The organism is Pseudomonas sp. ES3-33, assembly GCF_000952175.1.
Taxonomy (GTDB): domain Bacteria; phylum Pseudomonadota; class Gammaproteobacteria; order Pseudomonadales; family Pseudomonadaceae; genus Aquipseudomonas; species Aquipseudomonas gregormendelii.
In genome coordinates this window covers 56,632-111,401 of the sequence record NZ_JZRI01000131.1, presented here as the reverse complement: position 1 = coordinate 111,401, position 54,770 = coordinate 56,632, and the positions used below count along the sequence as shown (strand labels likewise).

Here is a 54,770-nt window from a genome sequence, read left to right as displayed (position 1 = left end):
GCTGCAGTACTTCATCAACAAGGTTCATGAAAACAGCTTTCTGCAGCCTAGCCCGCGAGTGCTGATCTGCGTTCCATGCAAATCCACCCAGGTTGAGCGTCGTGCCATCCGTGAATCGGCCCTGGGTGCCGGTGCCCGTGAAGTGTTCCTGATCGAAGAGCCGATGGCTGCTGCGATCGGCGCCGGCCTGCCGGTAGAGGAAGCTCGCGGTTCGATGGTGGTCGACATCGGTGGCGGTACCACTGAAATCGCGCTGATCTCCCTGAACGGTGTGGTCTATGCCGAATCCGTACGGGTTGGCGGCGACCGCTTCGACGAAGCGATCATCACCTACGTGCGTCGCAACTACGGCAGCCTGATCGGCGAGTCCACCGCCGAGCGCATCAAGCAGGAAATCGGTACGGCCTACCCGGGCGGCGAAGTTCGCGAAGTCGATGTTCGCGGTCGCAACCTGGCTGAAGGCGTGCCACGTGCTTTCACCCTGAACTCCAACGAAGTGCTGGAAGCTCTTCAAGAGTCCTTGGCTACCATCGTTCAGGCAGTGAAAAGCGCACTGGAGCAATCGCCTCCGGAACTGGCTTCCGACATCGCCGAGCGTGGCCTTGTGCTGACCGGTGGTGGCGCCCTGCTGCGTGACCTCGACAAGTTGCTGGCTCAGGAAACCGGCCTGCCGGTGATCGTTGCCGAAGACCCGTTGACCTGCGTTGCTCGCGGCGGTGGCCGTGCATTGGAAATGATGGATAAACACACCATGGACCTGCTCTCCAGCGAATAAGTCGCGGGGTTGCATCTATGCTGTTGAGCGCACAGGCAGCACTTTGCAGTGCTGCCTGTTGGCGTTTATCTTCTGTCAGTCTGCATCCAGGCCGGTCTGCCGTATGAATAAACAAAACATTTGCCTGGGAGGAGCGGCTTATTAAACCGCTTTTCACCAAAGGGCCTTCACTGGGCGTGCGCTTGTTGGTGCTGGTCGTGCTATCGGTCGCGCTGATGGTGGTCGATGCCCGCTTCACACTGCTCAAGCCAGTGCGTAGCCAAATGTCGCTGGTGCTGATGCAGTCCTACTGGATCACCGACCTGCCGCAGCGGTTATGGCAGGGTGTGGCCAGTCAGTTTGGCAGCCGCACCGAACTGGTCGCCGAAAACGAAAAACTCAAGACCGAAAACCTGCTGCTGCAGGGGCGCATGCAAAAGCTTGCCGCCCTGACCGAGCAGAACGTTCGGCTGCGCGAGTTGCTTAACTCCTCGGCCCTGGTCAACGAAAAAGTCGAAGTGGCCGAGTTGATCGGCATGGACCCCAATCCCTTCACCCATCGCATCATCATCAACAAGGGTGAGCGCGATGGCGTGGTCCTCGGCCAGCCGGTACTCGATGCCCGTGGCCTGATGGGGCAGGTCGTCGAGTTGATGCCCTATACCTCCCGCGTGTTGCTGCTGACCGATACCACCCACAGCATTCCGGTGCAGGTCAATCGCAACGGCCTGCGCGCAATCGCCAGCGGCACCGGTAACCCGGAACGCCTGGAACTGCGCCATGTGGCCGATACGGCCGACATCAAGGAAGGCGACCTGCTGGTCAGTTCCGGCTTGGGCCAGCGGTTCCCGGCCGGTTACCCGGTGGCGACGGTCAAGGAAGTAATCCATGACTCCGGCCAGCCATTTGCCATCGTTCGCGCCGTGCCCACCGCCGCATTGAACCGCAGCCGTTACCTGCTGCTGGTGTTCAGCGACGGGCGCACGGCCGAAGAGCGTGCCAATGAAGCGGCCCAGGCCCAGGAAACCCTGGACCAGTACGGTGGCGGCCCGATGATTCCTGCCACGGTGCCCAAACCCGCCATAGTCCCGGCAGCAGCAGCAGCTGCGCCTGCGGCTCCCGCTGTGCCGGCGGTCGTCGCGCCGGTGGCGCCTGCCGCCACGACCCCGGTGAAGCCTGTGGTGACAAAGCCGCCGGTCACCAGGCCTGCTGCCAAACCGCCTGTCTCTGCACCGGCTAACACTGGGGGACGAGAATAATGGTCGGTACGACTGCATCCCGAAACGGCTGGATCGTCTGGCTGACCTTCGCCATCGGCATGCTGCTCAGCGTTTCACCGCTGCCGCAGTTCATGGAAATCCTGCGCCCATTGTGGCTGGCATTGCTGCTGGCCTTCTGGGCACTGGCGATGCCGCAGAAAGTCGGCATGGTCACCGCATGGTGCCTGGGTCTGGCCGAGGACGTGCTCTATGGCACGCTGCTGGGCCAGAACGCCTTGATTCTCACGCTCATCACCTTTCTGGTGCTGTCGCTGCAACAACGCCTGCGGATGTTCCCTATGTGGCAGCAGAGCCTGGTGATACTGGTGATCTTCGGCCTGGCCCAACTGGTTCAGCTATGGCTCAGCGCCCTCACCGGTAATCGCCAGCCGACACTGGCGCTGGTATTGCCCGCTCTGGTCAGTGCCCTGCTGTGGCCGTGGATCAGCTACGGTTTGCGCGGGCTGCGTCGACGCTACAAGATCAACTAAATCGGTCAGGCATTTGCCCGCACGGGTGTACTGGACAGGGAGATGTCGTGATGAAACAGCTATTTCTCGCCTCAGGCTCGCCACGTCGGCGTGAGTTGCTCACGCAGATTGGCGTGCCGTTTTCCGCCATCAGTGCGGACATCGATGAAACCCCCTTGAATGACGAATCCCCTTCGGCCTACGTCGAGCGCCTGGCGCGAGGCAAGGCCGAGGCCGGGCGTGATGCTGTCGTGTGCGCCGCAGATTATTGCGTGCTGGGTGCCGACACCGCCGTAGTGCTGGACGGGAAAATTCTTGGCAAGCCGGTGGACGAAGCTGACGCATGCGCCATGCTTATGATGTTGTCCGGTCGCGAGCATGAAGTTCTGACAGGTATCGCCGTGCTGGATGGCGCGCGTTGCGAATCCCGGGTGATCCGTAGCCTGGTACGTTTTCGCCGCATTGAAGCGCCAGAAGCGGCGGCCTACTGGGCCAGCGGCGAACCCCGTGACAAGGCCGGCGGTTATGGCATCCAGGGGCTCGGCGCGGTGTTCGTGGCGGGGCTGGATGGCAGCTACTCGGCGGTGGTTGGCTTGCCACTGTGCGAAACCGCAGAACTGCTGGGCCATTTCGGCATACCCTGTTGGCAAACCCTTAACGCGCTCTGAGCGTCGTACTGACAAGATGCGGCCATTATCGTGAAAATGCCTGAACGAGACCCTGCCATGAGTGAAGAGATCCTGATCAACATCACGCCGATGGAATCGCGCGTGGCGGTGGTTGAAAACGGTGTTCTGCAAGAGGTTCACGTCGAGCGCACTCAAAAGCGCGGGATTGTCGGCAACATCTACAAGGGCAAGGTCGTTCGGGTATTGCCGGGGATGCAGGCGGCTTTTGTCGACATCGGCCTTGATCGGGCAGCGTTCATCCATGCCTCGGAGATTTCCCTGCGCGAAGGGCCTGCGGTTGAGAGCATCAGCGCACTGGTTCACGAAGGCCAGAGCCTGGTGGTGCAGGTCACCAAGGACCCGATCGGCTCCAAAGGCGCACGCCTGACCACCCAGCTCTCGATTCCGTCGCGATACCTGGTGTACATGCCGCGTACGGCACATGTCGGCATCTCCCTGAAAATCGAGGACGAAGGCGAGCGTGAACGGCTCAAGCAGGTAGTCACCGACTGCGTGGCCAGGGAAGGGATCAAGGAAGCGGGCGGCTTCATTCTGCGCACGGCTGCAGAAGGTGCCGGTGCCGATGAAATCCTCATGGACATCCGTTACCTGCGCAGGCTCTGGGATCAGATCAACGAGCAGATCAAGACCATCGGCGCGCCGAGCGTGATCTACGAAGACCTTGGCCTGGCGCTGCGCACCTTGCGCGACCTGGTCAGCCCGAAGATCGAAAAAATCCGCATCGACTCTCGGGAAACTTTCCAGAAAACCACGCAGTTCGTCGCTGAATTGATGCCGGAAATTGCTGATCGCCTGGAGCACTACCCGGGTGAACGGCCGATTTTCGACCTGTACGGCGTCGAAGATGAAATCCAGAAGGCCCTCGAGCGCAAGGTCCCGCTAAAATCCGGTGGTTACCTGGTGGTCGATCCGGCGGAAGCCATGAGCACCATCGACGTCAACACCGGGGCTTTTGTCGGGCATCGCAACCTCGAAGAAACCATCTTCAAGACCAACCTGGAAGCGGCCACCGCTATCGCTCGTCAACTGCGCCTGCGCAACCTGGGCGGGATTATCATCATCGACTTCATCGACATGGAAGACGAAGAGCACCAGCGCCAGGTCCTGCGTACCCTCGAAAAACAGCTGGAGCGCGACCACGCCAAGACCAACATCATCGGCATCACCGAGCTGGGCCTGGTGCAGATGACCCGCAAGCGTACCCGTGAAAGTCTCGAACAGGTGCTGTGCGAACCTTGCAGCAGCTGCCAGGGCCGGGGCAAGCTGAAGACGCCGGAAACCGTCTGCTATGAAATTTTCCGGGAAATCCTGCGGGAGGCTCGCGCCTATCAGGCCGAAGGCTATCGTGTATTGGCGAACCAGAAAGTTGTCGACCGCCTGCTGGATGAGGAGTCCGGCAATGTCGCCGAACTCGAAGGATTTATCGGCCGCACCATCCGGTTTCAGGTGGAAACCATGTATTCACAGGAACAATACGACGTGGTGCTGCTCTGAACCCTTACGTCGTCAATCACCTGGAACAGCTGGCCTCAGCTTTCTGCAGTTTTAACGCCATGGGAGCCAACTGACATGGACCGTCTGACACGCATTTTGGCCGCACTGACCCGCTGGGGTCTGGGCCTGTGCGCGTTGGCTTTGGTGCTGATGGCGCTCTACGTCAGCCTTGGGCGGGAACTGACGCCGCTGGTGGCCGAATACCGGGCCGAGGTCGAGGCCAAGGCCAGCACTGCGTTGGGTATGCCGCTGCACATCGGTAAACTGGAAGGTAACTGGAGCGGTTTTGCGCCGATCCTGCTGGCCCATGACGTGATGCTCGGCGAAGGGGCAAACGCTCTGCGCCTGGACCAGGTGCGCGCGGTGCCGGATATCTGGGCCAGCCTGCTGGCCCGCGAAGTACGCCTGGCCCATCTCGAACTCAACGGCCTGAAGATCAGCCTCAAGGAAGGCGAGGATGGCCATTGGGCGCTGGAAGGATTGCCCGTCCAGCAGGATCAGCCGCTGGACCCTGAACAACTGCTCAACCGCATGCAGTTGGTCCAGCAGCTTTCGGTCCTTGATAGCCAGGTGACCTTGCAGCCGCTGGATCATGTGCCGCTCACCCTGACGTATGTCGGCATGAGCCTCAAGACCGGCAGCTCCCGACAGCGGCTCGATGCCCGGCTGACATTGCCGGATGGCCAGCCATTGGCCCTGAGCCTGCGCACTCGGCTGCAGGCCAGCGACTGGAAGAACGGTGCAGCGGACGCCTATCTCAGCCTGCCGCAAAGTGACTGGTCGAAGTGGCTGCCGGAGCGTCTGACCCGGCACTGGAATTTCACCGAGATCAAGGCCGGCGGCGAGCTGTGGGTAAACTGGAGCAAGGGCGCGCTGCAGAGCGCTGCCGTGCGTCTGAACGCGCCGCAAATCAAAGGTGCCTACGCCGAGCGCAAGCCGATCCAGATCAGCAACCTGGCACTCAACGCCTATTTCCAGCGTGACGCTGCGGGTGCGCTGGTCACACTCGACTCCTTGGCCATGAACTTCGGCGAAACTCGTTGGGAATCGCGCCTGCAACTCAAGCAGAGCGGGGCCAGTGATAACACCCCGGAACTGTGGCACCTGCAGGCCGATCGCCTCGACCTTACGCCGCTCACGCCGCTGTTGAATGCGCTGGGCCCCTTGCCTGAAGGCGTCGCCACGGCGGTCGAGCGACTTAAAGTGACGGGTAGCCTGCGTAATGTACTGCTCGACTTCCGGCCAGCGGCCACGGACGACAGCAAAATCAGCTTTGCCGCCAACCTCGACCGGGTAGGCTTCAATGCCTATCACGGTGCACCGGCGGCGCGAAATGTCAGTGGCAGTATCAGTGGCGACCTGGGGCAGGGCGAGTTGCGCATGGACAGCAAGGACTTTTCCCTGCACCTGGACCCGATCTTCGCCAAGCCCTGGCAGTACCTCCAGGCCAACGCCAAGCTGACCTGGAAAATTGATAAAGAAGCCTTCACCCTGACCGCGCCCTACCTGAAGGTGTTGGGCGAGGAGGGCAAGATTGCCGGCGACTTCCTGATCCGCCTGCATTTCGATCATTCCCAGGAAGATTACATGGACCTGCGGGTCGGCCTGGTGGACGGTGATGGTAAATACACTGCCAAGTACCTGCCGACGGTATTGAGCCCGGCGCTGGACGAATGGCTGCGCACCGCGATTCTCAGGGGCGCGGTAGACGAAGGTTTCTTCCAGTACCAGGGCTCGCTGGCCCACGGCGCTGCAGAAGCCGATCGCAGCATCAGCCTGTTCTTCAAGGTTCATGACACAGAACTGGCCTTCCAGCCAGGCTGGCCGCATGTCAGCAAGGTCAGTGGCGATGTGTTCATCGAGGACAGCGGGGTGCGGATTCTTGCCAGCAAAGGGCAGTTGCTCGACACCCAGGTTCGCGATATCTACGTCGAAATTCCCCATGCGGCTGCCGGCAAAAGCAGTCACCTGCTGCTCGACGGCGCTTTTGCCGGGGGGCTGGGCGATGGCCTGAAAATTCTCCAGACCGCGCCGATCGGTACCGCGCAGACCTTTGCCGGCTGGGAAGGCGAGGGCGACCTGCAGGGCAAGCTGAAGCTGGATATTCCGCTGGCCAAGGGCGAGCTGCCGAAAATCCTGGTCGACTTCAAGACCGCCAAGGCGCGCCTGAAATTGAGCGAGCCGGCGCTGGAATTGACCCAGCTCAAGGGTGATTTCCGCTTCGACAGCACCAAGGGCCTTAGCGGTCAGAACATCACGGCACGGGCCTTTGATAAGCCGGTCTCCGCGCAGATCTTTGCCGATGGCAGTGCCGGCAATCTCAAAACCCGGGTGATGGCGGCGGGCCAGGTCGAGGTGAAAAAACTCACTGACTGGTTGAGCGTGACCCAGCCGTTGCCGGTCACCGGTGTGATTCCCTATCAACTGCAACTCAACCTTGGCGGAGCCGACAGCCAGTTACTGGTCAGCTCCAACCTCAAGGGCGTTGCCATCGATCTGCCTGCGCCGTTTGGCATGGCGGCGAATGTGGGGCGCGACACCACGTTCCGCATGACCCTGCAGGGTGAGGATCGGCGTTACTGGGTCAATTACGGCGAGCTGGCGAACTTCACCTATGAAGCGCCCGTCAGCAATTTCGCCGAAGGTCGTGGCGAACTGCTGCTGGGTGGCGGTCAGGCCGTCGTGCCGGGTGCCAAGGGCCTGCGAGTGCGCGGTTCGCTATCGGAACTGGACGTCGGGCCCTGGAAGGACCTGGCAGACAAATATGCCGGCAAGGATCCTGGCGGCAGTGCCAAGCAGTTGCTCAGCAGCGCCGACCTGAAGATCGGCAAACTCACCGCCATGGGCACGACGCTGGATCAGGCATCGGTGCAGTTGAACCGCAGGCCGGCCTCGTGGGCTTTGCAGCTCGACAGCCAGCAGGTCAAGGGCACGGTCGCCATCCCTGACGCCAAAGGTGCGCCGATTGCCATCAACCTGCAGTACGTGAAGTTGCCAGCGCCCGATCCGACGGTCCTCGCCGATGAGAACTCGCCGGACCCGCTGGCCACCGTGGACCCGACAAAGATTCCGGCGCTGGATGTCACGATCAACCAGCTGTTCCAGGGCAAGGACCTGGTTGGCGCCTGGTCGCTGAAGGTCCGCCCCACAGCCAAAGGCATTGCCCTCAACACCCTGGACCTGGGCCTCAAGGGCATCCTGCTGCAGGGCAGCGGTGGCTGGGAAGGCACACCGGGCGCATCGAGCAGCTGGTACAAGGGTCGGATCAGCGGCAAGAATCTCGCCGACGTACTGAAGGGTTGGGGATTCGCGCCGAGTGTCACCAGTGAAAACTTTCACATGGACGTCGACGGTCGCTGGCCTGGTTCGCCAGCCTGGCTGGCCACCAAGCGCTTCTCCGGCACCCTCGATGCGTCGCTGAACAAAGGCCAGTTCGTCGAAGTTGATGGCGGCGCCCAGGCGTTGCGGGTATTTGGCCTGCTGAACTTCAACTCCATCGGCCGTCGCCTGCGCCTGGACTTTTCCGACCTGTTCGGCAAAGGCTTGAGCTACGATCGGGTCAAGGGACTGCTGGTCGCAAGTGATGGGGTCTTCGTCACCCGCGAGCCGATCCTGATGACTGGCCCATCGAGCAACATCGAGTTGAACGGCACCCTGGACCTGGTGGGCGACAAGGTTGATGCCAAGTTGCTGGTGACCTTGCCGGTGACCAATAACCTGCCAATTGCCGCGCTGATTGTCGGCGCACCGGCCATCGGCGGCGCGCTGTTCCTGATCGACAAGTTGATCGGCGACCGCGTGGCGCGTTTCGCCAGCGTCAAGTACACCGTCAAGGGGCCGTGGAAAGAACCGAAAATCACTTTCGACAAGCCTTTTTGAAATCATCAGCCAGGCTCGATGGAGTAGCATGGCCCCTGTAGGAGCTGCCGCAGGCAGCGATCTTTTGACCTTGGCGATTTTAAAATCAACATCAAAAGATCGCAGCCTGCGGCAGCTCCTACGGGGTATGTTTCGATTTCACGATAGGAATACGTCATGTCATTTGCGGTGATTCAAATGGTCAGCCAAAGCGATGTGCTGGCCAATCTGGCCCAGGCCCGCCGCTTGCTCGAAGAGGCCGCCGCAGCTGGCGCGCGCCTCGCCGTGCTGCCAGAAAACTTCGCCGCCATGGGCCGCCGTGATATCGCTGACATCGGGCGCGCCGAGGCGTTGGGCGAAGGTCCGATCCTGCCATGGTTGAAACAGACCGCCCTCGACCTCAAGTTATGGATAGTGGCCGGCACATTGCCGCTGCCGCCGGTGGATCAGCCAACGGCCAAAGTGCACGCCTGCTCGTTGCTGGTCAATGACCAGGGCGAGACGGTGGCGCGCTACGACAAGCTGCACCTGTTCGATGTGGATGTGGCAGACAACCGCGGGCGTTATCGCGAATCCGATGACTATGCTTATGGCAGTGGTGTCGTGGTAGCGGATACGCCAGTCGGCCGGGTCGGCCTGACGGTGTGTTATGACCTGCGTTTTCCAGAGCTGTACAGCGAATTGCGGGCTGCCGGCGCGGAGTTGATTACCGCACCTTCAGCCTTCACTGCGGTGACGGGCGCGGCGCACTGGGAGGTGCTGATTCGCGCACGGGCCATCGAGACACAGTGTTACGTGCTCGCGGCAGCCCAGGGTGGAACTCATCCGGGACCGCGCGAAACCTGGGGGCACGCCGCCATCATCGATCCTTGGGGGCGTGTGCTGGCCCAGCAGGATCAAGGCGAGGCCGTGCTGCTGGCCGAGCGCGATAGTAGCGAACAGGCGTCCATCAGGGCGCGGATGCCGGTGTCCAGTCACCGGCGCTTTTTCTCGCAGGGCGCACAGCGACCTGCCTCGCAATGAACGAATTTAAGGCGCAAAGCATATGAGCGAGTTGTTGTCCTCAGTCAGTGAACACCTCCTGGCACCTGGCGGCGTAACCATCGAGAGCCTGCAAGGTGTGCTCGGCGATCTCGCCGGCCCGGGCATCGATGCCGCCGACCTGTACTTCCAGGGACAGATCTCCGAGTCCTGGGCGCTGGAAGACGGCATCGTCAAGGAAGGCAGCTTCAACCTCGACCAGGGCGTTGGCGTGCGCGCGCAGTCCGGTGAAAAAACCGGCTTTGCCTACAGCAACGCCATCACCCTCGAAGCCCTGGGCGCAGCGGCCCGTGCCGCGCGTTCGATCTCCCGTGCCGGCCAGAATGGCAGCGTGCAGGCTTTTACTACCCAGGACGTCGCCCAGTTGTACGGGCCGGATAACCCGCTGGAAGTGATGAGCCGTGCCGAGAAAGTCGAGTTGCTCAAGCGCATCGACGTCGCAACCCGTGCTCTCGATCCGCGCATCCAGCAAGTCACTGTGAGCATGGCCGGTGTGTGGGAGCGCATTCTGGTGGCTTCCACCGACGGCGGCCTGGCAGCGGATGTACGTCCACTGGTGCGCTTCAACGTCAGCGTGATCGTCGAGCAGAACGGTCGCCGCGAGCGCGGTGGCCATGGCGGCGGCGGTCGTACCGACTACCGTTATTTCCTCAGTGATGACCGCGCCATGGGCTACGCCCGCGAAGCGCTGCGTCAGGCGCTGGTGAACCTGGAAGCCATTCCGGCACCGGCCGGCACCTTGCCGGTCGTACTGGGCTCGGGCTGGTCCGGTGTGTTACTGCACGAGGCGGTTGGTCACGGCCTGGAAGGCGACTTCAATCGCAAGGGCAGCTCCGCCTATAGCGGACGCATGGGCGAGATGGTTGCCTCCAAGCTGTGCACCATCGTCGATGATGGCACCCTGGCCGGTCGTCGCGGCTCGCTGAGCGTCGACGATGAAGGCACTCCGACCGAGTGCACCACGTTGATTGAAAACGGCGTGCTCAAGGGCTACATGCAGGACAAGCTCAACGCGCGCCTGATGGGCGTGGCCCGCACTGGCAACGGTCGACGTGAATCCTACGCGCACCTGCCGATGCCGCGCATGACCAATACCTACATGCTGGCAGGCGAGAGTGATCCGCAGGAGATCATTGCCTCGGTGAAACGCGGCATCTACTGCGCCAACCTCGGCGGTGGCCAGGTCGACATCACCAGTGGCAAGTTTGTGTTCTCCACCAGCGAGGCGTACCTGATCGAGGACGGCAAGATTACCGCGCCGGTCAAAGGCGCAACCCTGATCGGTAACGGGCCGGAGGCGATGAGCAAGGTGTCGATGGTCGGCAACGACCTGTCGCTGGACAGCGGCGTCGGAACCTGTGGCAAGGATGGGCAGTCGGTGCCGGTCGGTGTCGGCCAGCCAACGCTGAAGATTGATGCAATCACTGTGGGTGGCACAGGATCGTAAGGAACACGTGTTCCGTGCAGGAGCTGCCGCAGGCTGCGATCTTTTGCTTTTACAAGATCAAAAGATCGCCGCCTTTGGCAGCTCCTACCTCGGATGGGTTGTGCGCTACTTAACGCAAACCGCGTTGAGTCTCGTCCAGCTCACGGATGTACTTGAAGATTTTACGGCTCGATGCCGGCGGCTTGTTGGTCGCCAGTTCGTGCTGGGCCTGACGGATCAGGGAGCGCAACTGCTGGCGATCAGCCTCCGGGTAGTCGAGCACGAACTTCTCCAGGACCGCATCGTCGCCCGCGATCAAGCGATCGCGCCAGCGTTCCAGGCCATGGAAACGTTCGTTGTACTGCCGGGTGGAGGCATCGAGTTGATCGAGCAGAACAAGAATGGCGTCAGTGTCCTGGTCGCGCATCAGTTTGCCGATGAACATCAGGTGCCGTTTACGCGCGATATTCGCGGTGTGCTTGGGCGCATCGGCCAATGCCCGGCGCATGGCGTCGGTCAACGGCAGTTTTGCCAGCAAGTCAGGCTTGAGTGTTGTAAGGCGCTCGCCAAGGTCAACCAGAGCATGCAGCTCGCGTTTAACCTGGGATTTGCTTTTTTCTCCCGTATCGAGGGAGTCGTCGTAAGAATCAACCATGGTGGCCGTCCGCAAAGAAACGCCGCCATGATAACCAGTCGGGGGCCGCTTGTCCGGCCCGGTCGCTCGATGACCCTCGCCGAAAGCAGAATTTGAGTGGAGAACAGCATGAGTGCAGTTGAAAGCGTCGGCCCGCAAGCGTTGCCGGCACTGCAGGAACAAGTCGAGCAGATCATTGCTGAAGCCAAGCGCCAGGGCGCCAGTGCCTGTGAAGTAGCAGTATCCCTGGAGCAGGGCCTGTCGACTTCGGTGCGCCAGCGTGAGGTCGAGACTGTTGAGTTCAACCGCGACCAGGGCTTTGGCATCACTTTGTACGTCGGTCAGCGCAAAGGCTCGGCCAGCACATCGGCCAGTGGGCCAGAGGCGATCCGGGAAACCGTGGCCGCCGCACTGGCAATTGCCAGGCACACCTCCGAAGACGAAGCCTCGGGCCTGGCAGATGCTGCGCTGATGGCCAAGGACCTGAAGGATTTCGACCTGTTCCACCAGTGGGACATTACCCCGGAGCAGGCCATCGAGATGGCCCTTAGCTGTGAAGCGGCGGCGTTTGCAACCGACAGCCGGATCAAGAACGCCGACGGTACCACCCTCAGCACGCATCAGGGCTGCCGAGTCTATGGCAACAGCCACGGGTTCATTGGCGGTTATGCATCGCCCCGCCACAGCCTGAGCTGCGTGATGATCGCCGAGGCCGATGGCCAGATGCAGCGCGATTACTGGTATGACGTCAGCCGCCAGGGCAATTTGCTGGCCGATCCGGTGAGCATTGGCCAGCGTGCCGCGCAGCGGGCTGCCAGCCGGTTGGGCGCGCGCCCGGTGCCAACCTGTGAAGTGCCGGTACTGTTCTCCGCCGAACTTGCCGGTGGCTTGTTCGGCAGTTTCCTTTCGGCGATCTCCGGCGGCAGCCTGTATCGCAAATCTTCATTTTTGGAAGGCACCTTGGGGCAGCAACTGTTCCCGCAATGGCTGACCATCGACGAGCGTCCACACCTGATGCGCGCCATGGGCAGTTCGGCGTTCGACGGCGATGGCCTCGCGACCTATGCCAAGCCGTTCGTCGAGAAGGGCGAGCTGGTGTCGTACATCCTTGGCACCTATTCCGGTCGCAAGCTGGGGATGCCGAGCACCGCCAACGCCGGCGGCGTGCACAACCTGTTCGTCACCCATGGCGACGAAGACCAGGCAGCCTTGTTGCGCCGCATGGGCCGCGGCCTGCTGGTAACCGAGTTGATGGGGCAGGGCCTGAACATGGTCACTGGCGACTATTCCCGCGGTGCTGCCGGCTACTGGGTTGAAAACGGCGAAATCCAGTTTGCGGTCCAGGAAGTGACCATCGCCGGCAACATGCGCGACATGTTCAAGCAGATCGTTGCCGTGGGTAATGACCTGGAACTGCGCAGCAATATTCGCACGGGGTCGGTGCTGATCGAGCGGATGACCGTCGCAGGCAGCTGATATTTTTGCTGCAACACTAAAGGCACGCCACCCAACCGGATGGCGTGCTTTTTTTTCGCCTGCATATCACGGCAGGTAAAGCACGCCTGTTGGAGCAAGCTTTGCTCCCCAGAGGGATATCCGGGATCTCGGGGTTGTTTTGGTTATCATTATCATATAATAATAAATCTCATTACCGAATGAGCCCGGATCATGAGTTCTGCCTTGCACGAGCAGCCCTATCAAGAAAGCTGGCGCTGGATGAGTCGCCAGATCCGTTGCGCAATGGACCCTGACGAGCCGCGCCTGATTGAGCACTACCTGGCCGAAGGCCGGTACCTGGCGTGTTGCACGGCCACTTCTCCCTGGACCATAGCCGAAACCTCTTTCCGTTTGCTGCTTGATACCGCCGCCGACGTCGCACTGCCCTGGCACTGGCGCAGCTTGTGCCTTGACCAGGCCTGGCGTCCTCTGCGCGACCTGGAACGCCTCTCCTTGTGTAAATGCCGCCTCAAGCGCTGGCAACGCTACACCTGGCAACTGGCCACCTGCGAGTTGCAGCCCTCCATTCCTCTAGACGAACTGGTGCAAGGATTTTCTGATGAACAAGACACGTATTGAGCGCGACAGCATGGGCGAATTGAACGTCCCGGTAGACGCCCTGTACGGCGCGCAAACCCAGCGCGCAGTGGACAACTTCCCCATCAGCGGCAAGCCGATGCCGGTGCAGTTCATCCGTGCATTGATCCTCGCCAAAGCTGCAGCGGCCCGCGCCAATGTCGAGCTCAAGCAGATCAGCGAGTCCCAGGGCAAAGCCATTGTCGATGCGGCGCAAGGCTTGCTTGAGGGCGACTTCATGCAGCACTTCCCGGTGGATATCTTCCAGACCGGCTCGGGCACCAGTTCCAACATGAACGCCAATGAAGTGCTCGCCACCCTGGCCAGCCGTCTGCTCGGTGAGCCGGTCAATCCCAACGACCATGTCAACTGCGGCCAGAGCAGCAATGACATCATCCCGACTACCATCCATGTCAGCGCTGCCCTGGCCCTGCATGAGCAACTGTTGCCGGCATTGACCCGCCTGGTGCAGGTGATCGAGCGCAAGGCCGAAGAGGTTCACCACCACGTCAAGACCGGTCGCACGCACCTCATGGATGCCATGCCGGTGCGCATGAGCCAGGTGCTCAACGGTTGGGCCCAGCAACTCAAGGCCAACGTCGGGCACCTGCAGGATTTGCTGCCGAGCCTGCAATCCGTGGCTCAAGGCGGCACGGCGGTGGGCACCGGGGTCAACGCCCATCCCGAATTCGCGGTACGTTTCAGCGAACAGTTGAGCAAGTTGACCCTGGTGGAGTTCACCCCGGGCCAGGATCTGTTTGCGCTTATTGGCTCGCAAGATACGGCCGTCAGTGTTTCCGGCCAGTTGAAAGCCACCGCCGTGACCTTGATGAAGATCGCCAACGACCTGCGCTGGATGAACTCCGGCCCTTTGGCCGGTCTCGGTGAAATCGAACTCGAGGCGCTGCAGCCGGGCTCCTCGATCATGCCTGGCAAGGTCAATCCGGTCATACCGGAAGCCACCGCCATGGTTGCCGCCCAAGTGATCGGCAACGACACGGTCATCACCATCGCCGGTCAGTCGGGCAATTTCGAGCTCAACGTGATGTTGCCGATCATCGCCCAGAACCTGCTGAGCAGCATCGAATTGCTGGCCAATTCCAGCCATCTGCTGGGTGAAAAAGCCATTGCCAGCTTCAAGGTCAACGAAGCCAGGCTCAAGGAAGCGCTGTCGCGCAACCCGATCCTGGTCACGGCCCTGAACCCGATCATTGGCTACCAGAAAGCCGCTGAAATCGCCAAGAAGGCCTATCAGCAGGGCCGCCCGGTGATTGATGTCGCCCTTGAACACACTGACCTGACGCGCAGCCAGCTCGAGCTTTTGCTTGACCCGGTAACGCTCACCGCAGGCGGCGTGTAACCACCGCTACCGTTTTGGAGGCTCACCATGGAGCACTGGAAACGCACGATCGAAAGAGCAAATCGCTGTTTCATGCAGGGCGAACTGGTCGATGCGCGCGAGGCTTACTTGCAGGCATTGGCACTGGCCCAGGTGTTGTTCGAGCGCTGGGCGGATGCCGACGAAGCGGTGGCAGCCTGCGTCATCTCCCATCACAACCTTGCAGACCTGCACCTGCGGCTCAATCAGCCGGAGGAGAGCGCCGAATACCTGTGTGCCATCCACCAGCGGTTGCTGCAGACCATGCAGAACACGCGACTGGCGCCAGCGTTGCGCGAAGCGGCGCTGCGCCAGAGCAGCAAGACCTATGTCGAGCTGCTGAATTTCATCAGCGAACACGGTGAATACCCACGGACCCACCGCCTGCTGCACATCGAAGCCGTTCCAACTGCCAACCGGCCTGCGCCTCTTCATCATGGAGTTCACTGAACATGGCCTTTACCCTGCCTGACTTGCCCTACGCCTACGATGCCCTGGAACCGCACATTGATGCCAAGACCATGGAGATCCACTACACCAAGCACCACCAGACCTATATCAATAATCTGAACGCGGCCGTCGAAGGCACCGAATTCGCCGAATGGACCGTGGAAAAGCTGGTGGCGGCCGTCCAGCAGCTGCCGGAAAAACTGCGTGCCGCCGTTATCAACCAGGGCGGTGGTCATGCCAACCATTCGCTGTTTTGGGAAGTCATGGCCCCGCACGGTGGCGGCGCCCCTGACGGCGCGCTGGCCCAGGCAATCGACGAGCAACTGGGCGGGCTCGACAGTTTCAAGGAGGCGTTCACCAAGGCTGCGCTGACCCGTTTTGGCAGTGGCTGGGCATGGCTGAGTGTGACCCCGCAGAAAAAACTGGTGGTGGAAAGCAGCGGCAATCAGGACAGTCCGCTCATGAATGGCAACACGCCCATCCTTGGCCTGGACGTGTGGGAGCACGCCTACTACCTGCAGTACCAGAACCGTCGCCCGGAATACATCAACGCGTTCTACAACGTAATCAATTGGCCTGAAGTGGCGGCGCGCTACAAGGCGGCCCAGGGTTGAATCTCCAATGAAAAACCACCAAGGCTGATTATGGGCACTGAAACGCTGGCGATCGGAAGTGGGCGGATGTTTCGTTACGCATTCGGATCGCTGTTATTGTTGGCGGGTATGTCCTTGCTGGTCGCCCAAGGGCTGGCGTGGCTGGATCTTGAACCGAAACTGCTGCGTGCATTGCAGGGTGGGGCGATCTGCGCACTGGGTACGGCGCTGGGCGCGGTGCCGGTGCTGGTGATTCGCCGCATGCCGCAAGCCGTCAGCGATACGCTGTTAGGTTTCGGCGCGGGGGTCATGTTGGCGGCGACGGCGTTTTCGCTGATCGTGCCTGGGATCTCCGCCGCGCAGAGCCTCGGGCTTAAGCCTTGGGCCGCCAGTGGCCTGATCAGCCTTGGTATCATGCTTGGCGCTTTGGGTTTGTATCTGGTGGACCGCAAGGTCTCCGGGGCCTGCCCGGAAATGCTGGCAGGCGCGCAGGAGGGGCCGGCGATTGCGCCGAGGATCTGGCTGTTCGTGTTTGCCATCATTGCCCATAACATTCCCGAAGGCATGGCGGTCGGCGTGTCAGCCGGGGGCGGCATGCCTGATGCCGATAGCCTGGCGATGGGTATTGCGCTGCAGGATGTGCCGGAAGGGCTGGTGATTGCGCTGGTGTTGGCGGGGGCGGGGATGTCGAGGGTCAGGGCATTCCTGATCGGTGCCGCTTCAGGTTTGGTTGAGCCGGTTTTTGCGCTGCTGTGTGCGTGGCTGGTGAGCCTGGCCGAACTGCTATTGCCGCTTGGGCTGGCACTGGCGGCCGGGGCCATGTTGCTGGTGGTTACGCACGAAGTGATCCCCGAGTCGCGACGTCATGGTCACGACAAGCTGGCGAGCCTGGGGTTGCTGATCGGGTTTTGCTTGATGATGGTGATGGATACGGCGCTGGCTTGAAAATCAAAAGATCGCACAGGGTTCGTGTACCCGTGCAGGCGCTGCCGCAGGCTGCGATCTTTTAATCTTGACCTTGTTCTTTACTCGCCTTCGTCGAAGTAGTTGTTGATCAACGCTACGAGCGCATCCAGCGCTTCGTCCGCCTCTTCGCCTTCGGTACTCAAATGGATCTTGGTGCCCTTGCCAGCCGCCAGCATCATCATTGCCATGATGCTCTTGCCGTCCACCGTGGTTTCCGGCGTGCGTCCTACCCTGATGGTGCAATCCTTGAACTTTCCTGCGACCCCGACAAATTTCGCCGACGCGCGGGCATGCAGGCCCAGCTTGTTGATGATTTCAATTTCCAGAGCAGGCATCGCGATGTGAATCCTTTAGCTGAGGTCGCGGTGGCGGACCTGGACGTTCTTCAGGGATTGTTGCAGAACCTGGCCCAGACGTTCGGTCAGGTAGACGGAGCGGTGATGCCCGCCGGTGCAGCCAATGGCTATGGTGACATACGCGCGGTTGCTGGCAGCAAAGCGTGGAAGCCATTTGAGCAGGTAGGTGGAGATGTCCTGGAACATTTCCTCGACGTCCGGTTGCGCGGCCAGGTATTCGGCTACCGGTTGATCGAGCCCGGATTGCTCGCGCAACTCTGGTTTCCAATAAGGGTTGGGCAGGCAGCGCACGTCGAACACCAGGTCGGCATCCACAGGCATGCCACGCTTGAAGCCGAAAGACTCCACCAGGAACGCGGTGCCAGGCTCAGGCTGGTTCAACAGCCGCAGCTTGATGGTATCGCGCAACTGGTACAGGTTCAGGTTGGTGGTGTTGACCTTGAGGTCAGCCAGGTCGGCAATCGGACCCAGCAGATTGGACTCGTCCTGAATTGCCTCGGCGAGCGAGCGATTGGCATTGCTCAGCGGATGGCGGCGACGGGTTTCGGAAAACCGCTTGAGCAGGGTTTCTTCGTCGGCGTCCAGGTACAGCACGTCACACTTGATGTGACGGCTGCGCACTTCCTCCAGCAATTCCGGAAAACGGGACAGGTGGCTTGGCAGGTTGCGCGCGTCAATCGACACGGCCACCAGCGGTTGCGCGAGCTCGGTGTGGATCAGTGCTCGTTCGGCCAGCTCGGGCAACAGCCCGGCGGGCAAGTTGTCGATGCAGTAGTACCCGCTGTCTTCAAGGACATCGAGCGCGGTACTTTTACCTGAGCCGGAGCGGCCGCTGACAATGATCAAGCGCATGATTAATGACCGTTCTGCTCGTCCAGGACAACCTGGTACAAGGCTTCATTGCTCGGGGCGCTGCGCAATTTTTCGCGCACTTCCTTGCGATCAAGCATGCTGGCAATCTGGCGCAAAAGCTCCAGGTGCGCATCGGTGGCGGCTTCCGGGACCAGCAACACGAACAGCAGGTCAACCGGAGCACCGTCGATGGCGTCGAAATCAATAGGGGCGTCGAGGTGCATCAGGGCGCTGACCGGCGAGGTACAGCCCTTGAGGCGACAGTGGGGGATGGCGATGCCGTTGCCAAAACCGGTCGAGCCGAGTTTTTCACGGGCGATCAGGGCCTCAAAGACATCTTGCATCTCCATATCCGGCACTTCGCGATGGATTAGGTTGGCAATTTGTTCGAGGGCTTTCTTTTTACTGCCGCCCGGCACGTTCACGAGGGAACGGCCGGGGGTCAGGATGCTTTCAAGTCGGATCATGGATTGGGAGTGTTAACGACCGGTTGCGCCCTGGAGGAGGCTCTGGGTCTTTTCCTTATGCTTTTTGAGTTGGCGATCCAGCTTGTCGGTCAGCAGGTCGATGGCGGCATACATGTCCGTATGCTCGGCATTGGCGACCACTTCTCCGCCGGGTATATGCAGCGTGGCTTCGATTTTCTGCAGCAGCTTCTCGACGGTCATCGTGACTTGCACGTTGGTTATCTTGTCGAAATGCCTTTCCAATCGGGCGAGTTTTTCGCCGATGTAGGTGCGCAGGGGTTCGGTCACTTCCAGTTGGTGTCCACTGATGTTGACTTGCATACAGCTTCTCCTTCGTTGCCAGTGCATAAAGCGGTAGACCCGATGGTCTACCACTGGAACGCTGTGGCGTGGCTTTACATCAACCGCTTGCGTTCGCTCGAAGGCGCGATCCCAAGGGATTCGCGGTACTTGGCGACGGTGCGGCGAGCCACCTGAATGCCTTGTGCCTCCAGTAAACCAGCGATCTTGCTGTCACTCAACGGCTTTTTCTGATTTTCCGCTGCAACCAGTTTTTTGATGATCGCGCGGATCGCCGTGGACGAGCATTCACCGCCTTCCGAGGTGCTGACGTGACTGGAGAAAAAGTATTTCAGTTCATAAATACCCCGTGGGGTATGCATGAATTTTTGCGTGGTCACCCGGGAAATCGTCGATTCGTGCATGCCGACGGCTTCGGCGATGTCATGCAGTACCAGCGGCTTCATGGCTTCGTCGCCGTACTCCAGAAAACCCCGTTGATGCTCGACGATCTGGGTGGCAACTTTCATCAGGGTTTCGTTGCGGCTCTGCAGGCTCTTGATGAACCAGCGGGCTTCCTGCAACTGATTGCGCATGAAGGTGTTGTCCGCGCTGGTGTCAGCGCGACGCACAAAACCGGCGTACTGGGCGTTGACCCGTAATTTGGGCACCGACTCCTGATTGAGTTCCACCAGCCAGCGCTCGTTGTCCTTGCGCACGATCACGTCCGGGACCACGTATTCGGCCTCGCTGGACTCGATCTGCGAGCCGGGTCGCGGGTTGAGGCTCTGCACCAGTTCGATCACCTGGCGCAGTTCATCTTCCTTGAGCTTCATGCGGCGCATCAGCTGGCTGTAGTCGCGGCTGCCCAGCAGGTCGATGTAGTCCGTGACCAGGCGCTTGGCTTCTGCGAGCCAGAGGGTCTTGGCGGGCAACTGGCGCAATTGCAGCAGCAGGCATTCGCCGAGGTTTCGGGCAGCGATACCGGCCGGTTCGAATTGCTGGATGCGGTGCAGGACGGCTTCGATTTCGTCCAGCTCGATGTCCAGCTCCGGGTCGAAGGCTTCGAGGATTTCCTCGAGGGTTTCGTCCAGGTAGCCCTGATTGTTGATGCAGTCGATCAGGGTGACGGCGATCAGGCGGTCCGTGTCGGACATCGGGGCGAGGTTGAGCTGCCACAGCAGGTGGCTTTGCAGGCTTTCACCGGCCGACGTGCGGGTGGTGAAGTCCCACTCGTCATCATCGTTGCTGGGCAGGCTGCTGGCGCTGGTCTGGTAGACGTCTTCCCATGCAGTATCGACCGGCAGCTCGTTGGGAATGCGCTCGTTCCAGTCGCCTTCCTCAAGGTTGTCGACCGTTGGCGCGGTCTCCTGATAGGAGGGCTCCGAAACATCGGCGTTGGGTTGCTGCTCGGCTTTGTCGGCCAAGGGATCGGCATTGTCGAAGTCGTCGCCGTCTTCCTGGCGTTCGAGCATCGGGTTGGACTCCAGCGCCTCCTGGATTTCCTGCTGCAGGTCCAGGGTCGACAATTGGAGCAGGCGGATGGCCTGTTGCAGCTGAGGTGTCATCGTCAGCTGCTGGCCCATTCTCAAGACTAGCGATGGTTTCATGGCAGGGGCTTAAACCTTATTCGCCGGCGCGCATGCGCCATCCACTACAGGGCGCCGAAGCGCCAAACTTAAGCAAATTATATGCCCGATTTTGCAGTGTTTGCCTAGAGCGCTGTAACAATAAAAAAGTATTGATTTTTCAAAGTGACAAGCGCTCGCGCGACTGGGCAGGCACCTCAGCGCTTACAGGCGGAACTCATGGCCCAGATACACTTCCTTGACCAGGTCGTTGGCCAGGATGGTCGCGGAGTCGCCCTCGGCAATCAGCTGGCCATCGTTGACGATGTAGGCTGTTTCGCAGATATCCAGGGTTTCGCGGACGTTGTGGTCGGTGATGAGTACACCAATGCCCTTGGCCTTCAGGTGATGGATAATCTGCTTGATATCGCCAACCGAGATCGGGTCCACGCCGGCGAAAGGTTCATCGAGGAGGATGAACTTCGGGTTGGTGGCCAGCGCCCGGGCAATTTCCACACGGCGTCGCTCGCCGCCCGACAGGCTCATGCCGAGGTTGTCGCGGATGTGGCTGATGTGGAATTCCTGCAGCAGGCTCTCCAGCTCCTTGCGGCGCCCGGCCTTGTCGAGTTCCTTGCGGGTCTCGAGGATGGCCATGATGTTATCGGCCACCGACAGTTTGCGGAAGATCGACGCTTCTTGCGGAAGATAGCCAATACCTGCCTTGGCGCGGCCGTGCATGGGCTGGTGACTGACATCCAGGTCGTCGATCAGCACGCGGCCCTGATCAGCCTGCACCAGGCCGACGATCATGTAGAAGCAAGTGGTCTTGCCGGCGCCGTTGGGGCCAAGAAGCCCGACGATCTGACCGCTGTCGATGGACAGGCTGACGTCACGCACGACCTGGCGGCTCTTGTAACTCTTGGCCAGATGCTGAGCTTTCAGAGTTGCCATTACTGGGCCTTCTGCTCGTCGGTTTTCTTTTTAGGCTGGATAACCATGTCGATTCGCGGGCGCGACTCGGTCACCTTGTTGCCCGTGGCGCGACCGGCGCTTGCCAGCTTCTTCACGGTGTCGTAGACGATTTTCTCGCCCTGGGTGACGTTGTTGTCCTTGTCGATGACCTTGGCTCGATCGATCAGCACGACGCGGTTCTGCGAGGCGTGATACTGGATCGTGACGCCGTAGCCCTGGACAGGCTTGGCGTCGCCCTGGGTCTGCAATTGCTCGAAGTAAGCCAGGTTGCCCACGGAAGTCACCACGTCGATATCGCCTGCCGGGGTGCGGGTGATGGTCACGGTGTTACCGGTCACCTTCATGGAGCCCTGGGTGATGATGACGTCGCCTTTGTAGGTGGCGATGCCGTTCTTGTCGTCCAGTTGGGCGTCGTCGGCCTGAATGCGGATAGGCTGCTCTTGATCGTTCGGCAGAGCCCAGGCGCTCACGCTTCCCAGTGCTGCGCCCAGGCTGAGCAAAATAGGGAGGGTTTTAACGAGCCTCATACTGTCCTCTTACGTTCGATAGCAGGTGTATCCTGCTTTCTTTCAAATACGCTTTCATTCCCGTGCCAGTCGACACGCCACCGGCGCCGTCGATTCTAACGGGTTGCTCCGTCTGCGCATATTGCTGCTTCGGGAACACGGTCATACGGGTGGTGGTAATCAGCGTCTTGCGGTTTTTCTCGTCGAAACGTGTGATACGCACCGAGTCGATCAGTTCCACTTCCGTACCATCCGGATTCACTTCACCGCGTTCGCTCTGTACATGCCAGGGAAACTCGGTGCCGCGGAACATGTTCAGGTCCGGGTTGGTCAGCAGCGTCACTTCAGTGGCTTTAAGGTGTTCGACCTTGTCCGACGTCATCTCGTACTGCAGCTTGCCATCGGGCAGGAACTGCACGCTGTGGGCGTTCAGGGCGTAATAGTCGATCGCCGTCTCATCGACGGCCACGGTCGGCTTGTCGAGAAAGCGTTCAGGGCTGATGTTCCAGTAGCCGACCGCAGCAAAAATCGCGGCGATGCAACCGAACAGCAGTATGTTGCGAAACTTTTTGCTCAGCATAGTTGGCTCACAGGTACGCGGCGTTTGCCGCATCGAGGCGGCCCTGGGCGCGCAGGATCAATTCGCAGAACTCGCGGGCAGCACCTTCGCCTCCGCGGGCCTGGGTGATGCCGTCGGCATGTTCACGCACGAAGCTGGCCGCATTGGCCACCGCCATGCCCAGGCCAACGCGGCGTATCACCGGCAGGTCAGGCAAGTCGTCGCCGAGGTAGGCGACTTGCTCATAGCTTAGGCCTAGTTCGCCAAGAAGTTCGTCCAGCACCACCAGTTTGTCTTCGCGCCCCTGGTACAGATGGGGAATGCCGAGGTTTTTCGCCCGACGCTCAACCACCGGGGTCTTGCGACCGCTGATGATAGCGGTCTGAACGCCGGCTGCCATCAACATCTTGATGCCTTGGCCGTCGAGGGTGTTAAAAGTCTTGAATTCACTGCCGTCTTCGAGAAAGTACAGGCGCCCATCAGTGAGCACTCCGTCGACATCAAAGATTGCCAGCTTGATATTCTTGCCACGTTGCAGCAGATCGTTGCTCATTACATGACTCCTGCGCGCAGCAGGTCGGAGAGGTTGAAGGCGCCGATCGGGCGATCCTCATCGTCCACCACTACGAGAGCGTTAATTCGGTTGTCTTCCATGATCTTCAAGGCTTCGGCGGCGAGCATCTCGGCCCGCGCGGTCTTGCCGTGAAGGGTCATGACCTGGTCGATGGTGGCGTGATGAATGTCGATGGCGCGGTCCAGGGTGCGGCGCAAGTCACCGTCGGTGAAGATCCCGGCGAGTTTGCCGTCGGCCTCCAGTATCGCTGTCATGCCCAGGCCCTTGCGAGTCATTTCCATCAGCGCGTCCTTGAGCAGGGTGCCACGCTGGACCCGGGGCAGGGCGTCGCCGGCATGCATGACGTTCTCGACCTTGAGCAGCAGGCGACGACCAAGTGCACCACCCGGGTGGGAAAAAGCGAAATCTTCCGCCGTGAAGCCACGCGCTTCCAGCAGCGCGACGGCCAGTGCGTCGCCCATGACCAGTGCCGCAGTGGTGGACGAGGTGGGCGCCAGGTTCAGCGGGCAGGCTTCATGCTCGACTTGCACGTCGAGATTGACTTCGGCGGCCTTGGCCAGGGTCGAGTCAGGGTTGCCGGTCATGCTGATCAACTGGATGCCCAGGCGCTTGATCAGCGGCAGCAGGGTTACGATTTCAGTGGTCGAGCCGGAGTTGGACAGGGCCAGGATGATGTCGTCCCGGGTAATCATGCCCATGTCGCCGTGGCTGGCTTCGGCCGGGTGGACGAAAAACGCCGTGGTCCCGGTGCTGGCCAGGGTGGCGGCGATCTTGGTGCCGATATGCCCCGATTTTCCCATGCCGACCACGACCACGCGGCCCTTGCTTGCCAGAATCATCTCGCACGCGCGTACGAAATCTGCGTCGATGCGTGGAAGCAAGCCTTGTACGGCTTCCAGTTCGAGACGGATGGTGCGTTGTGCCGATTGAATCAGGTCGCTGGATTGGCTCATGTCGGAAATCGTATAGCCTGATGAAAAGGCGGCGATTATAGCGGTTATGATCGAAACCCTCACGCTAGTTCGTCGTGCTTTGTCATTCCCTGTTACGTAATCCTCTCGCTGGGAGTCTTTTGACCTGTCGTGCAGCTGAACATCGCCCGGCTTTAGCCTTGGGCGCCAAGCCCTTGCAGTGATATAGTTCGCCGCCAGTTCGGCCTGCCCACGGTGAATGTGCTTTCGTCAGAAAGACAGGCGTCCGAGTGTGAGGCTGCATCGCAAGGAGTTTAGATGAGTGCCGATAACGCCTACGCGGTCGAGCTGAAGGGACTGACCTTCAAGCGCGGTGCGCGCAGCATTTTCAATAACGTCGATATCCGTATTCCACGGGGCAAGGTCACCGGCATCATGGGGCCTTCAGGGTGCGGCAAGACCACGCTGTTGCGCCTGATGGGCGCACAGTTGCGGCCGACTGCCGGCGAAGTCTGGGTTAACGGCCAGAACCTGCCGAAGCTGTCTCGAAGCGATCTGTTCGACGCTCGCAAGCATATGGGCGTGCTGTTCCAGAGCGGTGCGCTGTTCACCGACCTCGACGTGTTCGAGAACGTGGCTTTCCCATTGCGTGTGCACACCCAGCTTCCGGAGGAAATGATCCGGGATATCGTCCTGCTCAAGTTGCAGGCCGTAGGCTTGCGCGGCGCGATCGACCTGATGCCCGACGAACTGTCCGGTGGCATGAAGCGGCGTGTCGCGCTCGCGCGGGCCATTGCCCTCGATCCGCAGATCCTCATGTACGACGAGCCCTTTGTCGGGCAGGACCCGATCGCCATGGGCGTGCTGGTGCGCCTGATCCGCCTGCTCAACGATGCGCTGGGTATCACCAGTATTGTGGTTTCCCACGACCTGGCAGAGACCGCGAGCATCGCCGACTACATCTATGTAGTGGGTGAGGCGCAGGTTTTGGGGCAGGGCACGCCGGACGAGCTGATGAACTCGGACGATCCGCGGATCCGCCAGTTCATGACGGGCGAACCTGATGGCCCGGTCGCGTACCACTTTCCAGCGACGGATTACCGCGCAGATCTTCTGGGGAAGCCTTGATGCGCAAGATTTCACTGATAGAACGTGTACGCCGGTTCGGCGCGGCGGCAATCGATGCCGTCGCGGTGTTCGGGCGGGCGACCTTGTTCCTGTTTCATGCCTTGCTCGGCCGTGGCGGCATCGGTGGTGGTTTCGGCCTGCTGATCCGGCAATTGCATTCGGTGGGCGTCATGTCCCTGGTGATCATCGTCGTCTCCGGTGTGTTCATCGGCATGGTGCTGGCGCTGCAGGGTTTCAACATCCTGTCCAGCTACGGCTCGGAGCAGGCGGTCGGGCAGATGGTTGCGCTGACCCTGCTGCGTGAACTGGGGCCGGTAGTCACCGCCTTGCTGTTCGCCGGGCGCGCAGGCTCTGCCCTGACGGCCGAGATTGGCAACATGAAATCCACCGAGCAGTTGTCCAGCCTGGAAATGATTGGTGTCGACCCGCTCAAGTACATCATTGCCCCGCGCCTGTGGGCCGGCTTCATATCCCTGCCAGTGCTGGCGATGATTTTCAGCGTGGTGGGTATCTGGGGCGGTTCATGGGTGGCCGTCGACTGGCTGGGAGTCTATGAAGGTTCCTACTGGTCGAACATGCAGAACAGCGTGACGTTCTCTGAAGATGTGCTCAATGGCATCATCAAGAGTGTCGTCTTCGCCTTCGTCGTGACCTGGATTGCCGTATTCCAAGGCTATGACTGCGAGCCCACTTCCGAGGGTATCAGTCGTGCCACTACCAAGACCGTCGTATACGCCTCGTTGGCGGTGCTCGGCCTGGACTTTATTCTGACCGCCTTGATGTTTGGAGATTTCTGATGCAAAACCGCACCCTGGAAATCGGTGTCGGCCTTTTCTTGCTGGCTGGCATCCTGGCTTTGCTGTTGCTTGCGTTGCGGGTCAGTGGCCTGTCCCCGAGCGCAACAACCGATTCTTATAAACTTTACGCATATTTTGACAATATCGCCGGTTTGACGGTCAGAGCTAAAGTGACCATGGCCGGTGTGACTATCGGCAAGGTCACTGCGATCGATCTGGACCGCGACAGTTTTACCGGCCGGGTGACCATGCAGCTGGACAAGAGCGTCGATAACCTGCCGACGGACTCCACTGCATCTATCCTGACCGCTGGGCTGTTGGGCGAGAAGTACATCGGCGTCAGCGTTGGTGGTGAAGAAACGCTGCTCAAGGATGGCGGGACCATCCACGATACGCAGTCGTCGCTGGTGCTCGAAGACCTGATCGGTAAATTCCTGCTCAACACCGTTAGCAAAGAAGCCAAATGAGGAGTTTTTGAATGATCTCTACCTTGCGACGTGGCCTGTTGGTATTACTCGCGGCTGTGCCGCTGATGGCTAACGCCGTGGCGGCGCCGTCGGCGCACGATCTGGTGCAGGACACCACTACCCGGTTGCTGGCCGATCTGGCTGCCAACAAGGCAAAGTACAAGCAGGACCCTAACGAGTTCTACAACGCCCTGAACGGCATTGTCGGACCGGTGGTCGATGCCGAAGGCATCTCCCGCAGCATCATGACCGTGAAGTATTCGCGCAAGGCCTCGCCTGAGCAGATGCAGCGCTTCCAGGAAAACTTCAAGCGCAGCCTGATGCAGTTTTATGGCAATGCGTTGCTCGAATATAACAACCAGGGCATCACCGTTTCCCCTGCCAAGGATGAAAGCGGTAACCGGACCAGCGTTGACATGCAGGTCAAGGGCAGCAGTGGCTCCATCTATCCTGTGTCCTACACGCTGGAGAAAATCAACGGCGAGTGGAAAGTCCGCAACGTCATCATCAACGGCATCAACATCGGCAAGCTGTTCCGCGATCAGTTCCAGGACTCGATGCAGCGCAATGGCAACGATCTCGACAAGGTGATCAACAACTGGGCCGGCGAAGTTGCCAAGGCCAAGGAAACCACCGAGCAAGCTGCCGAGAAGCAAACCCAATGAGTGAGTCGGCCGTCCAGATGAATGAATCCGGCGAACTGCACCTCAGTGGTACGCTGGATTACCGCAGCGGCCCGGTTCTGCGCAAGCAGGGCCAGGCGCTGATCAAGGCCAGCAAGGCTGCGGCGCTGGTGGTTGACTGTTCGCAGGTGGTTAAGTCCAGCAGTGTCGGCTTGTCGTTGCTGCTGTGCTTCATGCGAGATGCCCAGGCCGCCGGCAAGGCCCTGAGCATCCGCGCGATGCCCGAAGATATGCGCGAAATCGCTCAGGTCAGTGAATTGACCGAGTTATTGGCGCATCCCTAACCGCATCTACAGGGAAGCCCCCCGTCAGAGTCCTGCTTAGCGGGGTTCGCAGGCGCGGGGCTTTTTTGTATGATGTCCGACCCGCGCGCACAAGGCGCCGATTGAGGTTGAGCATGCAGGCCGTAGAAGTGAAGAGCTTCCTTGAAGGAAAGCTGCCAGACACGAAGGTGGAAGTTGAAGGCGAAGGCTGCAATTTCCAGCTGAACCTGATTAGCGATGAACTGGCGGCGTTGAGCCCGGTGAAGCGTCAGCAGCAGGTCTATGCCCATTTGAACCCATGGATCACCGATGGCAGCATCCATGCGGTCACTATGAAATTTTTCAGCAGCGCGGCCTGGGCCGAGCGCACCTGAGCCCAAGGGCGTCGAGATTCTTATGGATAAACTGATTATTACTGGTGGCGTTCGTCTTGATGGCGAAATCCGCATCTCCGGGGCAAAGAACTCCGCCCTGCCGATCCTGGCCGCAACCTTGCTGTGCGATGGCCCGGTTACCGTTGCCAACCTGCCGCACCTGCACGACATCACCACCATGATCGAGCTGTTCGGCCGCATGGGCATCGAGCCGGTGATCGACGAGAAGCTCAGCGTCGAAATCGACCCGCGCACCATCAAGACCCTGATCGCCCCGTACGAACTGGTGAAAACCATGCGTGCGTCGATCCTGGTACTGGGCCCGATGGTTGCCCGTTTCGGCGAAGCCGAAGTTGCGCTGCCTGGCGGTTGCGCCATCGGCTCGCGTCCGGTTGACCTGCACATCCGCGGTCTCGAAGCCATGGGCGCGGTGATCGACGTGGAAGGTGGCTACATCAAGGCCAAGGCGCCTGAAGGTGGCCTGCGCGGCGCGCACTTCTTCTTCGACACCGTCAGTGTGACCGGTACCGAGAACATCATGATGGCCGCTGCGCTGGCCAAGGGTCGCAGCGTCCTGCAGAACGCCGCTCGCGAACCTGAAGTCATCGACCTGGCGAACTTCCTGATCGCCATGGGCGCCAAGATTACCGGCGCCGGCACCGACACCATCACCATTGATGGCGTCGACCGCCTGCACCCGGCTACTTACAAGGTAATGCCGGACCGCATCGAAACCGGTACCTACCTGGTTGCTGCTGCTGTTACCGGCGGTCGCGTGAAGGGCAAGGATACCGATCCGACCATCCTTGAAGCGGTGCTTGAGAAACTCAAGGAAGCGGGCGCGGAAATTACCTGCGGCGAAGACTGGATCGAGCTGAACATGCACGGCAAGCGGCCTAAAGCCGTCAACGTGCGTACGGCTCCGTACCCGGCATTCCCGACTGACATGCAGGCGCAGTTCATTTCGCTCAACGCCATTGCCGAAGGCACCGGTGCCGTGATCGAGACGATCTTCGAGAACCGTTTCATGCACGTCTACGAGCTGCACCGCATGGGCGCCAAGATCCAGGTCGAAGGCAACACTGCCATCGTTACTGGCACCGAGAAGCTCAAGGGCGCGCCAGTCATGGCCACCGACCTGCGTGCTTCGGCCAGCCTGGTGATCTCCGCGCTGATTGCTGAAGGCGACACCCTGATCGATCGCATCTACCACATAGACCGTGGTTACGAGTGCATCGAAGAGAAACTGCAGATGCTCGGCGCCAAGATCCGCCGCGTACCGGGCTAGTCCCTGCTGCAGCTGTGGTGAGGGAGCAAACTCCCTCGCCACGGTTTGCTGTTAACTGATTTGTTTCAAATCGAGGCTGATTCTTCGTTATCGGGAATGCCTCGATGTGTGTCCGGCGCCGATTGCGACCGGGCATGAGTACCTTTATTAAGGACTGACGTTTCCCATGTTGACCATTGCATTGTCCAAGGGCCGCATTCTTGATGACACCCTGCCGCTTCTGGCTGAAGCGGGCATCGTGCCGACCGAGAATCCGGACAAGAGCCGCAAGCTGATCATCCCCACGACCCAGCCCGACGTACGTTTGCTGATCGTGCGTGCTACCGATGTGCCGACTTACGTCGAGCATGGTGCCGCTGACCTGGGCGTTGCCGGTAAAGATGTGTTGATGGAATACGGCGGCCAGGGCTTGTACGAGCCACTGGACCTGCGGATTGCACTGTGCAAGCTGATGACTGCTGGCCGTGTTGGTGATGTCGAGCCCAAGGGCCGTCTGCGCGTGGCAACCAAGTTCGTCAACGTTGCCAAGCGTTATTACGCCGAGCAGGGCCGTCAGGTCGATATCATCAAGCTCTACGGCTCGATGGAACTGGCCCCGCTGATCGGTCTGGCGGACAAGATCATCGACGTGGTCGACACCGGCAATACGCTGCGCGCCAATGGCCTGGAACCTCAGGATTTCATTGCCGACATCAGCTCCCGGCTGATCGTCAACAAAGCTTCGATGAAAATGCAGCACGCCCGTATCCAGGCGTTGATCGACACCCTGCGCAAGGCAGTGGAGTCTCGACACCGCGGCTGATTCACCTGCGCGACCTTGAGTCGCGCCCGTCTATCCGCCTCATAGCCAGAATCTCAGGTGCCCAAGCGGAAACGACTGCTAAGTTAGGGCGCCTGAGTTTTTGCCATTCCTATGAGGCTCTCGCTATGACCGCACCGACTGCAATTCGCCGACTCAACGCTGCTGACCCGGATTTTGCGCATCATCTGGATCATCTGCTGAGCTGGGAAAGTGTGTCTGACGACTCGGTCAATCAGCGGGTGCTGGACATCATCAAAGCCGTGCGCGAGCGTGGCGACGCCGCCCTGGTGGAGTTCACCCAGAAGTTCGACGGCCTGGAAGTGGCCTCGATGGCCGACTTGATCCTGCCGCGCGAGCGCCTGGAACTGGCGCTCACGCGTATCACCATCGCTCAGCGCGAAGCCCTGGAAAAAGCGGCCACCCGGGTGCGCAGCTACCACGAGAAACAGAAGCAGGACTCCTGGAGCTATACCGAGGCCGATGGCACCGTGTTGGGCCAGAAGGTTACTCCGCTGGACCGGGCTGGCCTGTACGTGCCGGGCGGCAAGGCGTCGTATCCGTCTTCGGTACTGATGAATGCCATTCCCGCCAAGGTGGCTGGCGTGACCGAAGTGGTCATGGTGGTACCCACCCCGCGTGGCGAGCTCAATGAGCTGGTGCTGGCGGCGGCGTGCATCGCCGGCGTGGACCGGGTGTTCACCATTGGCGGGGCCCAGGCCGTTGCCGCACTTGCCTATGGCACCGAGAGCGTGCCGAAGGTCGACAAGGTCGTCGGCCCTGGCAACATCTATGTCGCCACCGCCAAGCGCCACGTGTTCGGCCAGGTCGGTATCGACATGATTGCCGGCCCTTCGGAGATCCTCGTGGTGTGCGACGGCCAGACCGATCCGGACTGGATCGCCATGGACCTGTTTTCCCAGGCCGAGCACGACGAAGACGCCCAGGCGATTCTGGTCAGCCCTGACGCCGAATTCCTCGACAAGGTGGCCGCGAGCATTAACAAACTGATGCCGACCATGGAGCGTGCCGAGATCATCGAAACCTCGATCAATGGCCGTGGCGCCCTGATTCTGGTCGAGGACATGAACCAGGCCATCGAAGTGGCCAACCGCATCGCCCCGGAACACCTGGAGCTATCGGTGGCTGATCCACAGGCCTGGCTGCCATTGATTCGTCACGCGGGTGCGATCTTCATGGGTCGTCACACCTCCGAGGCCCTGGGCGATTACTGCGCAGGCCCCAACCACGTGTTGCCGACTTCCGGCACCGCGCGGTTCTCCTCGCCGTTGGGTGTGTACGATTTCCAGAAACGCTCCTCGATCATCTTCTGCTCCGAGCAGGGTGCTTCCGAACTGGGCAAAACGGCCTCCGTGCTGGCCCGTGGCGAGTCGCTGACCGCCCACGCGCGCAGTGCCGAATACCGCATCGTCGACGATCAGAAGGGGAAATGAACATGAGTAAATTCTGGAGCCCCTTCGTCAAGGACCTGGTGCCTTACGTGCCGGGCGAGCAGCCCAAGCTGACCAAGCTGGTGAAACTCAACACCAATGAAAACCCGTACGGTCCTTCGCCCAAGGCCCTGGCGGCGATGCAAACCGAATTGAATGACAACCTGCGTCTGTACCCGGACCCGAACAGCGATGTGCTCAAGCAAGCCGTTGCCCGTTACTACGCAGTGCAGGCTAACCAGGTGTTCCTGGGCAACGGTTCCGATGAAGTCCTGGCGCACATTTTCCATGGCTTGCTGCAGCACGATAAGCCGCTGCTGTTCCCGGACATCAGCTACAGCTTCTATCCGGTGTATTGCGGGCTATACGGCATCAAGTTCGATGCGGTGCCGCTGGATGAACAGTTTCAGATCAATCCGGCGGACTATGCCAGGCCGAACGGCGGGGTCATCTTTCCGAACCCGAACGCGCCCACCGGTTGCCTGCTGGCACTGGATGCAGTGGAGCAAATTCTCAAGGCCAGTCCGGATTCGGTGGTGGTGGTGGATGAGGCGTACATCGACTTCGGCGGTGAGACCGCGATCACTTTGGTGGATCGTTATCCGAACCTGCTGGTGACCCAGACCCTGTCCAAATCCCGGTCGCTGGCAGGCTTGCGGGTAGGTTTGGCGGTAGGCCATCCGGACCTGATCGAGGCACTGGAGCGAATCAAAAACAGCTTCAACTCCTATCCGCTGGATCGCCTGGCGAATGTCGGGGGGGCGGCGGCGTTCGAGGATCGCGATTACTTCGACAAGACTTGCCGGTTGGTCATCGAGCACCGTGAGTGGGTCGTCGCGCAATTGGAAGGCAAGGGGTTTGAAGTGTTGCCGTCGGCAGCCAACTTCATTTTCGCCCGTCATCCGCAGCACGACGCAGCGGGCCTGGCAGCCAAGTTACGCGAACAAGGCGTGATCGTCCGGCACTTCAAGCAGGAGCGCATTGCGCAGTTCCTGCGGATCTCCATCGGTACGCCGGAGCAGAACCAGGCGCTGATCGACGGCCTCGGCAACCTTTAAGCCATCCCCCGATCCTGTGGGAGCGAGCCTGCTCGCGATAGCGGCTTGACAGTCAACGATGATGTTGAACGTTATGCCCTCATCGCGAGCAGGCTCGCTCCCACAGTGTTGTGTGCTGCTTACTCTTCTTCTTTCTCTTTGACCGGGGCCGGTGCCGGTGGTGGACGCAGACCGATTTCGGCGGTGAGCTTGATCTCTTTGCCGTTGCGCATCACCTGAATGGTCACCTTGTCCGTCGGCTTGATCCGCGCCACCTGGTTCATGGAGCGACGGCCGTCGCCGGCTGGTTCGCCGTCGATCGCGAGAATTACGTCGCCCAGTTGCAGGCCGGCTTTCTGCGCCGGGCCATCGCGGAAAATCCCTGCGACCACGATACCCGGGCGCCCCGACAGGCCAAATGACTCGGCCAGTTCCTGGGTCAGGGGCTGTACTTCGATGCCGAGCCAGCCGCGAATTACCTGGCCGTGTTCGATGATCGACTTCATCACTTCCATCGCCAGTTTGACCGGGATGGCGAAGCCGATGCCCTGGGAGCCGCCGGACTTGGAGAAGATCGCCGTGTTGATTCCGGTCAGGTTGCCGTTGGCATCGACCAGCGCGCCGCCGGAGTTGCCGGGGTTGATCGCGGCGTCGGTCTGAATGAAATCTTCGTAGTTGTTCAGGCCCAGCTGGTTACGGCCAGTGGCGCTGATGATGCCCATGGTCACGGTCTGGCCGACACCGAATGGGTTGCCGATGGCCAGGGCGACGTCGCCGATGCGGATATTGTCAGAGCGCCCGACGGTGATCGACGGGAGGTTCTTGAGGTCGATCTTCAATACCGCGAGATCGGTTTCCGGATCGCTGCCAATCACCCGGGCCAGGGTTTCCCGGCCATCCTTCAGGGCCACGACGATCTGGTCGGCACCGCTGGTGACGTGGTTGTTGGTCAGCAGATAGCCTTCGGGACTCATGATCACGCCCGAACCCAGGCTCGATTCCATGCGTTTCTGCTTGGGCGAGTTGTCGCCGAAGAACCGGCGGAACTGCGGGTCCTCGAACAGCGGGTGGTTCGGTTTGTTGATGACTTTGGTGGTGTAGAGGTTGACCACCGATGGCGCGGCCGTGGTCACCGCGTCGGCATAGGACACCGGACCTTGCTGCACGCTGGTGGTTTGCGGGGCTTGCTGCAGATTCACATCGAGGCTTGGAAGCCCGACCCATTGCGGGTAGCGCTGGATGATCAACAGAGCGATAAGCACGCCGGCCAACAGCGGCCAGCCGGAAAAACGCAGCGCCTTGAGCATTAAGCACGTCCTGAAAGGTTGCAGGCGGTATGAGACCGCCCATAATGACGCGCATTATACGAGGCCGCGCGCGCCTCTGAACGGGATATTTAGGAGTCTTTTATGGCCGTCGCCCTGAGCACCCTGGTCGAAGAAGCTGACCGTTACCTGAACAGCGCCAGGATTGCCGATTATTGCCCCAATGGGTTGCAGGTCGAAGGTCGACCGCAGGTGATGCGTATCGTCAGTGGCGTCACCGCGAGCCAGGCGCTGCTGGACGCGGCGGTCGAAGCCCAGGCCGACCTGGTGCTGGTGCATCACGGTTATTTCTGGAAGGGCGAAAACCCCTGCGTCACCGGCATGAAGCAGCGTCGGCTGAAAACCCTGCTCAAGCACGACATCAGCCTGTTGGCGTATCACCTGCCACTGGACCTGCACCCGGATGTTGGCAACAACGTCCAGCTTGCCCGTCAGCTGGACATCACCGTGGAAGGCCCGCTGGATCCGGACAACCTGAAGATCGTCGGCCTGGTCGGCTCCCTCAGCGAGCCGATGACACCCCGGGATTTCGCCCGTCGAGTGCAGGAAGTCATGGGGCGCGAGCCGTTGCTGATCGAAGGCAGCGAAATGATCCGCCGCGTCGGCTGGTGCACCGGCGGCGGCCAGGGCTACATCGACCAGGCGGTGCTGGCCGGTGTTGACCTGTACCTCAGTGGCGAAGCGTCCGAGCAGACCTTCCACAGCGCCCGGGAAAACGACATCAGCTTCATCGCCGCCGGCCACCATGCCACCGAGCGTTACGGCGTGCAGGCCCTGGGCGACTACCTGGCGCGACGCTTTGCGCTGGAACACATCTTCATCGATTGCCCGAACCCGATCTGATTGAATCGCAATGCCTTGCGTAGGAGCTGCCGAAGGCTGCGATCTTTTGATCTTAAAAAACCACGTCAAAAGATCGCAGCCTTCGGCAGCTCCTATGGGGGTGGTGTGCCAATCAGCCAGGCGTGGTGGTGGCCAAACGCGGGGGTATATTCATATACCCTTTCGATCTAGCCAGCGTCCTGATTAGAAGAGGTCGCTGTGCTAGGATTCCCCGCTCGAACACGGCCCGCTGGCCGTCCATAAGATCGTTTTCGTGAGTAGCCATGGTCGACAAACTGACGCATCTGAAACAGCTGGAGGCCGAAAGCATCCACATCATCCGCGAGGTCGCCGCCGAGTTCGATAACCCGGTGATGCTGTACTCCGTCGGTAAAGACTCCGCCGTGATGCTGCACCTTGCGCGCAAGGCATTCTTCCCGGGCAAGCTGCCGTTCCCGGTCATGCACGTGGACACCCGGTGGAAGTTCAAGGAGATGTACGCGTTCCGCGACCGCATGGTCGAAGAACTCGGCCTCGACCTGCTGGTGCACGTGAACCCCGATGGCGTCGCGCAGGGCATCAACCCGCTGACCCACGGCAGCGCCAAGCACACCGACATCATGAAGACCGAAGGCCTCAAGCAGGCCCTCGACAAATACGGCTTCGACGCCGCCTTCGGTGGTGCCCGTCGCGATGAAGAAAAATCCCGCGCCAAAGAGCGCGTGTATTCCTTCCGCGATACCAAGCACCGTTGGGACCCGAAAAACCAGCGCCCGGAGCTGTGGAACGTCTATAACGGCAACGTCAACAAAGGCGAATCCATTCGTGTGTTCCCGTTGTCGAACTGGACCGAACTGGACATCTGGCAGTACATCTACCTCGAAGGCATCCCGATTGTGCCGCTGTATTTCGCCGCCGAGCGCGACGTCATCGAGATGAATGGCACCTGGATCATGATCGACGACGAACGCCTGCTCAATCACCTGAGCGACGAAGACAAGGCGCGCATCGTCAAGAAGAAAGTCCGTTTCCGCACACTGGGTGACTACCCGCTGACCGGCGCGGTCGAGTCCGAGGCCACCAGCCTGACCGACATCATTCAGGAAATGCTCCTGACGCGAACTTCCGAACGCCAGGGCCGGGTCATCGACCACGACGGCGCAGGCTCGATGGAAGAAAAGAAACGTCAGGGTTATTTCTAAGGGGTTGTCATGTCGCACGTATCTGATTTGATCAGCGAGGACATCCTCGCCTACCTGGGCCAGCACGAACGCAAGGAAATGCTGCGCTTCCTGACCTGTGGCAACGTCGACGACGGCAAGAGCACCCTGATCGGGCGCCTGCTGCACGACTCCAAGATGATCTACGAAGATCACCTGGAAGCCATCACCCGCGACTCGAAAAAAGTTGGCACCACCGGCGAAGACATCGACCTGGCGTTGCTGGTCGACGGCCTGCAGGCCGAGCGTGAGCAAGGCATCACCATCGATGTCGCCTACCGCTATTTCTCTACCGCCAAGCGCAAATTCATCATCGCCGATACCCCGGGCCATGAGCAGTACACGCGCAACATGGCCACCGGTGCGTCCACCTGTGACCTGGCGATCATCCTGGTTGATGCCCGTTACGGCGTGCAGACCCAGACCCGTCGCCACAGCTTCATCGCCTCGTTACTGGGCATCAAGCACATCGTGGTTGCCATCAACAAGATGGACCTCAATGGCTTCGACGAAAGCGTGTTCGAGTCGATCAAGGCCGATTACCTGAAGTTTGCCGAAGGTATCGCCTTCAAACCGACCACCATGGCCTTCGTGCCGATGTCCGCTCTCAAGGGCGACAACGTGGTGAACAAATCCGAGCGCTCGCCGTGGTACACCGGCCAGTCGCTGATGGAAATTCTTGAAACCGTCGAAATCGCCAACGACCGCAACTACACCGACCTGCGTTTCCCGGTGCAGTACGTCAACCGTCCGAACCTGAACTTCCGTGGTTTCGCCGGCACCCTGGCCAGCGGCGTCGTGCACAAGGGCGATGAAGTCGTTGTGCTGCCGTCGGGCAAGAGCAGCCGTGTGAAATCCATCGTCACCTTCGAGGGTGAACTGGAGCACGCCGGTCCTGGTCAGGCGGTAACGCTGACCATGGAAGACGAGATCGACATCTCCCGCGGCGACCTGCTGGTGCACGCCGACAACCTGCCGCAAGTCACTGACGCGTTCGACGCCATGCTGGTGTGGATGGCGGAAGAGCCGATGCTGCCGGGCAAGAAATACGACATCAAGCGCGCCACCACTTACGTGCCGGGTTCGATCACCAGCATCGTTAACCGTGTTGACGTGAACACCCTGGAAGAAGGACCTGCCAGCTCGTTGCAACTGAACGAGATCGGTCGGGTCAAGGTGAGCCTCGACGCGGAGATCGCGCTGGACGGTTACGCCAGCAACCGCACCACGGGTTCGTTCATCGTCATCGACCGCCTGACCAATGGCACTGTCGCCGCCGGCATGATCATCGCCCAGCCGTTGGCTCATGGCAGCAGCACGCACCACGGCAAACTGGCTCACGTGGCCACCGAAGAACGCGCCCAGCGCTTCGGCCAGCAACCGGCAACCGTGTTGTTCAGCGGGCTGTCGGGCGCGGGCAAAAGCACCCTGGCCTACGCGGTTGAACGCAAGTTGTTCGACATGGGCCGTGCGGTGTTCGTACTGGATGGCCAGAACCTGCGTCACGACCTGAACAAGGGTCTGCCACAGGATCGCGCCGGACGCACCGAGAACTGGCGCCGTGCCGCACACGTTGCGCGTCAGTTCAACGAAGCCGGCCTGCTGACCCTCGCCGCATTCGTCGCACCGAGCGCCGAAGGCCGCGAACAGGCCAAGGACCTGATCGGCAAGGAGCGCCTGCTGACGGTCTACGTCCAGGCCTCGCCAGCGGTCTGTGCCGAGCGTGACCCGCAAGGCCTGTACGCCGCGGCAGGTGACAACATCCCGGGTGAATCCTTCCCGTACGACGTGCCGCTGGATGCCGACCTGGTAGTCGATACCCAGTCCCTGTCGCTGGAAGAAAGCGTCAAGCAGGTGCTGGATCTGCTGCGTCAGCGTGGCGCGATCTAAGCGTTAGCCGTTAAAAAAAAACCCGCCGATGAGTGATCATCCGGCGGGTTTTTTGTTTCGGGTCAACTCGGTCAACTGTGGGAGCCAGCCCGCTGGCGATTGCGGTGTTTCAGTCAACCCATCTGCTGAATGTGAATCCGCTATCGCCAGCAGGCTGGCTCCCACAGGAGATCAGTGTTTGGCTGGATATTTGCGATGCATCTGCTCCAACAGTGCATCCTTGTCTTCCCATAGCTGATTGATCCAGCCCTGGAACTGCAACCGGTACTCCCCATCCTGCTCATAATTCTTGCCGATGAACTCCGGTGGAATTTTCAACTCCTGGAAGTGCACCACCACATCCTGCACGTTCCCGCACAACAGATCCCAATACCCCGGACGCCCGCCCGGATAGTGAATGGTCACGTTGACGATCGACTCCAGCTGCTCACCCATCGCATCCAGCACAAACGCAATGCCGCCGGCCTTGGGTTTGAGCAGGTATTTGAAGGGTGATTTCTGCTGTGCGTGTTTACCTTCGGTGAAGCGCGTGCCTTCGGCGAAGTTGAACATGCCTACCGGGTAGTTGCGAAATTTCGCGCAGGTCTTGCGAGTGGTTTCCAGGTCTTTGCCTTTCTTCTCCGGGTGCTTTTCCAGGTAGGCCTTGGAGTAGCGCTTCATGAACGGGAAGCCCAGGGCCCACCATGCCAGGCCGATCACCGGGACCCAGATCAGCTCCTGCTTGAGAAAGAACTTCAGCGGCTGGATCCGGCGGTTGAGCACGTACTGCAGCACCATGATGTCGACCCAGCTCTGGTGGTTGCTGGTGATCAGGTAGGAGTGCTGATAGTCCAGGCCTTCCAGGCCGCTGAGGTGCCAGCGGGTGCGGCAGACCAGGTTCATCCAGGCCTTGTTGTTGCTGATCCAGGCTTCATGGGTATGGCTCATCAGCCAGCGCGTGAAGCGCTGGGTGATGGCGAAGGGCAGCACCTTGAAGATCGCCACGCAGAACAGGAACGAGCACAGCAGGATGGTATTGAGCGCCAGCAATATCGAGGCGATCACGCCGCGCACGGCGGCAGGCAGGAAACCCAGCATTTAAAGATCCATAGGTCGGTTGGCGGCTTGGATCGCGGTCAACGCGATGGTGTAGACGATGTCGTCGACCTGCGCGCCGCGCGGCAGGTCGTTCACCGGTTTGCGCAGGCCTTGCAGCATCGGCCCGAGGCTGACGCAGTCGGCGCTGCGCTGCACGGCTTTGTGTGTGGTGTTGCCGGTGTTCAGGTCGGGAAACACGAACACCGTGGCGCGACCGGCAACCTGGCTGTTCGGCGCCAGTTGCCGGGCCACGGTTTCGTTGGCGGCAGCGTCGTACTGCAGGGGGCCGTCGATCAGCAGCGAGTTCTGCTGTTCGTGGGCGAGCAATGTCGCTTCGCGGACTTTCTCGACTTCTTCACCGCTGGCGGATTCGCCGCTGGAATAGCTGATCATCGCCACCCGCGGAGTGATGCCGAAAGCCGCCGCCGAGTCGGCACTTTGCAGAGCGATCTCGGCCAGTTCGCTGGCGCTCGGGTGCGGGTTCATCACGCAGTCGCCGTAGACCAGCACCTCTTCCGGAAACAACATGAAGAACACCGATGACACCAGGGTGCAGCCCGGCGCGGTCTTGATCAGCTGCAGGGCCGGGCGGATGGTGTTGGCGGTGGAGTGGATGACCCCGGACACCAGCCCGTCGACCTCGTCCAGCGCCAGCATCATGGTGCCGATCACCACGGTGTCTTCCAGTTGCTGCTCGGCCATCGGCGCGTTGAGGCTTTTGCTTTTACGCAGCGCGACCATCGGCTCGACATAGCGCTCGCGGATCAGGTCCGGGTCGAGAATTTCCAGCCCCGGCGGCAGCTCGATATCGTGCGCACGGGCCACGGCTTCGACGTCTGCGGGCTTGGCCAGGAGCACGCAACGGGCGATGCCGCGGGCCTGGCAGATGGCCGCCGCCTGTACGGTCAACGGCTCGCTGCCCTCAGGCAATACGATGCGCTTGTTGGCGGCCTGGGCGCGCTGGATCAGTTGATAGCGGAACACTGCCGGCGACAGGCGCATTTCCCGCGGAGTACCGCAGCGCTGGTGCAGCCAGTTGGCGTCGAGGTGGCTGGCGACGAAGTCGGTGATGATCTCCGCGCGCTCGCGGTCGTCGATCGGGATCTCCTTATTCAGCCCGTTCAACTGGTTGGCAGTGTCGTATGAACCGGTGCTCACCGACAGCACGGGCAGGCCGGCCTGCAAGGCGCCGCGGCACAAGTCCATGATGCGCGGGTCGGGCAGGGTGTCGCTGGTCAGCAGCAGGCCGGCCAGCGGTACGCCGTTCATGGCGGCGAGGCTGACGGCGAGGATGATGTCATCGCGGTCGCCCGGGGTGACCACCAGCACGCCGGGCTTGAGCAGCTCGACAGTGTTGCGCATGGTACGCGCGCAGATGATGATTTTGCTCATGCGCCGGGTTTCGTAATCCCCGGCGTTGAGAATCTGCGCGCCCATCAGGTCGGCGACGTCGCGGGTGCGGGGGGCGTTGAGTTCCGGCTGGAACGGGATGCACCCGAGCAGTTTGAAATCACCGCTGCGCAGCAATGGCGAGTGTTCCTTCAGGCGTGAGGCGAAGACTTCCATGCTTTCATCGGTCTTGACCTTGTTGAGGATCACGCCGAGGACTTTCGGGTCCTTGGGGCCACCAAACAACTGCGCCTGCAATTCCACACGGCCGGACAGTTCGGTGAGCACTTCGTTTTCCGGCGCCGAGACCAGGATCACGTCGGCGTCCAGGCTCTTGGCCAGGTGCAGATTGACTCGCGCAGCGTAGCTGGCACTGCGGGTCGGGACCATGCCTTCGACGATCAGCACGTCCTTGCCGATCGCTGCCTGTTGATAGAGCGTGATGATTTCTTCGAGCAGCTCATCGAGCTGACCGTCGCCCAGCATGCGTTCGACGTGGGCCAGGCCCAGCGGCTGGGGCGGTTTGAGGCCATGGGTGCGCGCCACCAGTTCGGTGGAGCGTTCAGGCCCGGTGTCGCCCGGGTGCGGTTGGGCGATCGGTTTGAAAAAGCCGACTTTGAGACCGGCTCGCTCAAGGGTACGCACCAGCCCGAGGCTGATGGAGGTCAGACCCACACCAAAATCGGTGGGCGCGATAAAAAAAGTTTGCATGCGGATTCTCTAAGGGAGCGCAGGGGTGACCTTCTATTTTTGGAGGTCTACCGACATTCAGTCGCCAAGGTTATCGCTAACCGGGCCTTGTGCGCACCAACCGCAAGCAAAGGGCTGGCCTATTTTTTCAATGCGCTGCGCCGGGTCCATGACCCAGGCCCGGGATTGCCATGGCGGCTGGTGGCGCAGGTGCTGGGTATGGCCGCAGGAAAGCTCGGCAACCCAGTGCCCGTCCTCGTCCTGATGGAAACCTGTAACCCTGGAGTCCTGCATCGTCATCCGTCTGTCCGGGTTGTGTTCGCTTTCGGGCGATTGCTTCGCTAAACTTGGCCTTTCTATATTCTTCTGCAAAAGGTCTCGCCCCATGCTGATCGCCGCCAATAAGGCTGTCTCCATCGACTATACCCTGACCAACGACGCTGGTGAGGTCATCGACAGCTCCGCCGGCGGCGCGCCGCTGGTTTACCTGCAAGGCGCAGGCAATATCATTCCAGGCCTGGAAAAAGCCCTGGAAGGCAAGGCAGTTGGTGATGAACTGACCGTTGCCGTTGAACCTGAAGACGCTTACGGCGAGTACGCTGCCGAACTGGTCAGCACCCTGAGCCGCAGCATGTTCGAAGGCGTCGACGAACTGGAAGTGGGCATGCAGTTCCACGCTTCCGCTCCGGACGGCCAGATGCAGATCGTCACCATTCGCGATCTGGACGGCGACGACGTGACTGTCGACGGCAACCACCCGTTGGCCGGTCAGCGCCTGAATTTCCAGGTCAAGATCATCGACATCCGTGACGCCAGCCAGGAAGAAGTTGCCCATGGTCACGTCCATGGCGAAGGTGGTCATCACCACTGATTTTCTGCGCTAAGCTCAGAGAACTGGAGAGGCGCCCGAGGGCGCCTTTTTTAGTCCGCGGTTGTCCATGGCAGCGCCGCCAGGTAGCTGTTTCGAGAAGAACACGGGAATTTGGAGTTCGTCATGAGCGCTTTTCACGACCTTAAATTGACAGCCCTGGATGGTCAGGAGCTACCGCTGGCGCCTTTCAAAGGGCGCGTCGTGCTGGTGGTGAACGTTGCCTCCAAATGTGGCCTGACTCCGCAATACGCGGCGCTGGAAAACCTTTACCAGCAGTACAAGGACAAAGGTTTCAGCGTGCTCGGGCTGCCGTGCAACCAGTTTGCCGGGCAGGAACCGGGGACTGAGCAGGAGATCCAGGAATTCTGCAGCCTGAACTATGGCGTGACGTTTCCGTTGTCCAGCAAGCTGGAAGTGAACGGGCACGATCGTCATCAGTTGTATCGCCTGCTGGCGGGCGAGGGGGCTGAGTTTCCAGGGGACATCACCTGGAACTTTGAGAAATTCCTGCTGGGCAAGGACGGCCGCGTGCTGGCGCGGTTCTCGCCGCGCACGGCGCCGGATGATGCTTCTGTGATCCAGGCGATCGAGAAAGCGCTGAGCTGAAAAAGAAAGATCAAAAGATCGCAGCCGGCGGCAGCTCCTACGGGTGTTCACATTCCCTGTAGGAGCTGCCGAAGGCTGCGATCTTTTCGTTTCTGATCCTAAATCACTTAAATCAATAATGCTGTTCAGCCCTCGATGTTCTCCATATTATGGCTGTCATAAAGCCTGTCCCCCGTGGAGCGTCCTCATGCCCGTCAAAGCCCTGTTCAAACCGTTCCACCTCGGCACTCTCCAATTGCCGACCCGCGTCGTCATGGCGCCGATGACTCGTTCGTTCTCCCCAGGTGGCGTGCCCAATGCCAAAGTGATCGAGTACTACCGTCGACGTGCTGCCGCCGGCGTTGGCCTGATCATTACCGAAGGCACCACGGTCGATCACAAGGCCTCCAATGGCTACCCGAACGTGCCGCACTTCTATGGTGAGGCTGCATTGGCCGGCTGGAAGAAAGTGGTCGATGCGGTGCACGCCGAAGGCGGCAAGATCGTGCCTCAGCTGTGGCATGTCGGCAGTGTGCGGCGCACCGGCACCGAGCCGGACGCCAGCGTGCCGGGCTACGGTCCCTCGGAAAAGCTGAAGGACGGTCAGGTCGTGGTTCACGGCATGAGCAAACAGGACATCCAGGAAGTCATCGCCGCATTTGCCCAGGCGGCCAAGGATGCACAAAGCATTGGCATGGACGGCGTGGAAATCCACGGGGCCCACGGCTATCTGGTCGATCAGTTCTTCTGGGAAGGCAGCAACCAGCGCACCGACGAGTACGGTGGCAGCCTGGCCAATCGTTCGCGCTTTGCCATCGAATTGATTCAAGCGGTGCGTGCCGCGGTCGGTGAAGGCTTCCCGATCATCTTCCGCTTCTCCCAGTGGAAGCAGCAGGACTACACCGCCCGCCTGGTGCAGACCCCGCAAGCGCTGGGTGAATTCCTCCAGCCGCTGTCCGACGCCGGCGTGGATATTTTCCACTGCTCGACGCGCCGTTTCTGGGAGCCGGAGTTCGACGGTTCCGAACTGAACCTGGCAGGCTGGGCTCGCAAACTCACTGGCAAACCGACCATCACCGTGGGCAGCGTGGGCCTGGATGGCGAGTTCCTGCAGTTCATGGTCAACACCGACAAGATCGCTCAGCCTGCCAGCCTGGAAAAGCTGCTGGAACGCTTGAACAACGACGAGTTCGACCTGGTGGCGGTGGGGCGCGCGTTGCTGGTGGATCCGGACTGGGCGCAGAAAGTGCGCGATGGGCGTGAGGAAGATATCTTGCCGTTCAGCCGTGAGGCGTTGATGACGCTGGTTTAAGCGTCAACTGGGAAGGCCCCATCGCCAGCAGGCTGGCTCCCACAGGTTTTGTGTACACCGCAGACCCCTGTGAACCAGAAGGCTGGCTTTAACAGGTTTTGTGTACACCGCAGATCCCTGTGAACCAGCAGACTGGCTTTAACAGGTTTTGAGTACACCGCAGACCCCTTGTGGGAGCCAGCCTGCTGGCGATGACTGACTCAATGTCACCCTGGGCTCAGGGTGAGGTTGGTGCATTTGGCACCACGTGCTCCCCCTCACAAGCCCCCCGCAACTGCCCCTCAAACTGCTCGATAATCGCCGGCCAGCCCTGGCGACTGGCATGCTGCCTGGCGTTCAGACGCACGCAGCGCAACGTCTCGCGCTCCTCCAGCAACCATGCCGCCGCATCGCAAAACGCATCTTCATCCCCAGGCATCGCCAGCACCCCGTTGTAGCCATGACGAATATGCTGGGCCGCTGCAGCTTGATCGTACGCCACCACGCCCAGGCCCGAAGCCAGCGCCTCAAGCACTACATTGCCGAAGGTCTCGGTCATGCTCGGAAACAGAAACACATCCCCCGATGCATAGTGACTGGCCAGGACTTCCCCACGCTGGGCACCGCAGAAGATCGCATGTGGCAGTTCCTTTTCGAGCGCAGCCCGTTGCGGGCCGTCACCGATCACGATCAGTTTCAGATTCTTCTGTGGATAACTCGCCTTCAACGTATCGAAACACCGCTTGAGCAGGCCCAGGTTTTTCTCCGGCGCCAGGCGACCGACATGGATCACCGCGATGTCGCGCTCGGCCAGGCCCCACTGTTCACGCAGCGCCGGCAAACGCCGGGTCGGATGAAACAACTGGCTGTCGACCCCGCGGGACAGCAACGCCAACCGCTCGAAATGCCGACGCTCCAGCTCCATGCGCTGACTCACACTGGGCACCAGCGTCAGGCTCGAACGGTTGTGAAACCAGCGCAGGTAGTGAGTCAGCAGGCGGGTCAGCAGGCCGAAGCCATACTGGCTGGAGTACTGCTGGAAATTGGTGTGAAACCCGCTGACCACCGCAATGCCCAGGCGGCGTGCAGCGCGCAGCGCGGACAACCCCAGCGGTCCTTCCGTAGCGATGTAGAGCACATCCGGGCGATGGTGCTGCCAGCGCCGCAGCAACTTGTGCATCGACGACTGCCCCCACTGCAACCCTGGATAACCCGGTAGCGGCCAGCCCCGGCACAGCAGCAACTCATCGTCGCCAACCATTTGCTGGTCGCCATTCTGGCGCGGCCGCACCAGCTCCACGCGATGCCCGCGCGCGCGCAAGCCGTCGCACAAACGGCCAAGGGTGTTGGCCACGCCGTTGATTTCGGGAGGGAAGGTTTCGGTGATCAGGGTGATATGCAGAGCTGTCGTCATGACCCCAGTGTCGGCTGGGGCCATGTCGTCGGTGTGACGGAGAAATGATGGATTTGTGAACAGTCAGCGCTGGGTCACCAGGTTTTCCGCGCCACGTTCACGCACCCAGAACAACGTTGCGCCCGCGACGGCCGCCGGCATCATCAGGATATTGACCACCGGAATCAGCAGCACCAGGTAAACGCTCCCGCCAAAACTCATGCTCTGCCAGCGCTTTTCGCGCAGCCAGGCAAGCATCTCGTTCCAGCCCAGCTTGTGGTTATCCGCCGGGTAGTCGATGTACTGGATCGCCATCATCCACACCCCGAACAGCAGCCACAGCGGCGCGGCGATGATGTTGACCACCGGGATGAACGACAGGATGAACAGCCCAAGCGCCCGGGGCAGGAAGTAGCCAAGCTTGCGCATTTCCCGGGCCAGGGTGCGCGGGATCATGGCGATCAGCTCACCCCAGCTGAAAGCGGGGAAGTCGTCGGTGCCGCGCACCACCACTTCAACTTTTTCCGCGAGGAAGCCATTGAAGGGGGCCGCGATGATATTGGCCAGCATGGTGAAGGTGAAAAACACCATTAACACCACCAGCACGACAAAAATCGGCCACAGGATGTAACTGAGAAAACTCAGCCACTCGGGTAGGGACGGCATCAGCGTATCAACCCACAGGCTGAACTGATGGCTGGCCAGGTAGATCAATCCGACGAACAGTATCAAGTTGATCATCAGCGGCAACAGCACGAACAAACGCAGGCCGGGGCTCAGGACCAGCTTGAGGCCTTCACGCAGGTATTGCGGGCCAGAGAGAACGGGGGCGGGCATAAGGGGCTCCGAGCTAGGGGAAACGCGCCGACCTTACCGGCTTTGCCCGGGTGGCGAAAGCGCCGTGGCAGCGTCGACATCAGCTTTAACAAATTAGTCTATACAGTCGCGGTACCGGATAGAGACCACCTATGAGCTGGATTGTTATTGCGTATTTCCTTAATCTTCGCCCCCTCGATAAGCTGCACCCATTCTTTTTACAGGACTGTCGAGCCCAAGCCTTCCCCAAGTGCTTTCAACGGTCCTTTTTAATTCCCGCCGGCAACCCGGCGTTCCGCGCCAGTTGTTTGGGCCGGTCAACAGGAGCAGGTCATGTCTGAAGTCCGTCATTCGCGAGTGATTATTCTTGGTTCCGGCCCTGCCGGTTACAGCGCAGCGGTCTATGCCGCACGTGCCAACCTCAAGCCACTGCTGATCACCGGCATGCAGGCTGGCGGTCAGCTGACCACCACCACCGAAGTCGACAACTGGCCGGGCGATGTCCACGGCCTGACCGGCCCGGCGTTGATGGAGCGGATGAAAGAACACGCCGAGCGCTTCGAGACCGAGATCGTCTTCGATCACATCAATGCCGTGGACTTTGCTTCCAAGCCTTACAGCCTGACCGGCGACAGCGGGACTTACACCTGCGACGCCCTGATCATCGCCACTGGCGCCAGCGCTCGTTACCTGGGCCTGCCATCGGAAGAAGCGTTCATGGGCAAGGGCGTTTCGGCCTGCGCTACCTGCGACGGTTTCTTCTACCGCAACAAGCCAGTGGCGGTAGTGGGCGGTGGCAACACCGCGGTGGAAGAAGCGCTGTACCTGGCCAACATCGCCAGCACAGTGACCCTGGTCCACCGTCGCGAAACCTTCCGCGCCGAGAAGATCCTGATCGACAAGCTGAACGCCCGCGTTGCCGAAGGCAAGATCGTGCTGAAGCTGAACTCGACGCTCGACGAAGTGCTGGGCGACAACATGGGCGTGACCGGTGCGCGCCTGAAGAACAACGACGGCAGCTTCGATGAACTGAAAGTCGACGGCGTGTTCATCGCTATCGGCCATACGCCGAACACTTCGCTGTTCGAAGGCAAGTTGACCATGAAAGATGGTTACCTGGTTGTGCAGGGCGGCCGTGAAGGCAACGCTACCGCGACCAACCTCGAAGGTATCTTCGCGGCTGGCGACGTGGCCGACCACGTCTACCGCCAGGCCATCACCTCCGCCGGTGCCGGCTGCATGGCTGCACTGGATGCCGAGCGCTACCTGGACGACCTGCAGAACGCCAAGTTCTGAGAGCGTTGAAATGAAAAAACCGGCTTCGGCCGGTTTTTTTGTCCGTGAATCCTGTCAACACTCAACTGTAGGAGCGAGCTTGCTCGCGAAAAACCTCCATGCGACCCGTTTATCCAGGAAGCCCACAGCATCGTTGACGTCCATCGCGAGCAGGCTCGCTCCCACAGGCAGATCCGTTACAAATTCAACCCTTGATTCGTTCCTGCACGAAATCCATCACCTTCAACGACTGATAAATCGCATTCGCCGCGACCCGCCCAAACGGCCCGCCGTTCCAGTCCAGCAAGTAGGGTTTGAACTGCTCATACCGCCGGCTTTCCCCGCACACCGCTTCAGCGATGACGCGGCCCCCAATCGAACCGGTATTCAACCCGTGCCCACCAAATGAAGTACAGGCCCAGACACCCGGTTCCAGCCACCCGAGGTTGGGCATCTTGTTGGTTGAATAGCCCATCAGCCCGGACCAGGCCAGTTCGATTTTCACGGGGGCCAGCTGTGGGTAGACCGAGACCATGTCTGCCTTGAGCATGGCGGCCAGGGCTTGCTCATTCTGTTCGTTACGGGTGGTGATGCGTCCGCCCCAGAGCAGGCGATCGCCTTCCACTACCCGATAATAATCCGAAGCTCGACGGTCATCGGAAAACGCCGCGCCGGAATCGAGCACCGATTTGATCGAATCGCCCAGGTGCTCGGTCAGCACCACGTAAGTGGCAATAGGCAGGTAGGCGCGACTGAGCTTCTGCAGCTCCGGGCCACCGTAGCCGCCCGCGCAGAACACCAGGTGCTGGCAGCGTACGCTGCCGCGAGCCGTGCGGATCAACTTGTCCGCACCTTCGTGATGCCAGGCCAGCATTTTCGAGTGTTCGTGAACCTTGCCGCCCGCCGCTTCAATCGCCAAGGCCAGGCCCAGGCAGTAATTGAGCGGGTGAAAATGCAGGGCGTTCGGGTCTTCTACGCCCTGGAAGTAGCGTTGGGTGTGAGCCCGTTCTCGAACCTGCGCGGTGTTTAGGTAATTGAGTTCGTAGCCGAAGTCGCGGCGCATCGTCTCGATGTGAGACTTGACGCCAGCGCCGTCGTCGTAGCGCTTGACCCGGATCGTGCCGGCGGACGGCTCGCAACCGCCCAGCGCCAATTCGGCGATATTGTTGCGCACGATCTGTACGCCTTCGACTGACATCTGGAACAGTGCCCTGGCCTGATCCAGGCCTAGCTTCTTGCGAATGGCCCCCGAGCCTTCAGCCCAGCCCGGCGAGACCACGCCGCCATTGCGTCCGGACGCGCCCCAGGCCACCTGATGGGCTTCCAGCACGATCACCCTTTTGCCGCGTCGGGTCAGTTCCAGGGCCGCGGTGAGGCCGGCGATGCCGGCACCAATGATGCACACGTCACAGTTTTCATCGGTATTGAGTTCAGGCCTGGCCGCGCGGGGCAGCGAGGTTTGGGAGTACCAGGTGTTGGGGAAGGACATGGGTCGATCCTTGAAAATAGTTGACTGCACATGCACGCACACATTCAACCCTGCAGGAGCGCGCTTGCTCGCGAGAAACCATGGACACCGCGTTCATTCAGGCTGCCCGCGTTATCGTTGACGCCCATCGCGAGCGAGCTCGCTCCTACAAGGGAAGCGGGTTACTTGACGGTCGAGTAATCGACGCCGTACCACTTGGTCGACAATTTCGTCAGCGTGCCGTCCTTGTGCATTTCGTCGATGATGGTGCCCAGCTTGGCCTTCAACTCCGGATCACCTTTGTCGGTAGCCACGGCCAGCGGTTCATAGAAAGCGACGACGTTGTCCACGGCGCGTAGCGGGTAGCCTTTTTTGACCGCCGCATCCAGGGTGCTGCGCTGGGTAAGGATGGCGTCCAGGCGAGCGCCATCGCCCAGGCGCAGGTCGTCCAGCGGCCCGACGGAACCGGCGTAGGTTTTCATTTTTTCGGTCTTGACGTCGTACACCACGGGCGGCACATCGCTGGTTTCGATGGCCAATGCCTGGTTGAGGAAGTCCTCGGAAGTGGTGCCCCCTTCAACGCCGATGGTCTTGCCGTTCAAGGCTTTGTGGTCCGTGACCGTGGACTTGTCATGCACGGCAAAGACATAAGGCACGTAGTAATAAGTGCCCGGGAAGTCGAGGATGCGCGCGCGGCTTTTGGTTGCCGTCATCGAGCCCACGGACATGTCCCAGCGTCCGTTCCACTTGCCGGCGGTGATCACGTCCCAATCGGGCGTGATGAACTTGACCTCGACGCCCAGGCGCTTGGCGATTTCTTTCGAAACATCGATATCGAAGCCATCGATTTCATTCTTGTCGTTGATGAAGCCTTGTGGCGGCCAGGTGGCCGACGTGGCAACGGTCATCGTCTTGCTGCTCTGGATCTTGTCCAGCACCGCGCCGGCATTGGCGGCGCCGACAAACAACAGCGACATTGCGGCGGCGAGGGTGAGTACGCGTTTACTTCTGACCATGTCCATCTCCATGTCTCGTTATTGTTATGGCGGGCGAAGCGGTGTTCAGTGACCGATAATCTGCGAGAGGAACTTCTGCGCACGTTCGGTCTGCGGGTTATTGAAAAATTCGGCCGGGGTGGCCTGTTCGATCACCTGCCCCTGATCCATGAACAGCACGCGGTCGGCGACCTTGCTGGCAAAGCCCATTTCATGGGTGACGCAGATCATGGTCATGCCGTCGGTAGCCAATTCGCCCATCACGTCCAGTACTTCATGGACCATTTCCGGGTCCAGGGCCGAGGTCGGTTCATCGAACAGCATCACTTTGGGATTCATGCACAGCGCCCGGGCAATCGCCACTCGCTGCTGCTGGCCGCCGGATAATTGCGACGGATATTTGTCGGCATGCTCGGCAATGCGCACCCGCTCCAGGTAAACCTGCGCACGCTTCTTCGCTTCGCCAGCCGACACGCCTTGCACCAGTTGCGGCGCCAGGGTCAGGTTGTCCATCACGCTGAGGTGCGGGAACAGGTTGAAGCTCTGGAACACCATGCCGATTTCACTGCGCACGGCGCTGACACTTTCTGCCTCGCTGGTGAGGACGATGCCGTTGACCTTGATCTGGCCTTTCTGGAAATTCTCCAGATGGTTGATGCAGCGAATCATCGTCGACTTGCCCGAGCCCGAGGGCCCGCACACCACCAGGATTTCACCGGTGGCGACGGTCAGGTCGACATCGCGTAGCGCATGAAAATTGCCGTACCACTTGTTCAGGCCGGTGATGGAAATCATCGGGGGATTGGCTGGCGCAGCAGGGGCCAGGTCGAGACGTTCTGCGGTACTGGTGAGAGTCATCAGCCATCAACCTCTTGCCGTGGATCGGTTGACCCGTTTTTCGATTCGCGCCTGCACCCGCTCGAGAATGAACGACAGCGCCCAGTAGATCATCGCGGCGGTGATCAGCATTTCCAGGTGGCGGAAGTCAGCCCGGCCCTGGGTCTTGGCCAGGTACATCAACTCCCACACGCCGATCACCGAAACCAGGGAGCTGTCCTTGAGCATGGCGATGAACTGGTTGCCGGTGGGCGGGATAATCACGCGCAGCGCCTGGGGCATGATCACCCGGCTCAAGGTCTTGAACGGGCTGATATTCAACGCCCGGGAGGCTTCCCACTGACCCACCGGAATGCTCTGGATGCCGGCGCGGAAAATCTCGGTCATGTACGCGCCGTAGCACAGCGACAAGGCGAGGATGCCCGCCGGGACTGCGTCGACCACATACCCCAGCTGCGGCAGGCCGAGGTAGATCAGGTAGATCTGGATCAGCAACGGCACGCCGCGAAAGAACGAGGTGTAGAACGAGGCGAGGGCGTTGGCCAGGCCGTTGTTCGACAGCTTGGCGACCGCGCCGATCAACGCCAGCACGAAGGCAATCACGATCGCCACCGCCGAGATGTACAGCGTGGTGGCAGCGCCCTGGACGATCAGGAAACCGACCTTGTCGAGGATGAAGCTGTAGGACAGGTCGAAGGTGTCGAAGAACGCGAGGAACAGGATAAGAAGTTCAATCCAGACCACTGTGGTCTGCACCTTGAACTTCAGGCGTCCGAGGATGTGGAAGTTCAGCGTCCCCAGCGCGGCGATGGCCAGGCCGATGGCGATGTTGCGGGTAGTCAGGCTGTCGGGGGCATTGCCCAGCAGTGGATGCAGAAAGTTACCGAGGGCGCTGTTGCCCAGGTTCATCAGGTAGGCGCCGAGGAACAGTACAACGGCTACGCCGAGCAGGAATTGAGGATCGTTGGACTTCTTCTTATAAATTATATTGTCGTGATACATGCATGCCTCGGCGTTTAGATGGTGATGATCTCGCTGATAAGATGAGGTTGGTCAGGATTTGAACTTTGGGAGCCGGCAAGCCGGCTCCCACCATTCGAAATCGGGTGTGTTCAATGAGTATTGCGACGCACATTCAGGGACTGCAAGCGACCATAATTCGCTACGTCAGTCCCTGAGCTCATTTTGCCATCAGGTCAGTAGTGCCAGGCAGGACTCGAGGATGTCGAGGCCTTCCTCCAGCACGGCGGCCTCGGTAGTCAATGGCGCCAGCAGCCTGATGATGTGGCGCGACTTGCCACTGGGCATCAGCAACAAGCCGGCATCACGCGCCAGGGCCAGCAATTGGGTGAGCTGCGCTGCAGCCGGACTGCCGTCAGGATGAGTCAGCTCGATGCCGCGCATGGCGCCGACACCGGTCAGGCGCCCGAGGAAGGGCGACAGCTGGCGGGTGTGCCAGGACTGATAGCGGCTGACGATGGCTTCTTCCTGCTGCGCCCCCCAGCTGTGCAGCCGGGCGTCGGTCATTTCGTCAAGGGTCGCCAGCGCAGCCGCGCAGGCAATTGGGTTGCCGGAATAGGTGCCACCCAGCCCGCCCTTGGGCAGCACGTCCAGCAGCGCTTTGCGCCCGACCACCGCTCCCAGTGGCACTCCGCCGGCGATGCTTTTGCCCAGCAGAATCAGGTCCGGCTCGATGCCAAGGCGCGAAAATCCGAAGCGCTGGCCGGTACGGCCAAAGCCCGACTGGATTTCGTCGGCGATCAGCACAATACCCTTGTCATCGCACAAACGCCGCAGCGCCTGGGCAAACGCCGGGTCCATCGCGAGAAAGCCCGCTTCGCCCTGCACCGGTTCGAAGATGAAACAGGCGACGTCCGCAATGTCGATTTCCACGCTGAACAGACGGTCCATGGCTTTGAGGGCTTCAGCGCAGGTCACGCCATTGTCGTGGCTCGGATAGGGCAAGTGGTAAACAGGCCCGGGCAGCACGCCAACTTTTTGCTTGTAGGGCGCAACTTTACCGTTGAGGTTGAGGGTGGCCAGGGTACGGCCGTGAAACGCGCCGTCGAAAGCAATCACGGCGCTACGCCCGGTGGCGCCGCGGACGATCTTCAAGGCGTTTTCTGCGGCTTCTGCGCCACTGTTGGTGAGCATTCCGCTGACGGGGTAGTCGACGGGGATGAAGGCGCTGAGGCGCTCCATCAAATCGATGTAGGGCTGGTGTGGGGCGGCGTTGAATGCGTAATGGGTCAGCCGTGTGGCCTGATCTCGAATGGCTTCGACGATGCGCGGGTGGCAATGACCGAGGTTGAGCACGCCGATACCACCGATGAAGTCGATGTAGCGCTTGCCCTCGGTGTCCCAGACCTCGGCATTTTTGCCATGGCTGAGGGTGACGGGATGAACCACGTTGATCGAACGGCTGATGCTTTCGCTGCTCATGGGTGACCGACTCTGAAGAAGGGATGCTTCTTTTTATCTAAGCCGTGAGCGGTGGTGGCGGGCAAACGAAATAAAGTCGCCGGGTCAATCTTAAAAGTCGGGATGTTTTTGAAGATCAAAAGATCGTCCGAACGCGGCCCGAGCCTCCGGCAGCTCCTACAGTCTGGAACGCGTTCCAAGGTAGGAGCTGCCGGAGGCTGCGATCTTTTGATTTTGATTTCAGGTCAGCGACGAGTCAGAGGCTGCGCACTGAACTTCACACCCGCCAGCCCGTGGGCAATCAACGCCCGAATATTGCCATGATCGCTGCCCTCGGGCGTCGCCAGCACCGAACGGTAATGTTCACCGAACGCCAGCAGAGCCTCTTCATCGCTCAGGCCTTCCAGCAGCGCCAGGCCCAGGGTCTTGCACGAGCCTTCGTTCTGGCCGGCAGCATTGTCCACGCCGCCGTTGCTGAAGGCCTGGGGTTGGTAGTCGTAGCCCGCTGCGATAAAGGCCAGGGTGTCGGCAAAAACGTGTTCGCCGCTCTGCAGGCTGGCGCGCAGGGTGTTCAAGTCACTCATTGGGTTTTCCTTTGGCGAACGCCGCCTGTTGCTCGGCGCTGGCTTCTTGCTGGTATTGGCCTTTCCACTCGGCGTACGGCATGCCGTACACGACTTCGCGGGCGTCATCGAGGCTGACGTCGATCTGGCGTTCATCGGCGGCGGCTTTGTACCACTTGGACAGGCAGTTACGGCAGAACCCGGAGAGGTTCATCAGGTCGATGTTTTGCACATCCTTGCGGCTATCGAGATGCGCCACCAGCCGGCGGAAAGCGGCGGCTTCGAGTTCGAGGCGTTGTTGATCGGTCATAGGAATCTCTGAGGCAGCTCCAGGCGGCACGCTTCAAGCTGTAAAAAGTGGATGGCGTTGGCTCGCAGTTTACCGCTTCAAGCCTGCAACTTGCAGCTAGCGGCTGGCTGCAAGCGTTATCGATACTGACTCGGCGAAGCGCAGTGCGTGGGGCTTGTCCACTTCGACCTCGGCGTACAGCACCGATTCGTTGAGCATCACCAGATCGAGGATTTCCTGGGTCAGGCGTTCGAGCAGGGCAAAGCGATTACCCTCCACGTGAGCGATGATCGCCTTGGTGATGGTGCGGTAGTTCAGCGCGTGATCGATGTCGTTGTCGCGCACCGCCTCCTGGGCCGCGTACAGGATCGTCAGGTTGATCAGCACGTCCTGCTTGTTGAGGATCTCATCCTCGTTGATTCCGATGAAGGTGCGCAAACACAGGTCCTTGACCCGTATGCGTGCCATTCCTGGCTGAAGTTGTGGCATTGCTACTTGCTCCGTCCAATCAATTGCAGGAACTCCTGGCGGGTATTGCTCGACTCGCGAAAGGCGCCGAGCATCACCGAAGTGTTCATGGTCGAATTCTGTTTCTCGACGCCGCGCATCATCATGCACATGTGCCGTGCTTCGATAACGACTGCGACGCCGGCGGCATCGGTCACAGATTGCACCGCATCGGCGATTTGCCGGGTGAGGTTTTCCTGGATCTGCAGGCGGCGGGCGAACATGTCCACCAGCCGCGCGATCTTCGACAGGCCCAGCACCTTGCCAGTCGGAATATAAGCCACATGGGCCTTGCCGATGAAGGGCAGCAGGTGATGTTCGCACAACGAGTACAGCTCGATGTCGGCAACGATGATCATCTCGTCGGTATCCGAGGAAAACAGCGCGCCGTTGACGATGTCCTCGACACTCTGTTCATAGCCATGGCAGAGGTACTGCATGGCCTTGGCCGCTCGCGTCGGAGTATCGATCAGGCCTTCACGGTCGGGGTTTTCACCAATGCCGATGAGGATCTCGCGATAGCTCTGGGACAGGGCGTTGCGGGGTAGCGTTAGAGTCATGGAACATCCTCGCGGGGCCGTCTACTTGACGTGCCGTCCGCCGTTGACGGTCAGGGTCGTGCCGGTGACA

58 protein-coding genes (2 of these 58 only partly in view) are annotated in these 54,770 nt (G+C 60.4%); 31 read left to right on the top strand and 27 right to left on the bottom strand.

What is annotated here, in order from left to right; all coding sequences use genetic code 11:
* From mreB to tldD, 8 genes are all read left to right on the top strand, one after another.
* Positions 1-775 carry the 3' portion of a rod shape-determining protein MreB gene (gene mreB / locus UB23_RS22400; RefSeq protein WP_002555108.1) on the top strand. Its footprint begins 263 nt before the window's first position, so the window shows 775 of its 1,038 coding nt (coding positions 264-1,038); the start codon falls outside the window, past its left edge; its stop codon occupies positions 773-775.
* Between the two features lie 140 nt (positions 776-915).
* Positions 916-2,013, top strand: coding sequence for a rod shape-determining protein MreC (gene mreC, locus UB23_RS22395; protein ID WP_082069233.1), 1,098 nt, complete (start codon positions 916-918; stop codon positions 2,011-2,013).
* The gene (gene mreD / locus UB23_RS22390; protein WP_045061471.1) at positions 2,013-2,504 is read left to right on the top strand and encodes a rod shape-determining protein MreD; all 492 of its coding nucleotides are present in this window, start codon (positions 2,013-2,015) and stop codon (positions 2,502-2,504) included. The genes mreC and mreD overlap by 1 nt, the downstream gene beginning before the upstream one ends.
* A gap of 50 nt (positions 2,505-2,554) precedes the next feature.
* Positions 2,555-3,151: a Maf family protein gene (locus UB23_RS22385; protein ID WP_045061470.1), complete on the top strand. Its 597-nt coding sequence runs from the start codon at positions 2,555-2,557 to the stop codon at positions 3,149-3,151.
* Positions 3,152-3,208: 57 nt separating this feature from the next.
* On the top strand, positions 3,209-4,666 hold the full coding sequence (gene rng / locus UB23_RS22380) for a ribonuclease G (protein WP_045061469.1): 1,458 nt from the start codon (positions 3,209-3,211) through the stop codon (positions 4,664-4,666).
* A 75-nt stretch (positions 4,667-4,741) separates the two neighbouring features.
* Complete coding sequence (locus UB23_RS22375; protein WP_045061468.1) at positions 4,742-8,545, top strand: YhdP family protein; 3,804 nt, start codon at positions 4,742-4,744, stop codon at positions 8,543-8,545.
* Positions 8,546-8,701: 156 nt separating this feature from the next.
* A complete protein-coding gene (locus tag UB23_RS22370) occupies positions 8,702-9,547 on the top strand; it encodes a carbon-nitrogen hydrolase family protein (RefSeq protein WP_045061467.1) in 846 nt (281 codons plus the stop codon).
* A 22-nt stretch (positions 9,548-9,569) separates the two neighbouring features.
* The gene (tldD, locus tag UB23_RS22365) at positions 9,570-11,012 is read left to right on the top strand and encodes a metalloprotease TldD (RefSeq protein WP_045061466.1); all 1,443 of its coding nucleotides are present in this window, start codon (positions 9,570-9,572) and stop codon (positions 11,010-11,012) included.
* Between the two features lie 109 nt (positions 11,013-11,121).
* On the opposite strand, the gene yjgA is transcribed toward tldD, so the two are convergent.
* Positions 11,122-11,646 (bottom strand): ribosome biogenesis factor YjgA, encoded by a 525-nt coding sequence (gene yjgA, locus UB23_RS22360; RefSeq protein ID WP_045061465.1) that lies wholly within the window; start codon positions 11,644-11,646, stop codon positions 11,122-11,124.
* 108 nt (positions 11,647-11,754) lie between these two features.
* Between yjgA and pmbA the strand changes: the two genes are divergently transcribed.
* The 6 genes from pmbA (at position 11,755) to UB23_RS22330 (ending at position 17,064) form a co-directional block, all read left to right on the top strand.
* Positions 11,755-13,101 carry a metalloprotease PmbA gene (gene pmbA, locus UB23_RS22355; RefSeq protein ID WP_045061464.1) on the top strand — a complete coding sequence of 449 codons (1,347 nt, stop codon included), beginning with the start codon at positions 11,755-11,757 and terminating at the stop codon, positions 13,099-13,101.
* Between the two features lie 192 nt (positions 13,102-13,293).
* A complete protein-coding gene (locus tag UB23_RS22350; RefSeq protein ID WP_045061463.1) occupies positions 13,294-13,701 on the top strand; it encodes a hypothetical protein in 408 nt (135 codons plus the stop codon).
* On the top strand, positions 13,682-15,058 hold the full coding sequence (locus tag UB23_RS22345) for a class II fumarate hydratase (protein WP_045061462.1): 1,377 nt from the start codon (positions 13,682-13,684) through the stop codon (positions 15,056-15,058). Before UB23_RS22350 ends, UB23_RS22345 begins: the two co-directional genes overlap by 20 nt.
* A 27-nt stretch (positions 15,059-15,085) precedes the next feature.
* Positions 15,086-15,526, top strand: a complete 441-nt coding sequence (locus UB23_RS22340; protein ID WP_045061461.1) for a hypothetical protein — start codon at positions 15,086-15,088, stop codon at positions 15,524-15,526.
* Between the two features lie 2 nt (positions 15,527-15,528).
* Positions 15,529-16,140: a superoxide dismutase gene (locus UB23_RS22335; RefSeq protein WP_045061460.1), complete on the top strand. Its 612-nt coding sequence runs from the start codon at positions 15,529-15,531 to the stop codon at positions 16,138-16,140.
* Between the two features lie 30 nt (positions 16,141-16,170).
* Entirely contained in the window at positions 16,171-17,064 is an 894-nt protein-coding gene (locus UB23_RS22330; RefSeq protein WP_045061459.1) for a ZIP family metal transporter, read from the top strand.
* A gap of 80 nt (positions 17,065-17,144) precedes the next feature.
* Here the strand turns inward: UB23_RS22330 and UB23_RS22325 are convergent, their stop codons facing one another.
* The 10 genes from UB23_RS22325 to UB23_RS22280 all read right to left on the bottom strand — a co-directional run bounded on the left by UB23_RS22325 (position 17,145) and on the right by UB23_RS22280 (position 24,171).
* Positions 17,145-17,420: an HPr family phosphocarrier protein gene (locus UB23_RS22325; protein ID WP_045061458.1), complete on the bottom strand. Its 276-nt coding sequence runs from the start codon at positions 17,418-17,420 to the stop codon at positions 17,145-17,147.
* 15 nt (positions 17,421-17,435) lie between these two features.
* Complete coding sequence (rapZ, locus tag UB23_RS22320) at positions 17,436-18,293, bottom strand: RNase adapter RapZ (RefSeq protein WP_045061457.1); 858 nt, start codon at positions 18,291-18,293, stop codon at positions 17,436-17,438.
* Positions 18,294-18,295: 2 nt separating this feature from the next.
* Positions 18,296-18,760 carry a PTS IIA-like nitrogen regulatory protein PtsN gene (gene ptsN / locus UB23_RS22315; RefSeq protein ID WP_045061456.1) on the bottom strand — a complete coding sequence of 155 codons (465 nt, stop codon included), beginning with the start codon at positions 18,758-18,760 and terminating at the stop codon, positions 18,296-18,298.
* A gap of 12 nt (positions 18,761-18,772) precedes the next feature.
* Entirely contained in the window at positions 18,773-19,081 is a 309-nt protein-coding gene (gene hpf, locus UB23_RS22310) for a ribosome hibernation-promoting factor, HPF/YfiA family (RefSeq protein WP_045061455.1), read from the bottom strand.
* A gap of 74 nt (positions 19,082-19,155) precedes the next feature.
* Complete coding sequence (locus tag UB23_RS22305; RefSeq protein WP_045061454.1) at positions 19,156-20,649, bottom strand: RNA polymerase factor sigma-54; 1,494 nt, start codon at positions 20,647-20,649, stop codon at positions 19,156-19,158.
* Positions 20,650-20,832: 183 nt separating this feature from the next.
* Positions 20,833-21,558 (bottom strand): LPS export ABC transporter ATP-binding protein, encoded by a 726-nt coding sequence (gene lptB, locus UB23_RS22300; protein WP_045061453.1) that lies wholly within the window; start codon positions 21,556-21,558, stop codon positions 20,833-20,835.
* Entirely contained in the window at positions 21,558-22,106 is a 549-nt protein-coding gene (lptA, locus tag UB23_RS22295) for a lipopolysaccharide transport periplasmic protein LptA (RefSeq protein ID WP_045061452.1), read from the bottom strand. Before lptA ends, lptB begins: the two co-directional genes overlap by 1 nt.
* Positions 22,093-22,665, bottom strand: a complete 573-nt coding sequence (gene lptC / locus UB23_RS22290) for an LPS export ABC transporter periplasmic protein LptC (RefSeq protein WP_045061451.1) — start codon at positions 22,663-22,665, stop codon at positions 22,093-22,095. The genes lptA and lptC overlap by 14 nt, the downstream gene beginning before the upstream one ends.
* A gap of 7 nt (positions 22,666-22,672) precedes the next feature.
* Complete coding sequence (locus tag UB23_RS22285) at positions 22,673-23,197, bottom strand: KdsC family phosphatase (RefSeq protein WP_045061450.1); 525 nt, start codon at positions 23,195-23,197, stop codon at positions 22,673-22,675.
* Positions 23,197-24,171, bottom strand: coding sequence for a KpsF/GutQ family sugar-phosphate isomerase (locus UB23_RS22280; RefSeq protein ID WP_045061449.1), 975 nt, complete (start codon positions 24,169-24,171; stop codon positions 23,197-23,199). Before UB23_RS22280 ends, UB23_RS22285 begins: the two co-directional genes overlap by 1 nt.
* Before the next feature lie 276 nt (positions 24,172-24,447).
* Here UB23_RS22280 and UB23_RS22275 point away from each other — a divergent pair, with 276 nt between their 5' ends.
* The 10 genes from UB23_RS22275 (at position 24,448) to hisC (ending at position 32,437) form a co-directional block, all read left to right on the top strand.
* Complete coding sequence (locus UB23_RS22275) at positions 24,448-25,257, top strand: ATP-binding cassette domain-containing protein (RefSeq protein ID WP_045061448.1); 810 nt, start codon at positions 24,448-24,450, stop codon at positions 25,255-25,257.
* Positions 25,257-26,054: a lipid asymmetry maintenance ABC transporter permease subunit MlaE gene (gene mlaE / locus UB23_RS22270; protein ID WP_045061447.1), complete on the top strand. Its 798-nt coding sequence runs from the start codon at positions 25,257-25,259 to the stop codon at positions 26,052-26,054. The genes UB23_RS22275 and mlaE overlap by 1 nt, the downstream gene beginning before the upstream one ends.
* The gene (gene mlaD / locus UB23_RS22265) at positions 26,054-26,521 is read left to right on the top strand and encodes an outer membrane lipid asymmetry maintenance protein MlaD (RefSeq protein ID WP_045061446.1); all 468 of its coding nucleotides are present in this window, start codon (positions 26,054-26,056) and stop codon (positions 26,519-26,521) included. The genes mlaE and mlaD overlap by 1 nt, the downstream gene beginning before the upstream one ends.
* An 11-nt stretch (positions 26,522-26,532) precedes the next feature.
* Positions 26,533-27,186 (top strand): MlaC/ttg2D family ABC transporter substrate-binding protein, encoded by a 654-nt coding sequence (locus tag UB23_RS22260; RefSeq protein ID WP_045061445.1) that lies wholly within the window; start codon positions 26,533-26,535, stop codon positions 27,184-27,186.
* Positions 27,183-27,488, top strand: a complete 306-nt coding sequence (locus UB23_RS22255; protein ID WP_045061444.1) for an STAS domain-containing protein — start codon at positions 27,183-27,185, stop codon at positions 27,486-27,488. Before UB23_RS22260 ends, UB23_RS22255 begins: the two co-directional genes overlap by 4 nt.
* 113 nt (positions 27,489-27,601) lie before the next feature.
* Positions 27,602-27,841, top strand: a complete 240-nt coding sequence (locus tag UB23_RS22250; protein WP_045061443.1) for a BolA family protein — start codon at positions 27,602-27,604, stop codon at positions 27,839-27,841.
* A 22-nt stretch (positions 27,842-27,863) separates the two neighbouring features.
* Positions 27,864-29,129 (top strand): UDP-N-acetylglucosamine 1-carboxyvinyltransferase, encoded by a 1,266-nt coding sequence (murA, locus tag UB23_RS22245; protein WP_045061442.1) that lies wholly within the window; start codon positions 27,864-27,866, stop codon positions 29,127-29,129.
* Positions 29,130-29,295: 166 nt separating this feature from the next.
* The gene (gene hisG, locus UB23_RS22240) at positions 29,296-29,931 is read left to right on the top strand and encodes an ATP phosphoribosyltransferase (protein ID WP_007942738.1); all 636 of its coding nucleotides are present in this window, start codon (positions 29,296-29,298) and stop codon (positions 29,929-29,931) included.
* Between the two features lie 125 nt (positions 29,932-30,056).
* Entirely contained in the window at positions 30,057-31,382 is a 1,326-nt protein-coding gene (gene hisD / locus UB23_RS22235; RefSeq protein ID WP_045061441.1) for a histidinol dehydrogenase, read from the top strand.
* A gap of 2 nt (positions 31,383-31,384) precedes the next feature.
* A complete protein-coding gene (gene hisC, locus UB23_RS22230) occupies positions 31,385-32,437 on the top strand; it encodes a histidinol-phosphate transaminase (protein ID WP_045061440.1) in 1,053 nt (350 codons plus the stop codon).
* A gap of 119 nt (positions 32,438-32,556) precedes the next feature.
* On the opposite strand, the gene algW is transcribed toward hisC, so the two are convergent.
* Positions 32,557-33,723, bottom strand: coding sequence for a Do family serine endopeptidase AlgW (algW, locus tag UB23_RS22225; protein WP_045061439.1), 1,167 nt, complete (start codon positions 33,721-33,723; stop codon positions 32,557-32,559).
* A 102-nt stretch (positions 33,724-33,825) separates the two neighbouring features.
* On the opposite strand from algW, the gene UB23_RS22220 reads away from it, so the two are divergent.
* The 3 genes from UB23_RS22220 to cysN all read left to right on the top strand — a co-directional run bounded on the left by UB23_RS22220 (position 33,826) and on the right by cysN (position 37,673).
* Complete coding sequence (locus UB23_RS22220; protein WP_045061438.1) at positions 33,826-34,584, top strand: Nif3-like dinuclear metal center hexameric protein; 759 nt, start codon at positions 33,826-33,828, stop codon at positions 34,582-34,584.
* 263 nt (positions 34,585-34,847) lie between these two features.
* Entirely contained in the window at positions 34,848-35,765 is a 918-nt protein-coding gene (gene cysD, locus UB23_RS22215) for a sulfate adenylyltransferase subunit CysD (RefSeq protein WP_010463281.1), read from the top strand.
* 9 nt (positions 35,766-35,774) lie between these two features.
* On the top strand, positions 35,775-37,673 hold the full coding sequence (cysN, locus tag UB23_RS22210) for a sulfate adenylyltransferase subunit CysN (RefSeq protein ID WP_045061437.1): 1,899 nt from the start codon (positions 35,775-35,777) through the stop codon (positions 37,671-37,673).
* Between the two features lie 171 nt (positions 37,674-37,844).
* Here cysN and UB23_RS22205 read toward each other — a convergent pair whose 3' ends face one another.
* The 3 genes from UB23_RS22205 to UB23_RS22195 are packed head-to-tail and all read right to left on the bottom strand — an operon-like array spanning position 37,845 to position 41,246.
* Positions 37,845-38,750, bottom strand: coding sequence for an acyltransferase (locus tag UB23_RS22205; protein WP_045061436.1), 906 nt, complete (start codon positions 38,748-38,750; stop codon positions 37,845-37,847).
* On the bottom strand, positions 38,751-40,850 hold the full coding sequence (gene pta, locus UB23_RS22200; RefSeq protein ID WP_045061435.1) for a phosphate acetyltransferase: 2,100 nt from the start codon (positions 40,848-40,850) through the stop codon (positions 38,751-38,753). It lies immediately after the preceding gene.
* Positions 40,851-40,907: 57 nt separating this feature from the next.
* Entirely contained in the window at positions 40,908-41,246 is a 339-nt protein-coding gene (locus UB23_RS22195; protein WP_045061498.1) for a DUF3565 domain-containing protein, read from the bottom strand.
* Between UB23_RS22195 and UB23_RS22190 the strand changes: the two genes are divergently transcribed.
* The 3 genes from UB23_RS22190 (at position 41,215) to UB23_RS22180 (ending at position 43,597) form a co-directional block, all read left to right on the top strand.
* Positions 41,215-41,700, top strand: coding sequence for an FKBP-type peptidyl-prolyl cis-trans isomerase (locus UB23_RS22190; RefSeq protein WP_045061434.1), 486 nt, complete (start codon positions 41,215-41,217; stop codon positions 41,698-41,700). The two genes, UB23_RS22195 and UB23_RS22190, sit on opposite strands and share 32 nt — an antisense overlap.
* A gap of 123 nt (positions 41,701-41,823) precedes the next feature.
* Positions 41,824-42,306, top strand: coding sequence for a glutathione peroxidase (locus UB23_RS22185; RefSeq protein ID WP_045061433.1), 483 nt, complete (start codon positions 41,824-41,826; stop codon positions 42,304-42,306).
* A 187-nt stretch (positions 42,307-42,493) separates the two neighbouring features.
* Positions 42,494-43,597: an NADH:flavin oxidoreductase gene (locus tag UB23_RS22180; RefSeq protein WP_045061432.1), complete on the top strand. Its 1,104-nt coding sequence runs from the start codon at positions 42,494-42,496 to the stop codon at positions 43,595-43,597.
* 217 nt (positions 43,598-43,814) lie between these two features.
* Here UB23_RS22180 and UB23_RS22175 read toward each other — a convergent pair whose 3' ends face one another.
* A complete protein-coding gene (locus UB23_RS22175; RefSeq protein WP_045061431.1) occupies positions 43,815-45,014 on the bottom strand; it encodes a glycosyltransferase family 4 protein in 1,200 nt (399 codons plus the stop codon).
* A gap of 39 nt (positions 45,015-45,053) precedes the next feature.
* Positions 45,054-45,806: a sulfate transporter CysZ gene (gene cysZ / locus UB23_RS22170; RefSeq protein WP_045061430.1), complete on the bottom strand. Its 753-nt coding sequence runs from the start codon at positions 45,804-45,806 to the stop codon at positions 45,054-45,056.
* Positions 45,807-46,118: 312 nt separating this feature from the next.
* Here cysZ and trxB point away from each other — a divergent pair, with 312 nt between their 5' ends.
* Positions 46,119-47,081, top strand: coding sequence for a thioredoxin-disulfide reductase (gene trxB, locus UB23_RS22165; protein WP_045061429.1), 963 nt, complete (start codon positions 46,119-46,121; stop codon positions 47,079-47,081).
* Positions 47,082-47,265: 184 nt separating this feature from the next.
* On the opposite strand, the gene UB23_RS22160 is transcribed toward trxB, so the two are convergent.
* From UB23_RS22160 to folM, 10 genes are all read right to left on the bottom strand, one after another.
* Complete coding sequence (locus UB23_RS22160; protein ID WP_045061428.1) at positions 47,266-48,549, bottom strand: NAD(P)/FAD-dependent oxidoreductase; 1,284 nt, start codon at positions 48,547-48,549, stop codon at positions 47,266-47,268.
* Positions 48,550-48,710: 161 nt separating this feature from the next.
* Complete coding sequence (locus tag UB23_RS22155) at positions 48,711-49,544, bottom strand: transporter substrate-binding domain-containing protein (RefSeq protein ID WP_082069232.1); 834 nt, start codon at positions 49,542-49,544, stop codon at positions 48,711-48,713.
* A 45-nt stretch (positions 49,545-49,589) separates the two neighbouring features.
* On the bottom strand, positions 49,590-50,381 hold the full coding sequence (locus tag UB23_RS22150) for an amino acid ABC transporter ATP-binding protein (RefSeq protein WP_045061426.1): 792 nt from the start codon (positions 50,379-50,381) through the stop codon (positions 49,590-49,592).
* Between the two features lie 6 nt (positions 50,382-50,387).
* Complete coding sequence (locus UB23_RS22145) at positions 50,388-51,362, bottom strand: amino acid ABC transporter permease (protein WP_045061425.1); 975 nt, start codon at positions 51,360-51,362, stop codon at positions 50,388-50,390.
* A gap of 189 nt (positions 51,363-51,551) precedes the next feature.
* On the bottom strand, positions 51,552-52,802 hold the full coding sequence (locus tag UB23_RS22140; RefSeq protein ID WP_045061424.1) for a 2-aminoadipate transaminase: 1,251 nt from the start codon (positions 52,800-52,802) through the stop codon (positions 51,552-51,554).
* Positions 52,803-53,026: 224 nt separating this feature from the next.
* The gene (locus tag UB23_RS22135) at positions 53,027-53,365 is read right to left on the bottom strand and encodes a HopJ type III effector protein (RefSeq protein ID WP_045061423.1); all 339 of its coding nucleotides are present in this window, start codon (positions 53,363-53,365) and stop codon (positions 53,027-53,029) included.
* A complete protein-coding gene (locus tag UB23_RS22130; protein WP_045061422.1) occupies positions 53,358-53,654 on the bottom strand; it encodes a DUF1244 domain-containing protein in 297 nt (98 codons plus the stop codon). Before UB23_RS22130 ends, UB23_RS22135 begins: the two co-directional genes overlap by 8 nt.
* A 96-nt stretch (positions 53,655-53,750) precedes the next feature.
* Complete coding sequence (gene folX, locus UB23_RS22125) at positions 53,751-54,122, bottom strand: dihydroneopterin triphosphate 2'-epimerase (protein WP_045061421.1); 372 nt, start codon at positions 54,120-54,122, stop codon at positions 53,751-53,753.
* 2 nt (positions 54,123-54,124) lie between these two features.
* Positions 54,125-54,700, bottom strand: a complete 576-nt coding sequence (gene folE / locus UB23_RS22120) for a GTP cyclohydrolase I FolE (protein WP_045061420.1) — start codon at positions 54,698-54,700, stop codon at positions 54,125-54,127.
* 21 nt (positions 54,701-54,721) lie between these two features.
* Positions 54,722-54,770, bottom strand: the end of a protein-coding gene (gene folM, locus UB23_RS22115; protein ID WP_045061419.1) for a dihydromonapterin reductase. It continues 662 nt past the right edge of the window; only the last 49 of its 711 coding nucleotides appear in the window; its start codon lies off the right edge, out of view; it ends in the stop codon at positions 54,722-54,724.

Excerpts from the sequence above, each read along its gene's own strand:
- pmbA (WP_045061464.1), top strand. The coding sequence starts at position 11,755 with ATGAGTGCAGTTGAAAGCGTCGGCCCGCAAGCGTTGCCGGCACTGCAG.
- UB23_RS22190 (WP_045061434.1), top strand. The coding sequence starts at position 41,215 with ATGCTGATCGCCGCCAATAAGGCTGTCTCCATCGACTATACCCTGACC.
- UB23_RS22345 (WP_045061462.1), top strand. The coding sequence starts at position 13,682 with ATGAACAAGACACGTATTGAGCGCGACAGCATGGGCGAATTGAACGTC.
- cysN (WP_045061437.1), top strand. The coding sequence starts at position 35,775 with ATGTCGCACGTATCTGATTTGATCAGCGAGGACATCCTCGCCTACCTG.
- UB23_RS22275 (WP_045061448.1), top strand. The coding sequence starts at position 24,448 with ATGAGTGCCGATAACGCCTACGCGGTCGAGCTGAAGGGACTGACCTTC.
- UB23_RS22255 (WP_045061444.1), top strand. The coding sequence starts at position 27,183 with ATGAGTGAGTCGGCCGTCCAGATGAATGAATCCGGCGAACTGCACCTC.
- UB23_RS22260 (WP_045061445.1), top strand. The coding sequence starts at position 26,533 with ATGATCTCTACCTTGCGACGTGGCCTGTTGGTATTACTCGCGGCTGTG.
- hisG (WP_007942738.1), top strand. The coding sequence starts at position 29,296 with ATGTTGACCATTGCATTGTCCAAGGGCCGCATTCTTGATGACACCCTG.
- murA (WP_045061442.1), top strand. The coding sequence starts at position 27,864 with ATGGATAAACTGATTATTACTGGTGGCGTTCGTCTTGATGGCGAAATC.
- UB23_RS22325 (WP_045061458.1), bottom strand. The coding sequence starts at position 17,420 with ATGCCTGCTCTGGAAATTGAAATCATCAACAAGCTGGGCCTGCATGCC.
- UB23_RS22220 (WP_045061438.1), top strand. The coding sequence starts at position 33,826 with ATGGCCGTCGCCCTGAGCACCCTGGTCGAAGAAGCTGACCGTTACCTG.
- UB23_RS22130 (WP_045061422.1), bottom strand. The coding sequence starts at position 53,654 with ATGACCGATCAACAACGCCTCGAACTCGAAGCCGCCGCTTTCCGCCGG.
- UB23_RS22370 (WP_045061467.1), top strand. The coding sequence starts at position 8,702 with ATGTCATTTGCGGTGATTCAAATGGTCAGCCAAAGCGATGTGCTGGCC.
- folX (WP_045061421.1), bottom strand. The coding sequence starts at position 54,122 with ATGCCACAACTTCAGCCAGGAATGGCACGCATACGGGTCAAGGACCTG.
- yjgA (WP_045061465.1), bottom strand. The coding sequence starts at position 11,646 with ATGGTTGATTCTTACGACGACTCCCTCGATACGGGAGAAAAAAGCAAA.
- rng (WP_045061469.1), top strand. The coding sequence starts at position 3,209 with ATGAGTGAAGAGATCCTGATCAACATCACGCCGATGGAATCGCGCGTG.
- UB23_RS22145 (WP_045061425.1), bottom strand. The coding sequence starts at position 51,362 with ATGTATCACGACAATATAATTTATAAGAAGAAGTCCAACGATCCTCAA.
- UB23_RS22185 (WP_045061433.1), top strand. The coding sequence starts at position 41,824 with ATGAGCGCTTTTCACGACCTTAAATTGACAGCCCTGGATGGTCAGGAG.
- mlaE (WP_045061447.1), top strand. The coding sequence starts at position 25,257 with ATGCGCAAGATTTCACTGATAGAACGTGTACGCCGGTTCGGCGCGGCG.
- UB23_RS22335 (WP_045061460.1), top strand. The coding sequence starts at position 15,529 with ATGGCCTTTACCCTGCCTGACTTGCCCTACGCCTACGATGCCCTGGAA.
- hisC (WP_045061440.1), top strand. The coding sequence starts at position 31,385 with ATGAGTAAATTCTGGAGCCCCTTCGTCAAGGACCTGGTGCCTTACGTG.
- UB23_RS22250 (WP_045061443.1), top strand. The coding sequence starts at position 27,602 with ATGCAGGCCGTAGAAGTGAAGAGCTTCCTTGAAGGAAAGCTGCCAGAC.
- UB23_RS22150 (WP_045061426.1), bottom strand. The coding sequence starts at position 50,381 with ATGACTCTCACCAGTACCGCAGAACGTCTCGACCTGGCCCCTGCTGCG.
- mlaD (WP_045061446.1), top strand. The coding sequence starts at position 26,054 with ATGCAAAACCGCACCCTGGAAATCGGTGTCGGCCTTTTCTTGCTGGCT.
- hisD (WP_045061441.1), top strand. The coding sequence starts at position 30,057 with ATGACCGCACCGACTGCAATTCGCCGACTCAACGCTGCTGACCCGGAT.
- ptsN (WP_045061456.1), bottom strand. The coding sequence starts at position 18,760 with ATGATCCGACTTGAAAGCATCCTGACCCCCGGCCGTTCCCTCGTGAAC.
- UB23_RS22375 (WP_045061468.1), top strand. The coding sequence starts at position 4,742 with ATGGACCGTCTGACACGCATTTTGGCCGCACTGACCCGCTGGGGTCTG.
- UB23_RS22305 (WP_045061454.1), bottom strand. The coding sequence starts at position 20,649 with ATGAAACCATCGCTAGTCTTGAGAATGGGCCAGCAGCTGACGATGACA.
- UB23_RS22140 (WP_045061424.1), bottom strand. The coding sequence starts at position 52,802 with ATGAGCAGCGAAAGCATCAGCCGTTCGATCAACGTGGTTCATCCCGTC.
- UB23_RS22160 (WP_045061428.1), bottom strand. The coding sequence starts at position 48,549 with ATGTCCTTCCCCAACACCTGGTACTCCCAAACCTCGCTGCCCCGCGCG.
- lptC (WP_045061451.1), bottom strand. The coding sequence starts at position 22,665 with ATGCTGAGCAAAAAGTTTCGCAACATACTGCTGTTCGGTTGCATCGCC.
- rapZ (WP_045061457.1), bottom strand. The coding sequence starts at position 18,293 with ATGCGCTTGATCATTGTCAGCGGCCGCTCCGGCTCAGGTAAAAGTACC.
- UB23_RS22195 (WP_045061498.1), bottom strand. The coding sequence starts at position 41,246 with ATGGAGACAGCCTTATTGGCGGCGATCAGCATGGGGCGAGACCTTTTG.
- hpf (WP_045061455.1), bottom strand. The coding sequence starts at position 19,081 with ATGCAAGTCAACATCAGTGGACACCAACTGGAAGTGACCGAACCCCTG.
- UB23_RS22135 (WP_045061423.1), bottom strand. The coding sequence starts at position 53,365 with ATGAGTGACTTGAACACCCTGCGCGCCAGCCTGCAGAGCGGCGAACAC.
- UB23_RS22180 (WP_045061432.1), top strand. The coding sequence starts at position 42,494 with ATGCCCGTCAAAGCCCTGTTCAAACCGTTCCACCTCGGCACTCTCCAA.
- lptA (WP_045061452.1), bottom strand. The coding sequence starts at position 22,106 with ATGAGGCTCGTTAAAACCCTCCCTATTTTGCTCAGCCTGGGCGCAGCA.
- pta (WP_045061435.1), bottom strand. The coding sequence starts at position 40,850 with ATGCAAACTTTTTTTATCGCGCCCACCGATTTTGGTGTGGGTCTGACC.
- algW (WP_045061439.1), bottom strand. The coding sequence starts at position 33,723 with ATGCTCAAGGCGCTGCGTTTTTCCGGCTGGCCGCTGTTGGCCGGCGTG.
- UB23_RS22350 (WP_045061463.1), top strand. The coding sequence starts at position 13,294 with ATGAGTTCTGCCTTGCACGAGCAGCCCTATCAAGAAAGCTGGCGCTGG.
- lptB (WP_045061453.1), bottom strand. The coding sequence starts at position 21,558 with ATGGCAACTCTGAAAGCTCAGCATCTGGCCAAGAGTTACAAGAGCCGC.
- UB23_RS22330 (WP_045061459.1), top strand. The coding sequence starts at position 16,171 with ATGGGCACTGAAACGCTGGCGATCGGAAGTGGGCGGATGTTTCGTTAC.
- UB23_RS22280 (WP_045061449.1), bottom strand. The coding sequence starts at position 24,171 with ATGAGCCAATCCAGCGACCTGATTCAATCGGCACAACGCACCATCCGT.
- tldD (WP_045061466.1), top strand. The coding sequence starts at position 9,570 with ATGAGCGAGTTGTTGTCCTCAGTCAGTGAACACCTCCTGGCACCTGGC.
- UB23_RS22340 (WP_045061461.1), top strand. The coding sequence starts at position 15,086 with ATGGAGCACTGGAAACGCACGATCGAAAGAGCAAATCGCTGTTTCATG.
- cysD (WP_010463281.1), top strand. The coding sequence starts at position 34,848 with ATGGTCGACAAACTGACGCATCTGAAACAGCTGGAGGCCGAAAGCATC.
- trxB (WP_045061429.1), top strand. The coding sequence starts at position 46,119 with ATGTCTGAAGTCCGTCATTCGCGAGTGATTATTCTTGGTTCCGGCCCT.
- cysZ (WP_045061430.1), bottom strand. The coding sequence starts at position 45,806 with ATGCCCGCCCCCGTTCTCTCTGGCCCGCAATACCTGCGTGAAGGCCTC.
- UB23_RS22175 (WP_045061431.1), bottom strand. The coding sequence starts at position 45,014 with ATGGCCCCAGCCGACACTGGGGTCATGACGACAGCTCTGCATATCACC.
- folE (WP_045061420.1), bottom strand. The coding sequence starts at position 54,700 with ATGACTCTAACGCTACCCCGCAACGCCCTGTCCCAGAGCTATCGCGAG.
- UB23_RS22385 (WP_045061470.1), top strand. The coding sequence starts at position 2,555 with ATGAAACAGCTATTTCTCGCCTCAGGCTCGCCACGTCGGCGTGAGTTG.
- mreD (WP_045061471.1), top strand. The coding sequence starts at position 2,013 with ATGGTCGGTACGACTGCATCCCGAAACGGCTGGATCGTCTGGCTGACC.
- UB23_RS22285 (WP_045061450.1), bottom strand. The coding sequence starts at position 23,197 with ATGAGCAACGATCTGCTGCAACGTGGCAAGAATATCAAGCTGGCAATC.
- UB23_RS22155 (WP_082069232.1), bottom strand. The coding sequence starts at position 49,544 with ATGGTCAGAAGTAAACGCGTACTCACCCTCGCCGCCGCAATGTCGCTG.
- UB23_RS22205 (WP_045061436.1), bottom strand. The coding sequence starts at position 38,750 with ATGCTGGGTTTCCTGCCTGCCGCCGTGCGCGGCGTGATCGCCTCGATA.